Annotated in this window: 50 protein-coding genes and 15 pseudogenes (1 of these 65 only partly in view); 35 read left to right on the top strand and 30 right to left on the bottom strand. The window is 69.4% G+C overall.

The features are described 5' to 3' along the window. Positions 1 to 1364, top strand: partial view of an NPCBM/NEW2 domain-containing protein gene (locus ACKTSN_RS47065; protein WP_409474647.1) — the 3' portion only. It extends 718 nt beyond the left edge of the window; the window shows 1364 of its 2082 coding nt (coding positions 719-2082); its start codon lies off the left edge, out of view; it ends in the stop codon at positions 1362 to 1364. A gap of 183 nt (positions 1365 to 1547) precedes the next feature. Beyond that, positions 1548 to 1899, top strand: a pseudogene (locus ACKTSN_RS47060) (transposase); the annotation flags it as partial. A 76-nt stretch (positions 1900 to 1975) separates the two neighbouring features. On the opposite strand, the pseudogene ACKTSN_RS47055 reads toward ACKTSN_RS47060, so the two are convergent. The 5 genes and pseudogenes from ACKTSN_RS47055 to ACKTSN_RS47035 all read right to left on the bottom strand — a co-directional run. Further along, positions 1976 to 2419: pseudogene (locus ACKTSN_RS47055) on the bottom strand (IS6 family transposase); the annotation flags it as partial. 35 nt (positions 2420 to 2454) lie between these two features. Continuing rightward, positions 2455 to 4353: an IS4 family transposase gene (locus ACKTSN_RS47050; RefSeq protein ID WP_409474646.1), complete on the bottom strand. Its 1899-nt coding sequence runs from the start codon at positions 4351 to 4353 to the stop codon at positions 2455 to 2457. Positions 4354 to 4546: 193 nt separating this feature from the next. Beyond that, positions 4547 to 4831 (bottom strand): annotated as a pseudogene (locus ACKTSN_RS47045) (IS6 family transposase); the annotation flags it as partial. A 57-nt stretch (positions 4832 to 4888) separates the two neighbouring features. Next, positions 4889 to 5049: pseudogene (locus ACKTSN_RS47040) on the bottom strand (ISL3 family transposase); the annotation flags it as partial. 497 nt (positions 5050 to 5546) lie between these two features. After that, positions 5547 to 6269: a dienelactone hydrolase family protein gene (locus ACKTSN_RS47035; RefSeq protein ID WP_409474645.1), complete on the bottom strand. Its 723-nt coding sequence runs from the start codon at positions 6267 to 6269 to the stop codon at positions 5547 to 5549. A gap of 253 nt (positions 6270 to 6522) precedes the next feature. On the opposite strand from ACKTSN_RS47035, the pseudogene ACKTSN_RS47030 reads away from it, so the two are divergent. Continuing rightward, positions 6523 to 6672 (top strand): annotated as a pseudogene (locus ACKTSN_RS47030) (IS256 family transposase); the annotation flags it as partial. Positions 6673 to 7034: 362 nt separating this feature from the next. On the opposite strand, the gene ACKTSN_RS47025 reads toward ACKTSN_RS47030, so the two are convergent. Continuing rightward, positions 7035 to 8042: an IS110 family transposase gene (locus ACKTSN_RS47025; protein ID WP_409468061.1), complete on the bottom strand. Its 1008-nt coding sequence runs from the start codon at positions 8040 to 8042 to the stop codon at positions 7035 to 7037. A gap of 149 nt (positions 8043 to 8191) precedes the next feature. Further along, the gene (locus ACKTSN_RS47020) at positions 8192 to 8839 is read right to left on the bottom strand and encodes a DUF1963 domain-containing protein (protein WP_385273709.1); all 648 of its coding nucleotides are present in this window, start codon (positions 8837 to 8839) and stop codon (positions 8192 to 8194) included. A 315-nt stretch (positions 8840 to 9154) separates the two neighbouring features. Here ACKTSN_RS47020 and ACKTSN_RS47015 point away from each other — a divergent pair, with 315 nt between their 5' ends. The 4 genes from ACKTSN_RS47015 to ACKTSN_RS47000 all read left to right on the top strand — a co-directional run bounded on the left by ACKTSN_RS47015 (position 9155) and on the right by ACKTSN_RS47000 (position 13492). Further along, positions 9155 to 10417, top strand: coding sequence for an IS701 family transposase (locus ACKTSN_RS47015; RefSeq protein ID WP_409467247.1), 1263 nt, complete (start codon positions 9155 to 9157; stop codon positions 10415 to 10417). 446 nt (positions 10418 to 10863) lie between these two features. Then, positions 10864 to 11091, top strand: a complete 228-nt coding sequence (locus tag ACKTSN_RS47010; protein ID WP_409474644.1) for a hypothetical protein — start codon at positions 10864 to 10866, stop codon at positions 11089 to 11091. 157 nt (positions 11092 to 11248) lie between these two features. Beyond that, on the top strand, positions 11249 to 12862 hold the full coding sequence (locus ACKTSN_RS47005; RefSeq protein WP_409474643.1) for a hypothetical protein: 1614 nt from the start codon (positions 11249 to 11251) through the stop codon (positions 12860 to 12862). A 159-nt stretch (positions 12863 to 13021) separates the two neighbouring features. Continuing rightward, entirely contained in the window at positions 13022 to 13492 is a 471-nt protein-coding gene (locus ACKTSN_RS47000) for a hypothetical protein (RefSeq protein ID WP_409468856.1), read from the top strand. Here the strand turns inward: ACKTSN_RS47000 and ACKTSN_RS46995 are convergent. Then, entirely contained in the window at positions 13464 to 14405 is a 942-nt protein-coding gene (locus tag ACKTSN_RS46995) for an IS5 family transposase (RefSeq protein WP_409473951.1), read from the bottom strand. The two genes, ACKTSN_RS47000 and ACKTSN_RS46995, sit on opposite strands and share 29 nt — an antisense overlap. A gap of 254 nt (positions 14406 to 14659) precedes the next feature. Here ACKTSN_RS46995 and ACKTSN_RS46990 point away from each other — a divergent pair, with 254 nt between their 5' ends. Beyond that, positions 14660 to 15616 (top strand): IS5 family transposase, encoded by a 957-nt coding sequence (locus ACKTSN_RS46990; RefSeq protein WP_409467219.1) that lies wholly within the window; start codon positions 14660 to 14662, stop codon positions 15614 to 15616. On the opposite strand, the gene ACKTSN_RS46985 is transcribed toward ACKTSN_RS46990, so the two are convergent. Continuing rightward, the gene (locus tag ACKTSN_RS46985; protein ID WP_409467218.1) at positions 15564 to 16115 is read right to left on the bottom strand and encodes a hypothetical protein; all 552 of its coding nucleotides are present in this window, start codon (positions 16113 to 16115) and stop codon (positions 15564 to 15566) included. The genes ACKTSN_RS46990 and ACKTSN_RS46985 overlap by 53 nt on opposite strands. Positions 16116 to 16588: 473 nt before the next feature. Here ACKTSN_RS46985 and ACKTSN_RS46980 point away from each other — a divergent pair, with 473 nt between their 5' ends. Further along, positions 16589 to 17683, top strand: coding sequence for a trypsin-like serine peptidase (locus ACKTSN_RS46980; RefSeq protein WP_409474642.1), 1095 nt, complete (start codon positions 16589 to 16591; stop codon positions 17681 to 17683). Between the two features lie 98 nt (positions 17684 to 17781). Here the strand turns inward: ACKTSN_RS46980 and ACKTSN_RS46975 are convergent, their stop codons facing one another. After that, positions 17782 to 18048 (bottom strand): hypothetical protein, encoded by a 267-nt coding sequence (locus tag ACKTSN_RS46975; protein ID WP_409474641.1) that lies wholly within the window; start codon positions 18046 to 18048, stop codon positions 17782 to 17784. A gap of 753 nt (positions 18049 to 18801) precedes the next feature. Next, positions 18802 to 19206, bottom strand: a pseudogene (locus ACKTSN_RS46970) (NUDIX domain-containing protein); the annotation flags it as partial. 37 nt (positions 19207 to 19243) lie between these two features. Here ACKTSN_RS46970 and ACKTSN_RS46965 point away from each other — a divergent pair. Next, positions 19244 to 20506, top strand: coding sequence for an IS701 family transposase (locus ACKTSN_RS46965; protein WP_409467247.1), 1263 nt, complete (start codon positions 19244 to 19246; stop codon positions 20504 to 20506). A 118-nt stretch (positions 20507 to 20624) separates the two neighbouring features. Here ACKTSN_RS46965 and ACKTSN_RS46960 read toward each other — a convergent pair. From ACKTSN_RS46960 to ACKTSN_RS46950, 3 genes and pseudogenes are all read right to left on the bottom strand, one after another. Further along, positions 20625 to 20765 (bottom strand): annotated as a pseudogene (locus tag ACKTSN_RS46960) (NUDIX domain-containing protein); the annotation flags it as partial. Continuing rightward, positions 20762 to 21898 (bottom strand): tetratricopeptide repeat protein, encoded by a 1137-nt coding sequence (locus ACKTSN_RS46955; RefSeq protein WP_409474640.1) that lies wholly within the window; start codon positions 21896 to 21898, stop codon positions 20762 to 20764. The pseudogene ACKTSN_RS46960 and the gene ACKTSN_RS46955, both read right to left, overlap by 4 nt. 301 nt (positions 21899 to 22199) lie before the next feature. Beyond that, positions 22200 to 22550, bottom strand: a pseudogene (locus tag ACKTSN_RS46950) (GmrSD restriction endonuclease domain-containing protein); the annotation flags it as partial. Between the two features lie 537 nt (positions 22551 to 23087). Here ACKTSN_RS46950 and ACKTSN_RS46945 point away from each other — a divergent pair. Beyond that, on the top strand, positions 23088 to 24284 hold the full coding sequence (locus tag ACKTSN_RS46945) for an IS110 family transposase (protein WP_409474639.1): 1197 nt from the start codon (positions 23088 to 23090) through the stop codon (positions 24282 to 24284). A gap of 8 nt (positions 24285 to 24292) precedes the next feature. On the opposite strand, the gene ACKTSN_RS46940 is transcribed toward ACKTSN_RS46945, so the two are convergent. Then, entirely contained in the window at positions 24293 to 25201 is a 909-nt protein-coding gene (locus tag ACKTSN_RS46940; protein WP_409474638.1) for an MBL fold metallo-hydrolase, read from the bottom strand. A gap of 20 nt (positions 25202 to 25221) precedes the next feature. Further along, a complete protein-coding gene (locus tag ACKTSN_RS46935) occupies positions 25222 to 26484 on the bottom strand; it encodes an MFS transporter (RefSeq protein WP_409474637.1) in 1263 nt (420 codons plus the stop codon). Positions 26485 to 26628: 144 nt separating this feature from the next. Here ACKTSN_RS46935 and ACKTSN_RS46930 point away from each other — a divergent pair, with 144 nt between their 5' ends. From ACKTSN_RS46930 to ACKTSN_RS46905, 6 genes and pseudogenes are all read left to right on the top strand, one after another. Next, positions 26629 to 26838: a hypothetical protein gene (locus ACKTSN_RS46930; protein ID WP_409474636.1), complete on the top strand. Its 210-nt coding sequence runs from the start codon at positions 26629 to 26631 to the stop codon at positions 26836 to 26838. After that, a complete protein-coding gene (locus ACKTSN_RS46925; RefSeq protein ID WP_409474635.1) occupies positions 26825 to 28213 on the top strand; it encodes an amidase in 1389 nt (462 codons plus the stop codon). Before ACKTSN_RS46930 ends, ACKTSN_RS46925 begins: the two co-directional genes overlap by 14 nt. 77 nt (positions 28214 to 28290) lie before the next feature. After that, entirely contained in the window at positions 28291 to 28857 is a 567-nt protein-coding gene (locus tag ACKTSN_RS46920; RefSeq protein ID WP_409474634.1) for a TetR/AcrR family transcriptional regulator, read from the top strand. A gap of 431 nt (positions 28858 to 29288) precedes the next feature. After that, positions 29289 to 29567: pseudogene (locus tag ACKTSN_RS46915) on the top strand (transposase); the annotation flags it as partial. Continuing rightward, positions 29473 to 29955 (top strand): annotated as a pseudogene (locus ACKTSN_RS46910) (transposase family protein); the annotation flags it as partial. The pseudogenes ACKTSN_RS46915 and ACKTSN_RS46910, both read left to right, overlap by 95 nt. A gap of 511 nt (positions 29956 to 30466) precedes the next feature. After that, positions 30467 to 30592, top strand: coding sequence for a hypothetical protein (locus ACKTSN_RS46905; protein ID WP_409474633.1), 126 nt, complete (start codon positions 30467 to 30469; stop codon positions 30590 to 30592). A 60-nt stretch (positions 30593 to 30652) separates the two neighbouring features. On the opposite strand, the gene ACKTSN_RS46900 is transcribed toward ACKTSN_RS46905, so the two are convergent. From ACKTSN_RS46900 to ACKTSN_RS46880, 5 genes are all read right to left on the bottom strand, one after another. Continuing rightward, complete coding sequence (locus ACKTSN_RS46900; protein WP_409474632.1) at positions 30653 to 31354, bottom strand: hypothetical protein; 702 nt, start codon at positions 31352 to 31354, stop codon at positions 30653 to 30655. 135 nt (positions 31355 to 31489) lie between these two features. Further along, positions 31490 to 31792, bottom strand: coding sequence for a transposase (locus ACKTSN_RS46895; protein ID WP_409474631.1), 303 nt, complete (start codon positions 31790 to 31792; stop codon positions 31490 to 31492). 484 nt (positions 31793 to 32276) lie between these two features. After that, entirely contained in the window at positions 32277 to 33482 is a 1206-nt protein-coding gene (locus tag ACKTSN_RS46890; RefSeq protein WP_409474630.1) for a low temperature requirement protein A, read from the bottom strand. Between the two features lie 32 nt (positions 33483 to 33514). Then, the gene (locus ACKTSN_RS46885) at positions 33515 to 33847 is read right to left on the bottom strand and encodes a DDE-type integrase/transposase/recombinase (RefSeq protein WP_409475109.1); all 333 of its coding nucleotides are present in this window, start codon (positions 33845 to 33847) and stop codon (positions 33515 to 33517) included. Positions 33848 to 33977: 130 nt separating this feature from the next. Next, positions 33978 to 34826: an alpha/beta fold hydrolase gene (locus ACKTSN_RS46880; protein ID WP_409475108.1), complete on the bottom strand. Its 849-nt coding sequence runs from the start codon at positions 34824 to 34826 to the stop codon at positions 33978 to 33980. A gap of 1252 nt (positions 34827 to 36078) precedes the next feature. On the opposite strand from ACKTSN_RS46880, the gene ACKTSN_RS46875 reads away from it, so the two are divergent. From ACKTSN_RS46875 to ACKTSN_RS46855, 5 genes are all read left to right on the top strand, one after another. Beyond that, a complete protein-coding gene (locus ACKTSN_RS46875; protein ID WP_409474629.1) occupies positions 36079 to 36411 on the top strand; it encodes a hypothetical protein in 333 nt (110 codons plus the stop codon). Then, positions 36408 to 36578 carry a hypothetical protein gene (locus ACKTSN_RS46870; RefSeq protein WP_409474628.1) on the top strand — a complete coding sequence of 57 codons (171 nt, stop codon included), beginning with the start codon at positions 36408 to 36410 and terminating at the stop codon, positions 36576 to 36578. Before ACKTSN_RS46875 ends, ACKTSN_RS46870 begins: the two co-directional genes overlap by 4 nt. Beyond that, a complete protein-coding gene (locus ACKTSN_RS46865; protein ID WP_409474627.1) occupies positions 36575 to 36850 on the top strand; it encodes a hypothetical protein in 276 nt (91 codons plus the stop codon). The genes ACKTSN_RS46870 and ACKTSN_RS46865 overlap by 4 nt, the downstream gene beginning before the upstream one ends. A 30-nt stretch (positions 36851 to 36880) precedes the next feature. Further along, positions 36881 to 37141 carry a hypothetical protein gene (locus ACKTSN_RS46860; RefSeq protein ID WP_409474626.1) on the top strand — a complete coding sequence of 87 codons (261 nt, stop codon included), beginning with the start codon at positions 36881 to 36883 and terminating at the stop codon, positions 37139 to 37141. Positions 37142 to 37293: 152 nt separating this feature from the next. After that, on the top strand, positions 37294 to 37593 hold the full coding sequence (locus ACKTSN_RS46855; RefSeq protein WP_409474625.1) for a hypothetical protein: 300 nt from the start codon (positions 37294 to 37296) through the stop codon (positions 37591 to 37593). A 78-nt stretch (positions 37594 to 37671) separates the two neighbouring features. Here ACKTSN_RS46855 and ACKTSN_RS46850 read toward each other — a convergent pair whose 3' ends face one another. Next, complete coding sequence (locus ACKTSN_RS46850) at positions 37672 to 37905, bottom strand: hypothetical protein (RefSeq protein WP_409474624.1); 234 nt, start codon at positions 37903 to 37905, stop codon at positions 37672 to 37674. A 188-nt stretch (positions 37906 to 38093) separates the two neighbouring features. On the opposite strand from ACKTSN_RS46850, the gene ACKTSN_RS46845 reads away from it, so the two are divergent. From ACKTSN_RS46845 to glpK, 5 genes and pseudogenes are all read left to right on the top strand, one after another. Then, a complete protein-coding gene (locus ACKTSN_RS46845) occupies positions 38094 to 38396 on the top strand; it encodes an integrin alpha (RefSeq protein ID WP_409474623.1) in 303 nt (100 codons plus the stop codon). Between the two features lie 38 nt (positions 38397 to 38434). Continuing rightward, a pseudogene (locus ACKTSN_RS46840) lies at positions 38435 to 38527 on the top strand (hypothetical protein); the annotation flags it as partial. A gap of 183 nt (positions 38528 to 38710) precedes the next feature. Beyond that, entirely contained in the window at positions 38711 to 39625 is a 915-nt protein-coding gene (locus tag ACKTSN_RS46835; RefSeq protein ID WP_409475107.1) for an FG-GAP repeat protein, read from the top strand. Positions 39626 to 39752: 127 nt separating this feature from the next. Further along, positions 39753 to 40583, top strand: coding sequence for an MIP/aquaporin family protein (locus tag ACKTSN_RS46830; RefSeq protein WP_409474622.1), 831 nt, complete (start codon positions 39753 to 39755; stop codon positions 40581 to 40583). An 11-nt stretch (positions 40584 to 40594) separates the two neighbouring features. Then, on the top strand, positions 40595 to 42109 hold the full coding sequence (glpK, locus tag ACKTSN_RS46825; RefSeq protein WP_409474621.1) for a glycerol kinase GlpK: 1515 nt from the start codon (positions 40595 to 40597) through the stop codon (positions 42107 to 42109). A 53-nt stretch (positions 42110 to 42162) separates the two neighbouring features. On the opposite strand, the gene ACKTSN_RS46820 is transcribed toward glpK, so the two are convergent. Next, positions 42163 to 42366 carry a hypothetical protein gene (locus ACKTSN_RS46820; RefSeq protein ID WP_409474620.1) on the bottom strand — a complete coding sequence of 68 codons (204 nt, stop codon included), beginning with the start codon at positions 42364 to 42366 and terminating at the stop codon, positions 42163 to 42165. A gap of 27 nt (positions 42367 to 42393) precedes the next feature. Next, positions 42394 to 42654, bottom strand: a complete 261-nt coding sequence (locus ACKTSN_RS46815) for a DciA family protein (RefSeq protein WP_409474619.1) — start codon at positions 42652 to 42654, stop codon at positions 42394 to 42396. 577 nt (positions 42655 to 43231) lie between these two features. Between ACKTSN_RS46815 and ACKTSN_RS46810 the strand changes: the two genes are divergently transcribed. Further along, complete coding sequence (locus tag ACKTSN_RS46810; protein ID WP_409474618.1) at positions 43232 to 44440, top strand: IS110 family transposase; 1209 nt, start codon at positions 43232 to 43234, stop codon at positions 44438 to 44440. Then, positions 44430 to 44726 (top strand): annotated as a pseudogene (locus ACKTSN_RS46805) (FeoA domain-containing protein); the annotation flags it as partial. The gene ACKTSN_RS46810 and the pseudogene ACKTSN_RS46805, both read left to right, overlap by 11 nt. A gap of 191 nt (positions 44727 to 44917) precedes the next feature. On the opposite strand, the gene ACKTSN_RS46800 reads toward ACKTSN_RS46805, so the two are convergent. Continuing rightward, positions 44918 to 46321 (bottom strand): APC family permease, encoded by a 1404-nt coding sequence (locus ACKTSN_RS46800; protein ID WP_409474617.1) that lies wholly within the window; start codon positions 46319 to 46321, stop codon positions 44918 to 44920. A gap of 352 nt (positions 46322 to 46673) precedes the next feature. Between ACKTSN_RS46800 and ACKTSN_RS46795 the strand changes: the two genes are divergently transcribed. Beyond that, a complete protein-coding gene (locus ACKTSN_RS46795) occupies positions 46674 to 47339 on the top strand; it encodes a YfbM family protein (RefSeq protein ID WP_409474616.1) in 666 nt (221 codons plus the stop codon). A 1-nt stretch (position 47340) separates the two neighbouring features. After that, positions 47341 to 47775, top strand: a complete 435-nt coding sequence (locus tag ACKTSN_RS46790; RefSeq protein ID WP_409474704.1) for a hypothetical protein — start codon at positions 47341 to 47343, stop codon at positions 47773 to 47775. Here ACKTSN_RS46790 and ACKTSN_RS46785 read toward each other — a convergent pair. Then, on the bottom strand, positions 47723 to 48571 hold the full coding sequence (locus ACKTSN_RS46785; protein ID WP_409467250.1) for an IS5 family transposase: 849 nt from the start codon (positions 48569 to 48571) through the stop codon (positions 47723 to 47725). The genes ACKTSN_RS46790 and ACKTSN_RS46785 overlap by 53 nt on opposite strands. Positions 48572 to 48864: 293 nt before the next feature. Further along, positions 48865 to 49373: pseudogene (locus ACKTSN_RS46780) on the bottom strand (GNAT family N-acetyltransferase). Between the two features lie 170 nt (positions 49374 to 49543). On the opposite strand from ACKTSN_RS46780, the gene ACKTSN_RS46775 reads away from it, so the two are divergent. Further along, positions 49544 to 50167: a LysE family translocator gene (locus tag ACKTSN_RS46775; RefSeq protein WP_409475106.1), complete on the top strand. Its 624-nt coding sequence runs from the start codon at positions 49544 to 49546 to the stop codon at positions 50165 to 50167. A 240-nt stretch (positions 50168 to 50407) separates the two neighbouring features. Here the strand turns inward: ACKTSN_RS46775 and ACKTSN_RS46770 are convergent, their stop codons facing one another. Next, positions 50408 to 51127 carry a tyrosine-type recombinase/integrase gene (locus tag ACKTSN_RS46770; protein ID WP_431197158.1) on the bottom strand — a complete coding sequence of 240 codons (720 nt, stop codon included), beginning with the start codon at positions 51125 to 51127 and terminating at the stop codon, positions 50408 to 50410. Positions 51128 to 51303: 176 nt separating this feature from the next. Here ACKTSN_RS46770 and ACKTSN_RS46765 point away from each other — a divergent pair, with 176 nt between their 5' ends. Together ACKTSN_RS46765 and ACKTSN_RS46760 are read left to right on the top strand one after the other, a co-directional pair. Further along, positions 51304 to 51831 (top strand): DinB family protein, encoded by a 528-nt coding sequence (locus tag ACKTSN_RS46765; protein WP_409474615.1) that lies wholly within the window; start codon positions 51304 to 51306, stop codon positions 51829 to 51831. Positions 51832 to 52773: 942 nt separating this feature from the next. Next, positions 52774 to 53540 (top strand): annotated as a pseudogene (locus tag ACKTSN_RS46760) (SDR family NAD(P)-dependent oxidoreductase). Positions 53541 to 53709: 169 nt separating this feature from the next. Here ACKTSN_RS46760 and ACKTSN_RS46755 read toward each other — a convergent pair. Next, positions 53710 to 53966 (bottom strand): annotated as a pseudogene (locus ACKTSN_RS46755) (TetR family transcriptional regulator C-terminal domain-containing protein); the annotation flags it as partial. A 117-nt stretch (positions 53967 to 54083) separates the two neighbouring features. Between ACKTSN_RS46755 and ACKTSN_RS46750 the strand changes: the two are divergent. Further along, complete coding sequence (locus ACKTSN_RS46750; RefSeq protein ID WP_409474614.1) at positions 54084 to 54704, top strand: LysE family translocator; 621 nt, start codon at positions 54084 to 54086, stop codon at positions 54702 to 54704. A 175-nt stretch (positions 54705 to 54879) separates the two neighbouring features. On the opposite strand, the gene ACKTSN_RS46745 is transcribed toward ACKTSN_RS46750, so the two are convergent. Beyond that, the gene (locus tag ACKTSN_RS46745; protein WP_409474613.1) at positions 54880 to 55641 is read right to left on the bottom strand and encodes an alpha/beta fold hydrolase; all 762 of its coding nucleotides are present in this window, start codon (positions 55639 to 55641) and stop codon (positions 54880 to 54882) included. Positions 55642 to 56245: the final 604 nt, after the last annotated feature.

Raw genomic sequence — 56245 nt, 5'->3', positions numbered from 1 at the left:
ATGTGGGTTTCGTCGGCGAGATCAAGTTCAAGGACGTGCTGCGGAACTACGACGCGAACGCGCAGCACCCCGAGGTCGCCGGGCCGGGGCACTTCAACGACCCGGACTACCTCGGACCTGAGCTGGGGATGACCGACGAGGAGTTCCGTACCCAGATGACGCTCTGGTCGGTGGCGGCCGCGCCGCTGGTGATCGGCAGCGACGTCCGTAAGCTCAGCCAGACCTCGCTCGGCATTCTCGCGGACCCCGATGTACTCGCGATCAACCAGGATACCGCCGGCGTCCAGGCCGTCCGCGTCGGCCCCGCCGGTACGACGGAGACCTGGGTGAAGCGGCTGGCCAACGGTGACCGTGCCGTGGTGCTGCTGAACCGGGGCGACAGCCCAACGACCCTGACCACGAAGGCGTCGTCGGTCGGGCTGTCCGGGGATCGGTTCATCCTGAAGAACGCCTGGACCAACCAGGTCACCGAGAGCGCCGGCACCATCAGTGCCGCCGTCCCGGCCCACGGCGCAGCCCTGTTCCGGGTCGGCCCGGCCGCGGGCAAGCCCGGTGTTCCGCACGTCGTCGCCGGCCTGCCGCAGGTGACGCAGGTCGGTGGCGACGCGGTGCCGACCGGGGCCGCCCCGGTGGTCGCTGGCGGCGACCAGGCCCGGGTCGAGGTCACCGTCCGTAACGACGGTGCGCAGCCGGCCTTCGCGCCGCGGGTTGAGCTGAGGGTGCCCGCCGGCTGGACGGCCCGTCCGCTCGGCGATGCGCCGAAGCTGCTGGACTCCAACCACTCCGTGACCTTCGCCTTCACGGTGACCCTGCCGGCCACCGCCGTGCCGGGCAGCACCGCGCTGACCGCCACCACGTCGTATGAGGTGACCGGCAAGAGACAGCTGCGGCAGGAGACGGCCACGGCGGTAGTTGTCGCACCGGCGGCGCCGGACGGCGACGTCGTACTGTCGCACCACCAGTGGATCAGCGCCACCAGCGGGTGGATGAGCCCGACGGTCGACCTGAGCGTCGGTGGCTGGTCGCCGATCAGCATGCTCGGCCAAGTCTACCCGACCGGTATCGGGGTCGCCTCGCCCTCCACGGTCCGCTACTACCTCGGCGACCAGTGCAGCCGGCTGACCGCGACCGTCGGCATCGACGATGCGGTGCGCAACGTCGGCCCGGAGGGCGGCACGTCGACCTTCCAGATGATCGGTGACGGCCGGGTGCTGTTCGACAGCGGTGTGCTGACCCGCGACGACATCCGCCAGGTCGACATCGACCTGGCCGGTGTACGGGTGCTCGACCTGGTGGTCGGCGACGCCGGCGACGGCGGCTACAACGACCGCGCCAACTGGGCCGGTCTGAACGCCACCTGCTGATTCGGCTCGGCCGCACCCAATGACACCTCACCTGGGTGCGGCCGATTCGCCAGGACTTTGAGACGCCGTGGCGCGGTTACGCGCCACGGCGTCGTGATGTTGGGCCGGCCGGGATGGTGAGGCTGATCCTTTGGAGTGGACACCCTGACAATGGATCTTGAAGGTCTAGGAAGGGATGTCCAGGTGGGACGCCAGTCTCCGTACCCGGAGGAGTTTCGGAGGGACGCCGTCGCGTTGTACCGAGCCGCCGGTGGCAAGCGCACGTATGCAGCGGTGGCCGCGAAACTCGGGATCACCGGGGAGACGCTGCGCACGTGGGTCCGCAAGGACATCGCCCAGCACACGTCCGAGCACCGCGTGGGCGGGGCCGGCCAGAGTCCGGCTGAGGAGCTGGCCCGGCTGCGGGCGGAGAACGCCCGGCTGCTCAAGGCGGAGAAGGAGTGGCTGCTGGAGCGCGAGATCCTGCGCGGGCGGCTGCGTATTTCGCTCGGGAGGTGAAGTGAAGACCCGCCGCTGGGACTTCATCTCCGACAACGGCGTTGTCACGTTGTTGAGGTGTGAGGTGTCTGAGGTCGCGTCAGCGCGGGTCGGGCCGGGTGGCAGTCCCGGGGTCAGGCCCTGGTGGGCTGGCCGACGACGCCGGTGATCTGGTCCCAGATGGTGAAGCGGATGGTCATCTCGAGGCGGTGTTCGGTGGCGGTCATCAGGTGGCGTGAGGGTCGGAAGCGGGGTGAGATGCCGCTGAAGGCGGACAGGAACCGTTGGGCTGCGCCGGCGCTGCGGAATCCCTTCATCGCGCGTTCGCGCTGCCGGGTGGGCTGGTGGGAGTTCTCGGCCCGGTTGTTCAGGCCCTTGTGGGAGCGGTGCTCGACCGAGGGCATCACCTCGCGGTGGGCGGCACCGTAGGACCGGAGCTTGTCGGTCACGATCACGCGGGGCACCGACCGGGTCTTCTTCATCAGCTTCCGGAAGAAACGCCTGGCCGCATCCTTGTCGCGACGGCTCTGGACCAGGATGTCCAGGACGTTGCCGTCCTGGTCCACCGCGCGCCACAGGTCAATGCCGGAAAGTTATGATTCATTCTGGTTTGTCAAGCAGCTCTGCGGGTCGGCGTGTTCGTGGCGGCGAGCGGCCTCGCGGGGGCGGCCGGCACTGACTGTTCGGGGAGTCGGTAGGTTGCGGGCGCGGTCTTGACCAGCAGGTTCTTGCGTGCCCAGGCGCTGAGGTGTTGTGCGAGGGTGCTGTGTTTGACGGTGTTCAGCGCAGCGGTGATCTCACGGGCGTGCCAGGGGCGGTGAGGATCGGTGGCCATGACCGCGAGGACGTCTTCAGGGTGGACGGCGAGCTTGGAGGGCTGCGGCGGTCCGTCCGGGATCTTGAAGGTGGCCGGTCCGGTCTTGATGAGGATCTGGCGCCTGGACCACCGGATCAGCTCGCCGGTCAGGTCGCCGCGGTCCAGCCGTAGCAAGGTGGCCAGTTCGATGGCCCGCCACTCACGCTCCGGAGCGGTGCCCATCGCGGCGAGCACATCCTCGAGCCTGCTGGTGTGCATCGGGACCGCGGGCGGTAGCAGCGTCTGGGCCGTCACGGGCGGGTCCTGCTGCAGGGCCGGGTTCCGGCCGGGCCGGCCGGGCTGAGCTGCTGTCGGTGCGGGGACGGGAGTGTCCTGCTGAGGGAAGTGGACGATGATGTCGAGGGCGGTGACCGGGGTGCTGACGCAGGGGCGGTCCTCGTCGGACCGGCGGTGTCCGTAACGAGCGGAGACGCCTTTGACGGTGCGCGCGCTGATCCGTGGTCGGCGCGGTGGCAGCAGGGCGCCGATGACTGCCTCTGCGATCGGGCCGGTCAGCTCGCTGCCGGCGTCGGGCACGATGGCGGCGCCACGGGTGACGCTGTCGCGGGCGGCGACCAAGGCCGCGGTGAAGCAGGCCCGGTCCGGGTCGCATCCGGGCACGGCATCGGTGGCGTCCAGCATCGCCATCCGCAAAAGCTGGTGGACCGTCAGCAGTGCCCACATCTCCTGGCGCAGGCCCTGAGGGTCACCCGAGCGCAGTACGCGGCCCTTGAGCATGGTGTGACGGATCGCCAGGAACGTCACCTCGATCTCCCACCGCTGGTGGTAGAGGGCCAGCAGGTCTTCGGCCGGGTGGCGGCGCGCATCGGTCAGCGTGGTCACCAGCCGGTACTCGCCCCGATGGGTGCTGCCGTCCGCGCACGTGACGGTGACGGTCGCGGCGATGACACGGACCGGAACCCCCGCGATGACCGACAGGAAGGAACCGTCGGCCAGGACCTGCAGCACGGCGGGCCTGCGCGAGGAGCAGATCCGCAGCAGCAGCGCAGCCCGTGAGGCGTGCACGGCGCGGATGAAGGCGTTCGCGTCAAAGCCGCGGTCGGCGAGCACCACCATGTCCTGCCGCAGGTGGCCGACCAGTTGCAGGGCAGCCTCCACCTCACCGCGATACGGACCGACGACCGCGCCGAGCAGGGCCCGCGTTCCCGTCTCCGCCAGGGCCATCACCGCCAGCAGCGGATAGGCGGCCACCCCGGCGGCGACCTTGTACCTGCCCAGCCAGGCCACGTTGTCGCCGGTCTCGGGGACCCGGGTGGACCGGCAGCCGTCGAACGCGACCGTGCGCAGACCCCGCCAGGACACACCCCTCGTGCACGGACGGCCCAGCGGACCTGCCACAACCTCGAACAACTCCCGCAACGGGTCCGGTCCCACCCGCCGACGCACACAGGCCAGACCCGCCGCGGTCACCGACGCCACGAGGTGCCCCGCCTGCCGCAACGCTCCGGCCAGGGTGTCCCACACCCGCCCGTAGGAACCGCCTGGGAACAGGGCCAGCGCCAGCACGAAGTACACCGCCACCCGAGCCGGCACCGTACGCGTCCGCCCCCGACGGCCCGGCTGGTCAAGGACATCGTCGACCAATTCGAAGGGGAGATATCGGGTCAGGGCGCCGAGATGCCCCGGAGCGAACACTCCGCAGGCCGTTGTGAAGGTCTGAGTCAGCGTCGTCGTGCCACACTGGTCCGTCAACGGGACCTCCGGTGTTGGTCTGTCTTGGTCGACGACTCAACTTCCAGGGGTCCCGTTCTGTTCTCCCGACCCGCCACCTCGACACACCGCCGCCGAGTACTTGACAAGCGGCAACTTCACATAACTTTCCGGCATTGCGCCACAGGTACTTCCGCTTGCCGTTGATCTTGACGAAGACCTCGTCCAGATGCCATTTATCGCCTGGCCTGGGGCGGCGTCGGCACGGCGCGTCGGCGTAGGACTGCCCGAACTTCCGGCACCACCGGCGGACCGTCTCATAGGAGACGACGACGACGCGCTCGAGCATCAGCTCCTCGACCTCGCGGAAGCTGAGCGGGAACCGGAAGTACAGCCACACGCAGTGGGAGATGATCTCCACCGGGTACCGGTGGCCCTTGTACGACGGCCGCGTGCTCGCCACGCACGATCCCCTCCCGAGGGTTATCAACTTGGAGACCATCTCACGCCGTTAGCCAACGTGACAGTGCCCTGACACCGCCCCGCAGACCGGAACGGCGCCGTATCCCGCGGCGTCCGCGCCCGCACGACGATCCGCTCCCCCTCGTCGATGACATCCTCGATGACCAGCGGAGCCAGCCCCGAAAACACCGTCCGTACAAGCTCGTTGACATCCTCCACACGGACGTCAACGACACCTCACGACTCTGCGTCACCACCGAATGCGAGACAGGGCCGCTCGTTTGACAGACCCGACCAAGGACGACTTCTTCGTCGCCGCGTACCGGGCCGCCACCGAGGTCCTGTTCACCGAGGTCAGCCGGATCACCGAGCCCAGCGACGGCCCCCGCGGGATGCTGAACGCCGCGATGCGTACCTACTGCCGGCTGTTGGCCGCCAACCCCGGCCCGGCCCGGGCGCTGGTGGTCGAGTCGGTCGCCTGCCCGGCGATCCGCAAGGTACGGGTCGAGTGCCTCACGGCATGGTCCCAGCTGATGGCGGCGCTGGTGGCCGAGCGCCGCCCCGACCTGCCGGTACCGCCGATGGCCGGTACCGCCGCGATCGGGGCGGTTGTGCATCTGCCGGCCACCGCCGTCGAGGAGGGCCGGGACCTGTCCTCGATGACGGCATCCTGGCCGACACTGCCTACCGTCTGCTGCCCGCCAGACGGCCCGGCCTCACTTCAGGTGTCGGTCCAAGAACCGGCACCCGTCCTCCAGCTCGAACCCCGGGGTGCCGGTGTGCCCTCCCAGATTGGCGTGCAGCGTCTTCTCCTTGCTGCCGAAGGCGTCGAACAGGTCCAAGGCCCGTTGCCGGGGGTTCCCTTCGTCGTCCCACTGCAGCAAGAACAGCAGCGGAATGGTGACCTGCCGGGCCTCCTCGCGCTGGGCACGGGGCACGTACCCCCCGGCGAAGAAGTCTGCGGCCGCGATGCGCGGCTCAACCACCGCCAGCCGAATGCCGAGGGCGGTCCACCCCCCGGAGTACCCGACCGGGCCGCCGATCTCGGGCAGCTCAAGAAGGGCGTCCAGAGTGGTCTGCCATTCCGGGACCGCGTTTTCGACCAGCGGGCCGATGAAGGACTCCAAGATCTCGTCGACCGGCTCGCCGGCCTGCATCGCCCGCCGGAGGTCGGCACGGGCCTGCTCGTCGGCGGCGGAACGGGGACGGTCACCGCACCCGGCGGCGTCGATGGTGGCCACCGCGTAGCCGCGCGCCGCGGTGTACCGGGCCCGAGCCACCAGCCGGGGTTCCGCCTTGGGCAGGCCGTTGTTGTGGGCCATCAGGGCCAGCGGGACCAGTGCGGATCCAGGCGTCCACAGGGTGCCGGGCATCTCGCCGAGGGTGAATTCGCGCTCGAGGACGCCGTCGTCGAGGCGCTGTTCAGAAGTGAATTGCACGGTCGTGCCTTTCGGGAGGGCTCTTGAATGGCGCCCCCGGACGACCTATCGCCCGACCGTGACCCCGGAGGGGAGCACGATACTGCGTTCACGGGTACCACCTCCTCGTTCTCTGGTTGCGTCCCGGGAAGTGGTGTACGGGTTCCCACCTGATCCGGGCGTTTGGCTCGGCGTTGGAGTGAGTACCCGGATATGAGAACGGCCACCGGCTGATCCTTCGAGAACGACGAAGATCTTGAAGGAGACCAGCACGATGACCGCACCTGACAGTGTGCCCCTGCACGCCCTCGCGGAGGAGAACCTCGCCTCGGCGAGTCCGGATCTGCTTCGATCGATGATCAAAACGTTCGCCGACGCGCTGATGTCGGCGGAGGCTGACACGATGTGCGGGGCGGAATACGGCCACCCATGAGGGCCGGGCCTGTCAAGGGGCGTAGACGACCCCCGCCCGCGGCTTTCGGTTGGTTGCCGGGGCGTTGTCCTCGCGGCTCTTCCTCGTACGCCGACAGGCGGTCAACAATGGAGGCCGAGGAAACGTCATGGACGTTCGCGGATATGGCCGTTGGCATCCCCGATGCTGGCTGGTCGGCGGAGTGGTCTCACATCCACCCATTCGACGTCTGGCCGCACAGGCCGGCGTCATGACCGTGGTGCGGGGATCCGGGCTGCTCAGTCAGGTCATCGAGCGCGGCCGACGGGCCGTCTCATGCTGTTTTACGAGCTCACCCGGGGTCTGCGACCGCCGGTGGCGGTTGTCGGCTGCTTTCATCGGACCCCCGGCTGGCCGCATTGGTCCTGGACCGCGCGCAGCAGGTGGTAGGCGCGAGCCAGCAGGCGGCGGGCGATGGCGGTGGTGGCGATCTTCTTGCCGCGGCGGTGGGCAAGGCGCTGGTAGGCGGCGGCGAATTCCGGCGACCGCTTCGCAGTCTGCGCGGCCTCGCACAAGATCCACCGAAGCCAGTCCGAACCCTGTTTGGAGATGTGCCCGTGCCGCACGGTCAGGTCCGACCCGCGGACGGTGGGCGTCAGCCCGGCCCAAGCGGTGAGCTTGCGCGCGGAGGGAAAGCGCGTGATGTCCCCGACCTCGGCCACGATGACCAGGGCGGTGAGCGTGCCGACCCCCGGCAGCTGGGTGAGCACCCTGATGCGCGGATCACCCCGCGCCTGCGCGAGCAGCTGCCGGTCGAGCACGTCGATCGGCTCTTTGAGTGCGTCCATCAGGACCAGCAGGTCCTCGACCACGCGGCGGGAGGCGTCCGGCAGGTCCAGGCCCTCCAGCCAGGCCCGGCCCGGGGCGGTGAAGTAGCCGCCCGGCCGGTCGCAGCCGTGGTCCGCCAGGACGGCGTGGACCCGGTTGCGCAGCAGGGTCCGCAGCCGCACCAGCTGGCAGCGGTGCCGCAGCAGGGCCCGCTGCTGCCGCACGTCCAGCGGGGCGATCCACGCCTCCGGGAGAAGGTCGGCCCGCAGCAGCTGGGCCAGGGTCGCGGCGTCGACCTTGTCGTTCTTCAGTCGTGCGGAGGCGATCGCCTTGCACCGCAGTGGATGCACCAGGTGCGGCTCAAAGCCGTAATCCTCCAGCAGCTCCACCAGCCAGCCCCAGCCGTAGGCGGCCTCGAACGCGACTGGTGCCCCGATCGGCAGATCCCCGATCACCGACAGCACCGTCTTGACCCCATTCGGCACATTCCGGTTGACCTGCACTGCACCACCGTGGTTCACCACGGCGATCTGCGACCGCTTGCGATGCACGTCGATACCGACGTAGACAGACATCGAGGGCCTCCTTCCCGAGCCCGTTCCATACCCGGACGGTAGGCACCGCCCGGCTGAGCAGGGAAGGGGGCCCGGCCCTCATAGGGTCAGGTCATCCAGCACACTGAAGATCATTTACGGGACAGCCTTCAGGCAATGGCGCCCGGTAGTCACGAGCAGTCGAACCAGTGCCCGATGGGGCGGTCGGGACAGGTACGGCACTCGAAGACGTAGACGCCTCCGGCGTCGCCGAGGCACAGCCCGGCGGGGTTGTGAGCGTCGTCCTTCCATCGCCGACCGCCCGATTCGTTCTCGTCGGCTCGGTCCTCCTCGGGAAGCCACGTGCGCCAGGACTCACCGTCGAATTCCCAGCTGGACACCGTCAGGAGGTGCTCCATCCGGCTGCCACACCCTTCGCAGCCGGGCCATACCGGTTCCTGCGTCCAGCCCGGGTAGCCGCCGAGCTTGATCCCTGGGGCCTCCGCCAGGTGATAGGAGTACCGCAGGCCGGTTTCGGCGAGCAGTTCATCGAAGCGGCCTTTGAGGGCGTCGTGAACCTCGTCGGGAAGGTCCCGGCTCGGGTACTCGGTCACCTGCTCGGGGTGCACGGCACAGCGAGCCGGGTACCAGTCCTCAGGAAGTTCAGCGGCCGGCACCGGAGTGGGCAGCACGTCGCCGACGGCACCTGAGTCCCGCCAGTGAACCTGGGGCAGGGGGTAGCAGAATTCGCCGTGCTCGTAGGGGCACCACAGGACCTGCAGCAGGTCCGTGCCCTCGGGGAAGGGCACGGACGGCGCGTCGACACGACGAACCTGCACGATGGGAACCATGGGTACCGAGGGCGCGGGCTGATTCGTGCCGTCCGGGTCGTAGTGCTCCTCCCTGCAAACCGGCCAGGGCTCCGCGGCAGGCCAGAGCAAGGGACCTCCTACGGAACTGTCCTCGTAGGTCGGAGACCCAGGACGCGGGTGCAGGCGGACGGACTCACGGCGGAAGGGCAGCAACTCAGGAAAGAGGCTTTCCACGTCGACCGGACGGCTGGGTGTGTGACGGGACATGTGCAGGACTCTAGTAGGGCTTTGTTAGGTACCCCGATTGATCATCGTCAGGTAGATTGTGATGTTCTGTCAGGTGTGACACCTGAGGAGATGGAGACGGTCCGCCCGCGCCTGGAGGCGTTCGCGGCGGAGATGCTCGGTTCGCTGGCGCGTCGGGACCAGCGGGCCAAGGGCGAGCTGTATCTGCGCGGGCTGATGCTGGACGGCAAGCGCAAGTCCATGCAGCCGATGGCCGAGCGCCTGGGCGTGGACCACCAGCAGCTGCAGCAGTTCGTCTCATCGTCCACCTGGGACTACTCCAAGGTCCGTGAGCGGCTGGCCCGTTGGGCTGCCGCGCACATTTCTCCCGAGGCGTACGCGATCGATGATGTCGGCTTCCCCAAGGACGGCTACGACTCACCGGGGGTGGCGCGGATGTACTGCGGCGCCCTGGGTAAGCGCGGCAACTGCCAGGTCGGCGTCAGTGTGAACCTGGTCAGTGACCGTGCGTCATCGGCTGTCGACTGGCGCCTGTTCCTGCCCGAGAGCTGGGACGACACCAAGTACGGCGAGGACGCGCTGATGGCCGAGGCGATCCGGCGCCGCCGCGCCAAGGCGGGAATCCCGGACACCGAGCGGCACCGGGAGAAGTGGCGCCTGGCGCTGGACATGCTCGACGAGGTGCGCGACAACTGGGAGTTGCCCGACCTTCCGGTCGCCGCCGACGCCGGATACGGCGACGCCACCGGCTTTCGCGAGGGCCTGACCGAGCGCGGCCTGACCTACGCGGTCGCGGTCAAAGCCACCACGACCGCGCACCCCGGCAATGCCACACCCCAACGCCCGCCGTACTCCGGGCAGGGCCGCCCTCCCGTGTCCGCCTACCCCCAACCGCACACCACCCTGCGCGCCCTGGCCCTGGCCGTCGGCCGAGCGGCCACCCGCACCGTCACCTGGCGCCAGGGCAGCAAGGCCACCAGACGCAACCCGAACGCCGAGATGCGCTCGCAGTTCCTGGCCCTGCGGGTCCGACCGGCCAACCGCACCATCCGCCGCGCCGCCGACGGCTCCCTGCCCGACTGCTGGCTGCTCGTCGAGTGGCCACCCGACTCCGCCGAGCCAACCGACTACTGGCTCTCGACGCTTCCCGCCGACACCCCACTGCGCGAACTGGTACGAATCGCCAAGATCCGATGGCGAGTTGAGCACGACTACCGCGAGCTCAAGGACGGTCTGGGCCTGGACCACTTCGAGGGCCGCAACTACCTCGGCTGGCACCGCCACGTCACCCTCGCGTCCCTCGCCCAGGCCTTCTGCACCATGCTCAGGCTCGACCCAAAAGCCCCTGCGCCGGCCTGACCCTCTACGCGGTCCTCCGCGAACTCCAGGCCCTCCTGGCCACCTGGACCGGCGCCTGCTCGATATGCGGCCAACCCGCACCAGCACCCGAACCCCACCACAGGACCTAACAAAGCCCTACTAGAACCCAGGTACGACAGCCAGCCCGGGGCATGACGGCTGGGTGCGGCCGGGGCCCGTTCACCCTCCTCCCGTTGCACTGGCGCTCTCACAACTCGACAACATCCAACCGACACATGATCGCCAACAGTTCTTCGCCGCCGACGACAAACGTTCTCCACTGTCACCAACGCAGCCACTGCCATCGATCAAGAAGCGGTGGTCACCAGCAGCCCGGAACCCGCTGGCCACTCTGCCGCCCAAGGCACAAGCTCCCTCCGGTTCCCAGAAATCGCCTCCGGGAATCCGCGAACCCGTCGGTTTGGCGGCGAGTCCCGTTCGACCACATGCGGACCCTGGGCTGGATCACGCCCACGGAGTGGCGCGAGATGCGGTACTGCACCTCACAGGCCGGGGCGGTCGACGTCCCGATGTTCACCACGGCCGACGTTGACGCCGTGCCCGACTCGCACCCCGAGATCGACTGGGAGCAGCTGCGCAGCCTCGGCAAGGGCCGACGCTCCCCGCTCGCCGACCTGGTGAAGGCGAAGGAGAAGGCGGCCGCCGCGGCGTGAGGGAGGGTCACCTGTGTGGGTGATGACAGCCGTACGGTTCGGCGACACGCTCAGACGCTGCTGCCACCCCCAAATCGCTCGCGCAACCCGTGGGCTGAGAGGATCCTCAAGTCTCGGCCGCGCGAGCGGCCAGCCCGCTGACCGGAAGAGGAGTGTCGTGACCCGCAGCCTTGGACGGAAGCTGCTGAGGCGACTCCGTGCCCGAGCGGACATTCTCGGCGTCCCAGCGAACCTGCCTGACGACCACCTGCCCGTCCGGCCGACCGCGCAGCAACTCCGCGACGCCACAGCCGCCGTCGAGTCCCAGAGTGGCCGCAACGCCGATGAACTGGCCGGTCTGCTACTCGCCGTTGATCGCGACGGTGACCCCAAGTTGCTTGCCAGAACCGGGCAGCTCCTGCTGCGGGCATGCCCCCGCGTGTGGCTGATGCTCGATGTGGCGACACGCCGTGCGTGGTGGCGTGCTCCGCGCTGGTCGGCGGTCGCGGTGCAGCGGCTGTTGCAAGGCGAGTCCTCCCCTCTGGGGCTCACGGTCGCTGCGTTCCACCCCGACGGACACGTCCGTGAGACCGCCGTTGCGTATCTGGCCGAACTCGAAGACACCCTGGCGGTGCCTGCACTGACGCTGCGGGCCTCGGACTGGGTGCCGCAGGTCCGTGACCGTGCCCGGTCGGCGCTCGAGTACCGCCTTGCCGAGCCCTCCGCTGCGGCGCTGGTCGCAGCCGCGGCGGTCGCCTTGGCCCTGAGGGAACGCCGTGAGGGCCGCTGGCTGGCCGATCGCATCGAAACCGTGTTCCGGGAAGGTCCGGTCGAGTTGCTGACCGCTGCCCTTGCCGCCCCGGACTGGCGCACCCGCCGCGCCGCACACCTGACCGCGCTCGCCGCCGGCCGGCTCGATCTGGCGCAGATGCTCCACGCCGCCGAACACGACGGCGACCTGCTGACCCGGATCCGGTGCGCCGAAGCTGCGGTGAAGACCGCGGCCGCGGCCGGAACCGTTGACCTCGTCCGTCCCCTGCTGTCCAGCGGCACCGCGATGGTCCGTGCAGAGGCGGTACACGTGCTGGCCCGACGGGGCGACATCACCCCCGCCATCGCCGCGCTCGCCGACCGCAACCCGATCGTGCGGGCGGTCGCTCAGGCCGCTCTGCGCCGCGCCAGGTCCGACCCGGTGGAACAATACCGACGCCTCGTCATGACGTCCCTCCCCGAGCCAGGAGCCATCGCCGGCCTCGGTGAGACCGGGACCGCTGACGACGCCAGCCTCATCCCTTCCTGGCTCGATCACCCCCAGCCCCGCGGACGAGCAGAAGCCGTGCGCGCGCTGCGCCGCCTGGGCGCAGCCGACCCAGACACCCTCTCCGCCATGCTCACCGACCCGTCCGGCACGGTCACCCGGCAGGTCACCATCACGCTGCGCCCCTGGGCATCCCGCCTTGACCTGCCACGCCTCCGGGAACTCCTCACCGTCAGCAACCCGCAGCACATCCGCATGGCTGCCTACCGGTTGCTGCACGAACGGGACACCTGGACTCGACTGCTCATCGACCTCGAACTCGTCGCCGACCCATCACCCTCGATGCGTAACCGCGCCCGCAACGACATCACGACCTGGCTCACACGCGAAGCCGCCACCACGTACTCGATGCCGCAAGGCCGTATCGCCGACGCGCTCACCAAGCAGCTATGCGACGCCGAAGACGTGCTCGGCCCAGACCGAATCCGCCTACTGCGCTTTCACCTCGGGCTCAAACCCCCGTCAACCGCGTGAGCCCAGTTCAGTGAAGCCTGCATCCGCTGCCCCATATTTCAGACGCCATCCGCTTTCCGAACGTGATCGTTTGGTTCGGGCTGGGTGGGCATGAACTCCGGCTGGCGGCGGGAGAGATGGGCGTGGTTCGTCCGTTCGTTTCGCTTATGGAGGTGGCTGGTGCCGTCGGTGCTCGGTCTGCTGGAGGCCCGGGAGAAGAAGGTCCGGGAAGAGGTGGCACGGCTGCGGGAGGAGGCCGAGCGGGTGCAGGCCGCGCTCGGCGAGGCGGAGCGGGCACTTCAGCGTCTGGCGGATGCCCGTGTGACGGTGGCTGAGGTGCTGGCGGAGCCGCCTGTCGCGGTCGCGGAGCCGGTGGTGAGTGCGGTGGCGGGGTCGGTGGTGCCCAGACGGGCCGAGGGCATGACAGCGACGGTCCTGCCTCCGGACTACCAGCGGATCATGTCCGTGCTGGAGTCGGATGCGGCCCGGGAGGGTATGCGGTGCCAGCAGCTGGCCGCAGCCCTGGGCCTTCAGGCGGTTCCGGCGAAGGTCGAGGGGCTGCGGTCGAAGGCGAAACGCCTGGTGGAGCGGGGGTGGGCGCTCCAGGTGCGGCCGGGGGTGTTCACCCCGCTCGGGGCGCCGGCCGGCTGAAGGCGCCTGGCCGGCGCCCGGCCAGGCGGCTGCTCATGAGCATGGTCATGGACCACAGCACCATGGCCTCGTGCATGGCGGGCAGCGTCTCGTAGTCGCGCACCAGGCGGCGCGAGCGCATCAGCCAGCTCAGCGTTCTCTCCACCACCCACCTGCGCGGCAGCACCACGAACCCGCTGGTGTCGTCGGTGCGTTTGACGATCTCAAGGGTGAGCTGGAGCTTCTCGGCCGCCCAGTCGACGAGCCGACCCGCATAGCCACCGTCCGCCCAGACGAGGCGGATGGAGAAGTACATGGTGCGCAGCCGCTCCAGCAAGGGCAGTGCGGCGTCGCGGTCCTGCACGCTGGCCGCACTCACCACGACGGCCAGGACCAGGCCGAGGCAGTCCACCACCAGGTGCCGCTTGCGGCCGCCCACCTTCTTCCCGCCGTCCCACCCGGACGTCGAGCGCGGGATGTTCGCCGCTGCCCGCAGTGACTGCGAGTCCACGATGGCGGCCGTCGGGTCCACCTCACGGCCTTCCTTCTGGCGCACCTTGTCGCGCAGCCGGTCGTGGAGCTCGGCAAGCAAGCCCGTCACCTGCCAGCGGCGGGCGAACGCGTGCACCCGCCGGTACGGCGGGAAGTCACAGGGCAGGTTGACCCACTTGACGCCGTTGTCGACTACATAGCGGACCGCGTCCAACATCACGCGGTGGCAATAGCCCTCCGGCCGCCCGCCCCGCCCCTGAAGCCACGCGGGGACCGGCAGCAGCGGCCGGATGACCTGCCACTCCGCCTCCGTCAGGTCGGAGCCGTAACACCGCACGCGGTCCGGCCCGTCCGCCGCGTTGCCGAACCTGTGCGCGAGACAGTCACACGCCGGAGATGGCGCGTTGGACTCCAGAGACGCGAGCACGAAAGACTGCGACACAGGGCCTCCTGGTGCTGCTCGGTTGGGATCGCACCCCCGAGCTACCAGGAGGCCCTGCCGTTATGCCCCGACCGCCGAGAGGTCACCCGAACAGGAACCGTGTTCGACTGATCAAGCCTGCCGAGCGGTAAGCGGATGGCTTCTCAGAAGCCGTCTCTCAACCGATCTTGGAACGTGCAGATCGAACGGAGTTCCTGGTCGGGTGATCTTCCGGCCGTACGCGCATGAAGGCAGGGCCTCCTGGTAGCTCGGGGGTGCGACCCCAATCCGAGCGGTTCCCGGAGGCCCTGTTGTCGTTGTTGTACGCGCCCGAGCCCGCCCACTTCAACTCGCCCGCCGTGTCGTGCGATTGCCTCGCGCACGTGTACGGCAACGCGGCCGATCATCCCGATCGGGTGCGCCGGTATCCGTCGGACATGACGGACGCGGAGTGGGCGGCCATCCGGCCGTTGCTGCCGGTGCCGGCCTGGCTCCAGGGCAGAGGCGGGCAGCCCGAGGGGTATTGCCACCGCCAGATGCTGGACGCGATCCGCTATTTGGTCGCGGGCGGGATCTCCTGGCGGGCGATGCCCGCGGACTTCCCCGCATGGGGCCGGGTCTACGCCTTCTTCCGCCGTTGGCGCGAGCACGGGCTGATCGCCGAGTTCCATGACCGGCTGCGCGGGAGGGTCCGTGAACGCGAGGGCCGCCAGGCCGAGCCCACGGCGGGGATCATCGACGCGCAGTCGGTGCGGGCCGCCGCGACGGTGCCGGCCTCCTCACGCGGCTACGACGGCGGGAAGAAGGTGCCGGGCCGCAAACGGCACATCGTGACCGACTGCCTCGGCCTGCTCCTGGTCGTCGCGGTCACCGCCGCGAACATCGGCGACCGCGACGCCGCGGCCGGCCTGCTGAGACGGCTGCGCCGCCTGCACCGCGACATCACCCTGGTCTGGGCCGACGGAGGCTACACCGGCGGCCTCGTCGACTGGTGCCGGGACAAACTCGCCCTGACCTTGGAGATCGTCAAGCGCACCGACGACATGACAGGGTTCGTGGTGCTCCCCAGACGCTGGGTGGCGGAGCGCACGTTCGCCTGGCTGATGAACTCCCGCCGTCTGGCGAGAGATTACGAGACGCTGCCCGCTTCCAGCGAGGCGATGATCCGGTGGTCGATGGTCACGCGGATGAGCCGGCGCCTGGCGCGGCCACGGGCCGCCGGCCGGCGCTGAACGCTCCCGACGTCTCCTGCAGCAGCCACCCGCGCTCCGCCAGGCGCCTGGCCTTCGAGCGCACCCCCTCGACCTTCGCCGGTGTCGTCCCCAGGCCCAGCTGAACCGCGACCTCCTTGGCCTTCGCCGGTCCCTCGCCCGCTGAGCGCCGCTCCTCCAGCACGCCCAGAATCCGCTGATAGTCCGGCGCCAGCACCGTCACCGGCAGCCCGTCCCGCCACGGCGGCACCGTCGAGCCCGGCACCGGCACGGTCGATGGCGCCCTTTCCTGCTCCGCCCCGCTCTCCGTCACCGCAGTGGACTCGGCCGCAGACACAGCCAGGGCCTCGAGCAGCTCCTCCCGCGCGATCACCCGCCGGTCCAGCTCGATCTCCGCGGCCTCCAACACCTCAGCCAGCCGAGCGGCTTCCTCCCGCAGACCCTCCACCCGCACCCGGGCAGCCGCCTCCCGCTCCTCCAGCATTCCCAGCACCGACGCCACCGCGCACCCCTCGGTCATGAAGCGGACACAAGACGCCGCATCCCTCCCTCACCCCGAGCGAAACCATTCCTGACCAGCAAGGATCAACCGATCACGTTCGGTTGAGAGACGGCTTCTTAGCCGTCCACCACCCGCTGGCTCGACACCGAGGACGCTGTACGCGACGGGGCGGCAGCGCTGGCGACTGAACAGGCCGGCCTGGCCCGATCCGGAGGACATCGCACCCGACCCAAGAGTCAAGCCAAACGCCTCCGTTGCCGCTGGCGCCGCAGCGCCCTGGGGACGTCGGCGCCGGGGTCGCACGAGGTCTGCCCATACTCGAACGCCACCCGGGCAACAGCGACGTCACGATCCTGCTCGGCTGACGCCGGCCGCCTCCCCGTAGCCACCCCCCTCTCGCCACAGGTGATTCACAGCACACTCATGTCATGACCACGACGAGATGATTGCATACACCCTCAAGATCATCGATCTTCTGAAACGAGGCACTGGTGCGTCTTCACCACATCGTCGTCCCCCTCGCCGCCGCCACGGCAGCGCTCTCCCTCACCCCCCTCACGGCCCAGGCCGCGCCCCGGGCCGACCAGGACGTCCCGGCGGGCGTCACCGTGTCCGCCGAGAAGAAGACCGACCGGGAGATCCGCGCCTACTGGTCCCCGGAGCGCCTGCGGGCCGCCGCGGCCAACCCGGCGGACATGCCGGCCCTGAAGAAACGGCCCTCGGCCAGCGCGGACGCCACGGCCCAGGACACCGCACCGGCCGTGAACCCGGCCCACGCCTCGGCTCCCTCGGCCAAGCCGGTGAACAGCACGTTCGCCACCACCGCCGCGGCGGCTTCCGAGATATCCGTCTCGCAGGAGGTCCCGTACGCCACGGCACCGCAGTACTCCCTCGTGGGCCGCCTGTTCTACAGGGAGCCCGACGGCTCCGGCCACTCCTGCTCGGCCGCGGTCATCGTCTCCAACAACCGGAACACACTGTGGACCGCCGGGCACTGCGTCCACATGGGTGACGGCACTGGCGACGCCGGATGGAACGACATGCTGGAGTTCATCCCCGGCTACCGCGACGGCAGCGGCCCCTACGGGGCCTGGACCATCAAGTCGAAGGTCGTCAACAACGAGTGGATGAGCTCCGCCGACTTCGAGGACGCCGACTACGCCGCCGTGGTGCTCAACGACCACCCGACCTGGGGCAAGCTCCAGGACAACGTGGGCGCGTTCGGCTACGCCTTCACCGAGAACCTCACCGACCACTCCGAGGTCTTTGCCGCGGGCTACCCCGGCGAGGGCTACAACCGCACCGACCTCAACGCCGAGCGGATGATGTACTGCTACGGCGACACCGTGGACGCCGGTCCCTGGAACCCGTTCGACGACCGCATGTCGATGGACTGCGACATGGGCAAGGGTTCCTCCGGCGGCCCGATGATCGAGGGCAGGAACACCAGCGACCCGCGCATCATCGGCGCCATCAGCCACCACGTGACCGACGACGCAGGCAATCGCAACTCCGACGACCTGTTCTCCTCCGAGCACGACTCGAAGGCCGCCAACACGATGAGCGCCGCGAACGGCATCAGCTGAACCAGCTGAACTAGCAGAATCAGCCGACCCGGCACGGCCGGAGGGGCCCGCGTGCCGACGCGGGCTCCTCCGCCATGCCTGTCCACGACCGGACCGGGTCACCCCGGCTGAGCGTGCTTCGCCAGCTCCGTGCCCCACGCGTCGAGGATCTCCTGCGTGGTCATCGAGTCCACGTCCGCGGGCAGCTCCTTGCCGGACTTCTCCAGGTCCGCCTTCCACAACTCGATGTAGTCCGCACGGCTCCTCGTCGGTTCCGTGTGCACGGAGACGGACGTGTCCTCGGCGAAGGTGGCGTACGCGGCGGCGCCGGCTCCCGCGCACACGGCGGCCAGCAGTACGCCTGCTATCAGGGTCTTCTTCGTCACGCGGGCAGGCTATCGGCCCGACCGGAGCCGGACAGTCCACCTCCGCCTTCCCACACACAACCCCCTCCGATTCCACCGGGCCGAGGAATCGCAGGGGGCCACCCGGCTCACTGTCTCCAGCGATGACTGGCGAAGGCCGCCAAGGCCACCACTGGCGGCGAAGCGTCCACCGGGGTGCGGCGCCCGGAGGGCCCCGGGTCGGCCAGGGCTGTGCGGACCGGGAACGCGACCGCCGATGGCGCTGGCAGCAGAGCGAACACGGGTGTGGATTACAGCTGATGACTGGGCTGACGAATCGTCACGGAAGAAACTCGCTTGGTCATGAGATGGCTCCGGGCGCCGTCGTCGGAGCACCCCCGCGTCGGCGGGGAGGACCCCCTCTGTACGGCGCCCTGGTGGTGGTGCGGTGCGGACACCCCCGCCGACGCGGGGGTGTTCCAGGTGCGGCCACAGTCCTCGCAGCGCACCACCGGCGGCTGCCCGTCCCGACCGCGTCGGGTGGGCGCCGGGTTCCACGGCTCCGGTCGGGGTGGTGCTGCTACAGCCCGGGCCGTAGCCTGACCGTCCTCACCGAACAAACCCCGAACGGCCCGCCAGTCGAACTGACGAGCCGTCATGAAACTCGAGGTTAAACACTCCCGCCGGGCACAGCCGCGCTGTCTCTGCTGCGGAAGGTCTTCGACGCCGTCGAGAAGCTCGGGGTCGAGGTCTTGGCGCAGGATGCTGCCGTGGCGGAATCGCCGGCCACATCACGGGTACGCCGTCCCGGAGATACAGCAGCCGTCCCGTCCCCAGCGCGCGCATAGCCCCCTCGAACCGGCGTCGCGTTCGGTCCCGGAGGCGAACACCGGCTTCGTCCGGAGTTACGAACGCCACCTCGGACAGCTCGTCGTCGCGCGGGAGTAGCCGGTCGGCCTGGTCCTGGTCGAGAGTGCCGCCGTCGAAGATGAACGCGATCTGGTCGTCCCAGGGTCCATGTGGGGCGACCCAGTCCACCACCAGAAGACCCCGCAGGAGGACCCCGAGATCAAGTTCTTCGATCAGTTCTCGGCGCACCGCATCCTCCGGCGGCTCGTTGGCCTCCGCCATACCGCCGGGCAGGTCCCAGCCCGGTTTATAGGTCGGATTGACTAGTAGGGCTTTGTTAGGTACCCCGATTGATCATCGTCAGGTAGATTGTGATGTTCTGTCAGGTGTGACACCTGAGGAGATGGAGACGGTCCGCCCGCGCCTGGAGGCGTTCGCGGCGGAGATGCTCGGTTCGCTGGCGCGTCGGGACCAGCGGGCCAAGGGCGAGCTGTATCTGCGCGGGCTGATGCTGGACGGCAAGCGCAAGTCCATGCAGCCGATGGCCGAGCGCCTGGGCGTGGACCACCAGCAGCTGCAGCAGTTCGTCTCATCGTCCACCTGGGACTACTCCAAGGTCCGTGAGCGGCTGGCCCGTTGGGCTGCCGCGCACATTTCTCCCGAGGCGTACGCGATCGATGATGTCGGCTTCCCCAAGGACGGCTACGACTCACCGGGGGTGGCGCGGATGTACTGCGGCGCCCTGGGTAAGCGCGGCAACTGCCAGGTCGGCGTCAGTGTGAACCTGGTCAGTGACCGTGCGTCATCGGCTGTCGACTGGCGCCTGTTCCTGCCCGAGAGCTGGGACGACACCAAGTACGGCGAGGACGCGCTGATGGCCGAGGCGATCCGGCGCCGCCGCGCCAAGGCGGGAATCCCGGACACCGAGCGGCACCGGGAGAAGTGGCGCCTGGCGCTGGACATGCTCGACGAGGTGCGCGACAACTGGGAGTTGCCCGACCTTCCGGTCGCCGCCGACGCCGGATACGGCGACGCCACCGGCTTTCGCGAGGGCCTGACCGAGCGCGGCCTGACCTACGCGGTCGCGGTCAAAGCCACCACGACCGCGCACCCCGGCAATGCCACACCCCAACGCCCGCCGTACTCCGGGCAGGGCCGCCCTCCCGTGTCCGCCTACCCCCAACCGCACACCACCCTGCGCGCCCTGGCCCTGGCCGTCGGCCGAGCGGCCACCCGCACCGTCACCTGGCGCCAGGGCAGCAAGGCCACCAGACGCAACCCGAACGCCGAGATGCGCTCGCAGTTCCTGGCCCTGCGGGTCCGACCGGCCAACCGCACCATCCGCCGCGCCGCCGACGGCTCCCTGCCCGACTGCTGGCTGCTCGTCGAGTGGCCACCCGACTCCGCCGAGCCAACCGACTACTGGCTCTCGACGCTTCCCGCCGACACCCCACTGCGCGAACTGGTACGAATCGCCAAGATCCGATGGCGAGTTGAGCACGACTACCGCGAGCTCAAGGACGGTCTGGGCCTGGACCACTTCGAGGGCCGCAACTACCTCGGCTGGCACCGCCACGTCACCCTCGCGTCCCTCGCCCAGGCCTTCTGCACCATGCTCAGGCTCGACCCAAAAGCCCCTGCGCCGGCCTGACCCTCTACGCGGTCCTCCGCGAACTCCAGGCCCTCCTGGCCACCTGGACCGGCGCCTGCTCGATATGCGGCCAACCCGCACCAGCACCCGAACCCCACCACAGGACCTAACAAAGCCCTACTAGGAGCACGCGCCCGGCCGGATCGCGTAGCAGCACGTCAGCGGCGACGCGCTTGCGGGCTTGCTTGGCGTTTCCCTCCGCAAGGTAGGCGTTCCACGCCTCGGGGTCGGCAGGGGTGGGTGTCTTGGTGGTCCTCATGCGGTGGCGCCTCCCGGGGACGGCGGGATCAGATCGGCCAGCAGGAGCATTCTGGCGCGGCGTGCGTCATCGAACCGCACCAGGTACTCCCGGACCGGCCCGTACGACCGGTGCGGCTCCAGCAGCCGGCGCAGCTCGTCGAGCTGCTGCACGACCCGGACAGAGCTCAGGGTGGGGCTCGTGCTGAGGAGGTCGTGACCGGCGCTCACGGCGGCGTCCAGGTCGCCGCGGCGTACGTGGATGTCCACCAGGGTGATCCGGGACAACGCCAGCGACCGCGCCCGGCCCGCCTCCCGCAGCGCAACAGCCTGTTCGGCATGCGTCAGCGCCTGGTCGTACTGCTCCAGGTCGCGCAGGATCAGCGCTGACTCACTGGCCGGCGCGGCGGCGTCGAACGGGCTTAGCCACGGGTGATCAGCGGCAGCTACTCCTTCGAGGTCGCGCCGGGCAGCGTCCAGCGCGCGGGCGGCCGGGGTGAGCTGCGCCGCGACGGCCAGGGCCCGCGCCCGCATAGTGTTCAGCCGCGCCGTCAGGGCGGGAATCCGTGGCCCCTGCGCCGTGAGGTCGAGCCCGGTCCGGGCCCAGCCGACGGCCCCCGCAGCGTCCCCGATCTGGAGTGCCAGGTGGCTGCTGCTCGCGGCGACGTGCGCGGCCAGCGGGAGGTCACCGGATGTGCGGGCCAGCGGGAGCGCGCGGGCGAAGTGCTGGGCGGCGCGGTCATCGTGGCCAGAGTCGTGGGCCATCCACCCGGCCATCTCGGTCAGCGCCGCCGCAGCGGCGAACACCCGCGGCCCGCTGCTGACGTCGACCAGCCGGGGCGCCACCCGGTCCGACAGATGCCGCACGACCGCCCCGTACAACCGGCCGCCGCCGGCCTGCCGGTCAGCGCTGCGGAAGTGATCCATCGCCACCAGGTCGTCACCGTCCGGCGGCGGATGGTCCGCCCACTGGTGCTCGGCAACCGCCGGCGCAGGCTCCCACGACCGGCGAGCCAGGCCCAGCAGATGACCAAGGATGTGAAAGGCGTCCGCGATCTGCTCGAACACGGCCAGCTTCTCCACGCGGCTCTTGCCGTTCATCGAACGCCCGCACAGGCCGGGGCAGTGGAAGGGCGCCGCAGCCCCAGTGATCACGAGGGTGATGGCGGTCGGCTGCTGCTCGGCAAAGAGGTCCTACACCCACCGACGAACGGGAACGGACCTTGATCGACACCGTCTGTCCCGAGGAGATCGACGGGGCGGCCAATCCCGGCCACCGGCCTGGTGAACGCAGTCACGTGAGGAGCACAAGATGCCCAGCGAGCCGGATGCCCCCTCCTCGAAGAGACCCCTAGTCACGCTGAGGCCGAATTGAGGCGTGGGTCGCCTTCTCTCCGGCGGAGGGAGAGCCCTTCTTCCTGCAGCGGGAGGTCCCCCCATGCGGCTACTTCTCCTGTCAAGAGGGAGACGCGGGTTCGAATCCCGCCGCCGGCTCCGGCCTTTCCGTTTCGTCGACAGCAAGGCTCCAGCGCAGCTTCGTGCCCACCCACTCGGAGACGTAACGGCAGTGCACGTCGCCGACTGGCGGCAGCCACTCGGCCGGGTCCTGGTCGGCCTTGCTGCGGTTCGAGCGGGCAGTCACCGCGACCAGCGACTCCTTCGCGCCCTGGTCGTTGGCGTACCGCTCGCGGCGCTGCGCCGTCCAGGCCGACGCGCCGCTGTCCCGGGCTTCGGCGAGGGACACCATGTGGTCGATGTCCAGGCGGGAGGCCGACGTCACCCAGGTCGCGTCGTAGTACGACCACCGGCACATCGGGTTCCGCCTGCGCATCCGTGCGTTCACGCACCGCCGAACACCGGTATGGCTTGGGCGGGTTGGCCCGTGTACAGGCCGTCGCCGCTGCGCGAGGCGGCGGCCGCCATGAGCGTCGCCGGGAGCCGACCGGCACAGGGCCGGAGACCTCCTCGTACGCAACCTGGCAACGACCACCACCGGGCCCGCAGTCTCCGCCCTCCCGACCCCCACAGCGCAGTGGGATCGATCTCCCCGGCCAGGACGCCGCCGATCGTCCTGGACGCACATCCCCCACGGCTGGTGGCCGGTCTGTCAGGCGGCTCTACCGTCTTGATCGGGTTGATCGAGCCATTCGTAGGGTTGGGTCGCCCAGGGGTGCTGGGTGTGGCTATCAGGCGGCTGCCGTCTCGTGGCTTGCCTTGCTTCGCCGCCCGGCACCCCACGACGACTCGGCCGCTGATTAGGAAGTGCGAACAAGTCGCTGTGTAGAGCAATGCCGGCGAGGTCGTCCGTGGCACGCACAGTAGGAACAAGTACGTCAGGAGCACGATGAGCCGGATATGGGCGGGGATCAACAGCGGCAAGAGCCACCATCACGGCCTCGCCCTGGATACCGAAGGCAAGACTCTGCTGTCGCGGCGGGTCGCCAACGACGAACCCGAGCTGCTGAAACTGATCGGCAACGTCCTCGACCTGGCCGACGGCCGCCCGGTCACCCGGGCCATCGACATGACAGGTGGGGAGCCCGCCCTGCTGCTGGCCTTGCTGATCAACCACGGCCAGGAAGTCCTCTACATGCCCGGCCGACTGGTGAACCGGGCCTCCGACGGCTACCGCGGTGAGGGCAAGACCGATGCCCGCGACGCCTACGTCATCGCCGACCAGGCCAGGATGCGCCGCGACCTGCGGCCCATCCGCCCCGGCGACGAAGCCGCCATCGAGCTCAAACTGCTGACCGGACGCCGGGCCGACCTGGTCAAGGACCGCACCCGCGCAGTGAACCGCCTGCGCGGCACCCTGCTGAGCATGTTCCCCGCCCTGGAGCGGGCCTTGGACGTGACCAACACTGGGCCTCTCAGGCTGCTGACGGGCTACCAGACCCCGGCCGCGATCCGCCGCGCCGGGGTCTCGCGACTGACCACCTGGCTGGCCAACCGCAAGGTCCGCAACGCGAGATCCCTGGCCGAGGCCGCGGTCGAGGCCGCCGAGCGCCAGCACACCGCCGTCCCCGGGGAGAAGACCATCGCGAAGCTGGTCCACACCCTGGCCGAGGAGGTGATGGCCCTCAATCAGCAGGTTTCCGAGATGGACAAGCTCATCGAGGGCCGGTTTCGCGAGCACGAACTTGCCGACATCCTCCTGAGCGTCCCCGGCATCGGCGCCGTGCTCGGTGCGGAGTTCCTCGCCGCTGTCGGCGGCGGCCTGGAGGAATTCGACTCGCCAGATGCTCTGGCGGCCTTCGCCGGAGTCGCCCCCGCACCTCGCGATTCGGGCAAGGCCAGCGGCAACCTCCACCGGCCAATCACCTACCACCGCAGGCTCCAGCGGGTGTTCCACACCTCCGCGCTGGTCAGCGTCCGCTGCGACCCGAACTCGCGGAAGTTCTACGACCGCAAACGCGCGGAGGGGAAGAAGCACATCCAGGCCGTGCTCGCCCTCGCCCGCCGACGCGTCAACGTTCTGTGGGCCCTGATCCGTGACCGACGGTGCTATCAAGTCGCACCTCCAGCGACTGCAGCTGCTTGACAACGGCATTAGGAAGCGGGGACTGGGGAGAGCCGGTAGGCGTCGCCGTGGGTGATCACGCGGCCGGCGGTGGGCGGCGGGAAGTGGCTGCCCAGCACGAGGGCGCCGGTGCCGGCGAGCGAGCCGAGCAGCTTGCGGCGTGAGGCCTCGGACTGCTGCGGATCGATGTCGACGCAGGAGCCGATGGAGGGGTGGGCGAACTGGACCGGGTGGTGGATGCAGTCGCCGGTGACCAGCGCCGTCTCGGCCTGGCTGGTCAGCTGGACGGCGATGTGGCCGGGGGTGTGCCCGGGGGTGGGGATCAGGCGCAGGCCGGGGGCGATCTCGGCGCCCTCGGCGGGGACGTCGACGGTGTCGAGCAGTCCCGCCTCCTCGACCGGGATCACGGAGTCGCGGAACATCTGCTTGCGCGGCTCGTCCATGTCGTAGCCGGCCCAGAACTCCCGCTCGACGCGGGAGGTGATGTAGCGGGCGTTGGGGAAGGTGGGGACCCACTCGCCGTCCACCTCCCGTGTGTTCCAGCCGACGTGGTCGGTGTGCAGGTGGGTGAGGATCACCAAGTCGACGGTTTCCGGCGCGAACCCGGCGGCCGTGAGGCGCTCGAGGTAGTCGGTCCTCAGGTCGTGCCAGGCGGGGTTGGCCCGCGTCTTGCCGTTGCCGATACCGGTGTCCACCAGGACGCGCAGTCCACCGACGGTGAAGGCGAAGCTGTGGCTGTCGATCTGCAGGATGCCCTCGTGGTCCGCGAAGTCGGGGCGCAGCCAGTCCTGTTGGCTGACGACGTCCGTGGTGGCGTCGGGCAGCAGCCAGGGGCCGGTCGCGGGCGGCAGGAGGACTTCGTCGATGCGGTGGACGATCACGTCGCCCACGGTCCAGGAGGGCACGGCGGTGGTCTTGTCGGCCGGCAAGATGCTCATGGTCGTTGTTCCCTTCTTCTTCAGCGGAGGTGGTCTGCTGCGGTGTGGACTGCCTTGCGCCGTGACACGGTGAGTGCTGCCACCGCCGCCACGGCGAGGAGGGCGGCGGCCACGGCGTAGGCGTGGGAGGCGGTCCGCAGTCCGAAGTGCTGGGTTGCGGCGCCCGCGGCGATGGCGGGCAGGCTCATGGACAGGTAGCTGAGGACGTAGTAGGCGGCCGGGGTCGCGGCACGGTCCCGTTCGTGGAGCGGGGCGAGCAGCATGCGCAGCGCGCCTTGGGAGACGGCGCCGAAGGCGACGCCGGCCAGGGCGGCCCCACCGTAGACGGCGGGCAGCCCGGCGCCGTGCAGACCGAGCAGGCTCAGGGCCGCGGACGGAATGACGGCCAGGCTTCCGCCGGTGGCGGCCGCGAACGGCGCGGTGCGACGCAACGTCCACACGGTGAGCGCGGCCGCCGCGCTGACGGTGAAGAAGACCATGCCGCCGATGGCGTGCGAGGCGCCGGGCGCCACGAGGCGCACGAGCGCCGGCCCGAGGGAGGAGTAGAAGCCGCCCAGTGCCCAGATGGCGACGACTCCGGTGCCGGCCGCCAGCACGACGCGGCGGGCCGACGGCGGCACGGCGAGCTGCGGCCGCAGGGAGCGCAGTGCTCCGGCGTGCGGGTGGGCCGTCTCCGTGGTGAACGTGACCGCGATCGCCTGGGCGGCGAAGAGTGCCGCCAGGAGGACGTAGACGGTTGACGTGGGGGCGGGGGCAAAACGAACCAGGAGGGTGGCGACCAGTACGCCGGCGGCCATGCCGGCGACCGGGGCGATGCTGTTGGTCAGGGCTGACCGGCCCGGACGCCGGGGGTCCTCCAGGTCGAGGAGGGCGGCGCCCGCGGCGCTGGTCGCAGCGCCCGTGGCCGCTCCCTGCAGAACCCGGGCTGCGATCAGCTGGCCGACGCCGTCCGCCGAGGCCAGGAGCACCATGGACGCGGCCTCCAGGACCAGGGCGCCCACCAGGACGGGGCGCCGTCCCAGGTGGTCGGAGAGCGCTCCGACGGTGAGCAGAGCCACCAGCAGCGTCAGAGAGTAGGCGCTGAAGACCACGGTGACGGTCAGGGCGGTCATGCCCCACTCGTCCTGGTACAGGGGGTACAGGGGCGTCGGCGCGCTGGACGCCGCCAGGAGGGCCGCCAGGATCGACGCGTCGAGGGCGAAGGCCGCGGTGTGGTTCGCCGTGCAGGTGCGGGCGGTCGCGTAGGGACATCGCGCGGGTGCGCCTGATGTGACGCCGGACATGGGACTCCTTCCCCGCTAAACGCAACAGGTTTGCTTTAAGTCACCGTAGGCCCTAAGGTCGATTAAAGCAAACCGTTAGCTTTTGGCGGGGGCTCCGTCGCGCCAGACCGTTCAGTCGTCCCGCCCGATCAGGAGAGAACGCTCATGTCCGCCGATGAACTGACACCGCCGGAGGCGGCCCGCTGGGCCGACCGTGCCGGGCTCCTGCTGCCGGCCGAGCGCCACGCCGCGGTGGCCGCCACCGCCAACCACATCCACTCCGTCGTCGCGGTCCTGCGAGAACTGGACTTCGGCGACACCCCGCCTGCCGCCGCCTACCGTGCGGGAGAGGAGAAGAACGATGCAGCCGTATGAGCTGTCCCTCGCCGCAGCAGCGGACGCGATCCGGGCCCAAGAGCTGTCCCCGGTCGAGCTGGTGGGCTCCGTACTCGACCGCATCGAGAAGGTGGAGCCGCGTCTGGAGGCCTACGTCACCGTCACCGCGGAGCAGGCCCGCCGGGCGGCGCGCGAGGCCGAGCAGGATGTCGCGGCCGGCGGGCTGCGCGGCCCGCTGCACGGCATCCCCATGGGGCTGAAGGACCTGATCGACGTCGCCGGCGCGGCCACCACGGCCAGCTCGCGGGTCCGCGCCGACCACCGCGCCGAGGCCGACAGCACGGTCGCCGCCCGCCTGACCGCAGCCGGCGCGGTCCTGATCGGCAAAACCCACACGCATGAGTTCGCCTACGGTCTGACCACCCCGCAGACCAACAACGCCTGGGACACCGGCCGGGTCGCCGGCGGCTCCAGCGGCGGGTCCGCCGTCGCCGTCGCCGCGGGCACCGCGACGTTCGCACTGGGCACGGACACCGGCGGATCGATCCGCGTGCCCTCCGCGCTCAACGGCGTCGTCGGCCTCAAGCCGACCTACGGCCTCGTCCCCCGCCACGGCGTCACGTCGCTGTCCTGGTCGCTGGACCACGTCGGGCCGATCACCCGTACCGTCGAGGACGCGGCGCTGGTCCTCGACGCCCTGGCCGGGTACGACCCCCGCGACCCCGCCTCCCTCGCCGCGTCCGCCGCGCACCACCGGCCGGGCGGGAGCACGGACCTGACGGGCCTACGCGTCGGAGTGCCGAGCAACTACTACTTCGATCACGTCGACCCCGAGGTCGAGGCCACCGTCCGGCGCGCCATCGACCGTCTCGAGAGCCTCGGTGCCCGCCTCGTCGACGTCGAGATCCCCATGACGCGCTACATCCAGGCCACTCAGTGGGGCCTGATGGTCCCGGAGGCCACCGCCTACCACGAGCGCACCCTGCGCGCCGTTCCCGAGCTGTACCAGGCGGACGTACGCATCCTCCTCGAGGCCGGCGAACTGATGCCCGCCGGGGACTACCTGCGCGCCCAGCGCTCCCGCACCCTCATGCGCCAAGCCTGGGCCCGCGTACTGGACGACGTCGACGTGATCGCCGCCCCGACGGTTCCGGCGACCGCGGTGAAGGCCGACCAGAACACCCTCACCTGGTCCGACGGCACCGTCGAGGGCGTCTCCGACGCCTACGTACGCCTCTCGGCCCCCGCCAGCATCACCGGGGTGCCCTCGCTGTCGGTACCGGTCGGCCACGACACGGCCGGCCTGCCGATCGGCATGCAGCTGCTAGGCCGACCCCTCGGGGAGCCCGTACTGCTGCGGGTGGGCCACGCCTACGAGCAGACACAGCCCGCGCGCGAGCCGGCGACGGTGTGACGAAGGGCGAACATGGCAATGGCCGGGTGGCCGGAGCCCGACCGCTTGAAGCAACAAATTTGCTTTAAGCTGGTTCCATGAGTCGAAAACCGATGGTGCGCCCCGGCGGGCGCAGCGCCAGGGTTCAGGCGTCGGTGCACGCCGCCGTACGCGAACTCGAGGTGGAGGTCGGCCGGGACGCGCTGACCGTCCCCCTGGTGGCCAACCGCGCCGGAGTCACCCCGTCGACGATCTACCGCCGCTGGGGCGACCTGCAGGAGCTGCTGTCGGACGTGGCGGTCGAGCGCCTGCGGCCCGAGACGGCACCGCAGGACAAGGGGGATCTGCGGTCCGATCTCGAGGCCTGGGCCGAGCAGTTCCTCGAGGAGATGGCCGCCCCCACGGGCCGTGCCTACATCCGCGACGCCCTGCTCGGCGACCCGGACGGCAGCAACGCCGGCCAGTGCTCGGCCTACGCGGCCGAGCAGATCGACGTCATCCTCGCCCGCGCGGCCGACCGAGGGGAGAGCACACCCGACGTCGAAACGGTCCTCGACCGCGTCGTCGCCCCGGTGATGTACCGCATCCTCTTCCGCCCGGACGGTCTCGACGCCGCCTACGCGCGTCAGCTCGTGACAGGGCTCCTCGGCTCGACCGAGCGATGACACTGCGCCTCGGTCCTCCATCGCGCCCGGGACGGCATTTGTCCGTCCCGGACGCGATGGAAGGGAGCTCCCGCATGGGCGATATCTGCATCACCTACAGTGCAGGCCGACCACGCTGATCGAGACCCCGCTGGCATGCTGTCCGGACATGATCGGAAAAGCGAAAGTGCCTCCTGAACTGGGAAGATGAGGCTTGTCGAAGGTCTCTGTCAGCACAGTAGGAAGGCACTCTCTGCGTGCACACTACCGGGTCACGCCCCAGGCTCGTTGTCTCGGCCGACGGTCGCGGGATGGTCAACACGCCGGATCCCGCTTGCTGGCCGATCTCGCAGATGCCACCGGCCTGACCGGCGCCTTCAGCGACGCGCTGCGCCGGCTTCGGCCCCGCGGCACTGCGCACGGCCCGGGCCGTCACGCGGGAGGTCGCCAGGTTGCAAGCAGCCGAGACCCGGGCAGGGATACCGGCTTCGCGGGCCGGTGGACGCGACCTGTCCGTCCTGGTCCTGGACATCGACGCCACCCTGGTCACCTGCCACTCGGACAAAGAGCAGGCGGCGGCCACCTACAAACGCGGCTTCGGCTACCACCCGATCCTGTGCTTCCTGGACAACACCGGTGAAGCCCTGGCCGGCCTGCTCACAGCGGGCAACGCCGGAGCCAACACCGCCGCCGACCACATCACCGTCCTGGACGCGGCCCTCGCCCAGATCCCCGACGCCCACCGCCGCAGTACCGACCTGCTCATCCGCACTGACAGCGCCGGAAGCGCCAAAGCTGCTGACCTACATACGCGGCCTTGGCGAGCGTGGCATCCACACGTTCTTCTCGGTAGGGCATTCCGTCACCATCCCGGGCCCTCTGGGCCAACTCACCGACGCCGCACCGACCTCACGCGATGGCCTCCCCAGCCTGCTGACCTGCCTGGCTCAGGTGCCCGACCCTCGCCGGCACCAAAGCCAGCGTCACCCGCTCGCCTTCGTCCTGTCCCTGACCGCGTGCGCGGTCCTGGCCGGAGCGAAGTCCCTGGCCGCGATCGCGAAGTGGGGCGCCGACGCCCCGCCCCACAACCTGGCCCGGCTCGGTGGACCGTGCCGGGAACCGGACCGCGGCCCCGTCGCCCCAGCTGAGGCCACTGTGCGCCGCGTTCTCCAACGCACGCTTCCTCATCGAGGAAAAACACGCCCATTACATCGCGCTGATCAAGGGCAACCAGCCCACCCTGCACCGGTGGCTGGAGGCCCTGTCATGGCGGGAGGTGCCACTCCTGGACAAGACCCGGGCCACTGCGCACGGCCGCGACGAGATCCGCCGGATCAAGGCCGCCGCCGTCACCGGATCGCGTTCCCACACGCGGTGCAGGCCGTCCAGATCATGCGCCGCCGACGGGTCGTCACCACCGGCAAGGTCTCCCTGGCACGCATCTACGGGGTAACCGACTTGACGGCGGAGCAGGCCGACGCAACCGAGATCGCCCGCCGCGTCCGCGACCACTGGGGCATCGAGAACAAGATCCACCACGTCAGGGACACCACGTACGCCGAGGACGCTCCCCCAGGCTCCGCCCGGGGGCACCCCCACCCGCGTACGCACCGGCACCGCCCCACCCGCCATGGCATCCCTGTGCAACCTGGCCATCGGCGCCCTCCGCCTGACCAACTGCGACAACATCGCCGCCGGACTGCGCAGACACTCCCGCCACACCACCCGGCCGCTGACCACCCTCGGCATCACGTGATCAAACCAGCCGCAACGCCGCCGTCTGCCGGGCCGCACAGAACCGGTTTCGCCCGGCGATCTACGCCGGGACAAGGACGGTAAGCCATTCCGCTTCACGTGCCCGGTACCCGTAACGATCCATCAGGCCCGACACGATCGCCGGGACGTGGCGGGCTCCGTAGACGATGGCCACCCGGATCGGCTCGTCGGCGCGCTCCGCGTGGATCTCGCCGAGCGCGTCGAGCAGCCGTTTGTCGCGCCGATCGGTCATCGCATGCTCCACAGGATCGTCGGCCATCATCTCCGCCCGCAGCGTCGACGGCAGATCGTCGACTACCAGGTCCTCATCGAGGAAAGCGCGCGGACCGCGCAGCGCGAATACCAGGCCCATCACGGGAGCCGCGGCCATGAGAAGCAGGTACGTCCACCGCGGCAGTGTCTTCAGGTCCGCGATCGCCTCCGCCGCGGTCACATCCGGGTTGATAACCGGCACGGACTCGGGAAGCAGCAGCTCATCGTGCTGCTCCTGCAGGCCGTTGCGCCGAAGCCGTGGGGTGAACCGGTAAGCAAGCGTGAGGGCACTCACTCCGACCGATTTCCCTCGGATTCCCTCCATGACTATGAAGTCGCATTCCCTGAGCCTGATGCGGACCTGGGAGTAGAACGTCGGCGAAGCCACATGCAGCATCGGGAAGATCACGAATTCAAGGGGCTTCCCTGTCCGCCTCATGGTGATCACAGCAGATCGGACGGCATACCCGGTCACCTCGATGATCTGCATGATTTCCCCCGCGAACCTCGCCCGGTTTCCCTTCCACCTGCACCAGGACACGAGCCCGCCCAGGGCCGCGGTTCCCTTGCGGCACAAGCCGTGCCACCGGGCAGTGGGGTATCGAGTACAAGATCCACCACGGCATCACGTGATCAAACCGGCCACCACGCGAAAACGACGCAGCCCTGGGTCCAGGGGCCGTTCCTTGAACGCGTCGAGTTCGGCGTCCGGCTCACGCAGATCCGCGACACTTCCGATGTGGAGATCTTGCTGTCCGCCCCGAGTTGCTTTGACCAGGTCGTCGACCGAGCGGGTGGACACGCCGTGCACGTAGGCCTCGATCAGCTCCTGCAGGACGCGCTCGCACAGCACCCTGAACGTCTCAACTCCGCCGGCAATACGGAGTGCCTGAAGCAGCCGCATCAGATCAGAGTGGGACAAGGCCATCGTGTGCTCCTCCGGTCGAACTGCCCGTTCACCAGGGAGACTTGCGCGATGGCCTGCCCGTGTTCAGGGAGCACTCAACCACAGCGGATGCACGCCCCGAGCAGACACCCGCGCATTCCAGACGCCCGACCGGGCCACACCACTCGGCGGGTCACGATCGCGCCGCCCCGCCCTGAATCTCGCCAACTGGTGCCGTAGCAGGCAGCGTTCGCCCTGCAGGTCGTGACGCGCGTCGGTCGATGTCCGCAGTCGGCCGGCGTAATCGAGGGACATGGCTGCCCGGCCTGCCATCGGCTCCGCCGCCACGACGATACGCTCGCGCGTTGCCACACCACGTCTTCCACAACCAGGCCGCCGGATTCCACCTCGCTTTGATCAACCTCATGACCCGCCGTCGCACCGGCGAGCCGCTCCCACGCGGCGGGGCACCCAACCCCCTACCAACCGCACATCTCGCGATGAAGCAACGGGACGAGGCGCCCTCTCAGACTTTGGAGAGGGCCGCCCAACGACGGGAGTGCAAGACTTCTTCCACGGCGACCCCTGCGGCCATCGTCAGCCCGGCCACCAGCACCGCCCAACTGCCGCAGAAGGTGCTGGCCAGCACCAGCAACATGCTGATCGGCAGCACCGCATGCTCAGCACGTCCGCTTTTCGCATGCCGGGAGTGGATCAGATAGGTCGCCAGCAGGAACAGTGCGGTCGGCACGGTCACGGCGGCCGCCGCGACCGTCTGGGAGATGTGCGCCTTGTGCACGGCAAGCTCGACGGACACCTCCAGGCCCGCGCCGATGGCCGCGGCCGAGCCGAAGATGAAGTAGTGGCCTTGGCCCCACAGAATCGCCCGTGCACTGGTATTGAGGTGTTCGTGCACGGGGAGGGAGAAATACGTCCAGTACGCGGAGAAGACGATGAGGAGACCGCCGAAGGTGATGGGCAACAGCTCGCCGATCGCTGAGAACTCGTCGAGCGCGGTCTGCACTGCCACCGTCGCAGCCAGGATGGACTCGCCGAGCACGATGATGGTGAAGAGTCCGTAGCGTTCGGCGATATGCCGTGGGTGCCAGTTGGTCCGCTGTCTTCGCTCGGCGAAGGAGGGCACAGACAGGTCCGCGGCGGCCATCAGTATGTATCCCCACCGCCAGACCCCGGCCGGCAGGAACAACGCCACGAAGACCCAGCCGATCTGGGTGATGACGAGTCCCACCGCGTAGCGCAGCGCCGTGGTCCGTACCGCCCCGGTCGAGTTGCGCGCGGCGCGCAGCCACTGAAAGGTGAGAGCGATCCGCATGATGATGTAGCCGACGACCGTCACGGAGTAGTCGCTGTGGTCGAAGGCCCGCGGCACGCCGGCTGCCAGCACCAGGACGCCGAAGATCTGGACGAAGGTCGCGATGCGATAGGGAACGTCGTCGGTGTCGTAGGCCGAGGCGAACCAGGTGAAGTTCGCCCAGGCCCACCAGATGGCGAAGAAGACGAAACAATATCCGACGATCCCGTGAACGGGATGGTTCTCGGCCATCGCATGCGCCAGCCGGACGCCGGCTTGGGCCACCGCCACCACGAAGCACAGGTCGAACAGCAACTCCAAAGGGGTCGCGGCCCGGTGCGGCTCGTCGGGGTCACGGGGGCGCATCCGGACCAGGGGCCGGAAGCGCCTGACAGGCGGGGAAGTATGGTGGTCGCTCATCGGTGAATCGCAATCAATGGCGGTCTGCGTACTTATGTCGGCGCCGGCGCCGCACCATGCCATGGGCCGGCGCTGTCACGTTGTTGGGTGGGCAAGTGTCTGAGGTTCGAGGTGCGGTCATGTGACAGCGGTGCTCGACCGAGGACATGAAAAAGCGGTGGCCCCACCGTAGGAGCGAAGCTTGTCGGTGGGTCCGCGGCACCGTCGGCGGTCTTCTTGACCGGCCTGCGGAGGAAACGCCTGGCCGTCGCCTTGTCCCGACGGTCCTGCATGAGGATGTCCAGCACCGTCTGGTCCTGGTCAGCAGCGCGCCACAGGTACCACAGCCCGCCATTGATCTTGACAACCTCGTCCAGGTGCCACATGTCGACCGGCCAGAGCCTTGCGGGGCACTGTCCACGGACGGCCCCTCGCAGCGTGACCAACCAGAAGATCACCCCACCCGGTCAGTCACCGTGACAGTGCCCACCCGGCCTCACATCGCGGTGCGAGCCGTCAGCGAACCGTCCGCGCCGCGTCCTCGATGAAGTCAGCGACCACATCCGGCTCAGAGACCGTCACGGCGTGAGAGGCGTCCACCTCCTTCACGTGGGCATCGGCTCGCTTAGCCATGAACATCTGGGCCTTCGGGGGGATGTTGAGGTCCTCGTCGGCCACGAGGACCCAGGCCGGGATGCTCTTCCACGCCGGTGCGCCGGACTTCTCGTCCAGGGCGGCCAGCGTCACCGGACGCTGGGTGACCGCCATGCCCTCGGCGGTCTTCCGCGAGACATCGTGGGCGAACTGCTCGTGGAACTTCTGCTCCTGGATGTAGACGTCCAGGCCCTGTGTGCCGTCGGGGTTGTTGATCGGGACAGTGCGCACCGCCTGGGGAAGCGTGCTGCCCTCGAACTTGGCCGCCAGCTCATTGGCGCTCTCGCCCTTGTCCGGGACGAAACCCGCGAGGTAGACAAGCGCCTTGACCTTGGGGTTGCCGGTGGCGGCATTGGTGATGACCGCACCGCCGTAGGAGTGGCCCGCAAGGATGACCGGACCGTCGATGCTGTCCAGGATGTTCTTCACGTACGTGGCGTCGCTGCTCAGCCCGCGCAGCGGGTTGGCCGCGGCGACCACGGGGTAACCGTCGTCCTTCAGCTCCTCGATGACGCCGTTCCAGCTGGTGGAGTCGGCGAAGGCGCCGTGCACGAGAACCACGGTCGGCTTGCGATGGCGGGACGCGGACGACCCCTCGTCGGCCTGCGACGTGCCGATCGTGGTGGCGAGGAGAGCGGCCGCGACGCCACCGCTCGCTATGAGGGTGATTGCGGTACGGCGGCCGCGGCGGTGACGGGACGGGGTCTTCATCATGGAACCTTTCCAGAGCTGTTCGGCTCTGCTCATATCTCTGGTAGTGCGGGATCCGAGCCGGCTCAATCGACCGACCGGTTCTGCGGGAATGGTCTGTAGCACAGTCAGTCAGCGCCGTGGGTGCCGCCCGGCGAAGTGGCGCAGGGCGGGGACCCGGTCAGGCAGTGGTCCGAGCGGCCTCGTCGATCAGGCGCGCGACGTCACCGGGCCGTGACACTCCGACGGCGTGCGAGGCGGTGGCCTCGAAGACCGTGGCCTTGGCGCGCTCGGCCGTCCAGGTCCGCGTCTGCGGCCAGATCCACGCCGCTGAAGCTGGAAGAGTCCGCGAACGCGCCGTGCACCAGAACCACGGTCGGGCTTCTGCTCGGTCATGGGTACCTTCACTCATAGCGGGCGAACTCTTCGTACGCGGGACTGCTTTGCCGAGGTCGTCATTGCGCCTCAGCTATCGGCCTACGCGCATCGAGTGCGGGAGTGCGACGCCGGCCTACGTCGCACTCACGCTCCGGGCGGGCCCTGGATGGCCCTGCGGGAAAGGACGGTGCAGACAAGCGCCCGTAGGCCGGGGGGCAGTCAGGTGCCCAGTGCCTCGCGCAGGACCTGGACGGCCCGAGTGGTGGCGGGGACAACTGGGTGCCGCTTACAGGGTTCAGCATCACGAAGTCGTGCGGATTTGGCGGTACCGAACCCTGGTGGCCGCAACGCAGAGCTGGGTGAGCTTGCGGGTGTGCGCCGCTCTGGTCGCGCAGTGTCTCGTTCTCGCCGTCGACGACCAGGGCTGGAGGCACGCCTGGAGCTGCGGGCCCCCTTTACACGGAGCCGGTAAAGCAGCGGCGGCTCAAGCGTCGCGTGAGTAACAGCCTGAGTGGCGGACTTGTGCCCGTCGTCTGGAGCGCACAGCGCTCCAAGCGCCCCATCCACCGGCATCGACGCCGTCCACCGCCCCCGGAAACGTCCAGCATCCCGGCAACGACCGGCCAACCGTGCTCCATGTTCGCTCCATCAGAAGTCCGGGACACCCTTTCACTCAGTAGGACAAGACTGCAGCCGGATGTGTGACAGCTGTCGAAGAAGGCTGCACCGGCCCAGCTCCCCGGTGCTCACACGCGGCGGGTGCTGGCCCCGCGCGGCTCCACGGCGGTACACAGCCTGGTGACTGCCCCACCCCCGCCCCCCCAACGGGCGAGGGAGCCGGACGGGAACGGGCAGCGGTACAGCGAACACCCCCGGCTCCCTCAGCGGGCCCCGCGTGAGTTCCCGTGCGGCCCGCTGGTACAAGATCCGGCTCGAGCAGCCGGAGGAGCACCGTCACCCGGAGAAGGAGCGCATCGACGGGACCGACTTCTACGGCGAGCAGCAGTTCCGCGCCTCCTACACGTGGTTACAGGAGGAGAAGAAGAGCAAGGTCCTCAAGGCCGGCCCCGAGCTGTACCAGCTCGACCCCGAGACCGTCGTCTCCATCAACACAGCCGCCCAGTTGCTGAAGTTCAGCGGACCCTCCGTTATCCGCACGTACCGGCAGGCGAATCCCGGCTACTTCCCGGAGCCCGTCGGCGAGGTCGAGGGACCACCGGCCGCATGATCCCCGGCTTCCGCGCCGGCGACCTGCAGCCCTTCGACACCAAACGCACCGGGGACAAGCTCGGCAAAGCCGGCCGCCGTCCCGGGCCGCAGCCCGAGGCGCCCGTCGGCCGGCCCTCCGCCCTCGAGGAGATCCTCGGCCGAGATGACCGCCCGCGCCGGCGGTGAACCGCTCACGGCCACGCAGCTCGCCGAGCAGTTCGCCGCCGAGGCGATCGACCGCGACGGCTACCGCCCCGGGGCTGGCCGCGCAGCTCAGCGTCCAGTACGGCGGCCCGCAGAGGTCCTGGGAGTACGTCGTACGCAACGCCCTCCAGCACCGCGCCGCCCCACTCGGAAGCCAACTCGCCGCCTCCCCCGCCCGCGAGCCCGGAGGCAGCCCCGACGTCTGGTCGCGCGCGGTGAACGCGGCACGCAGGTTCACCGACCCCGCCACCTGATCAGTCCTCACCAGCCGAAGGACAAGCCCGATGCCCAGCTACCAGCTCCGCGACACCACCACCCGTCAGCTCCTCGCCCGGGACCTGGCCGACTACGCCGCGGCCGAGGCCGCCCTGGACCGCCTCGACGACGAACTGGAACACGGCCTCGCGGCCAACGGCGAAGGCGCCGGACGCATCCGGCTGCGCCTCGACATCGAGAAGGTCACCGACGGCACCGCAGAGGCCGTCGGACACCACGTGCTCCTCCTCGGTGTCGACGACCACACCGACCCCCTGCCGACGCTGTAGCCGACGGAGCTTGCCCATGACCCGCGACACGCCGCCCGGGAAGCCGGTACCCCGCTCCCATACGCTGCGCCGCGCCGCCTCACGGCCTCAGGCGGACGTCTTCCGCCCGCGGCCAGGACGACCGCCGCGCCCGGCGGACCGCTGGCTCCGCCATGGAGGATCTCCTGGACCGGCACCACGCGCACCCCTTGTCGTACGCGCAGATGAAGAGGACCCAGACGGTCACCGCGCGCATCCCGATCGCCGCGGACCCGATGCTCGGCTCCGTCCTGGTCCGCGAGCCCACCATGCCCTCTTCACTGTCGATGGGGGCGTTCCCGTGGGATGCCGAGCCGCCCGCGCGGCGCAAGAAGGTGGGGAACTGGTTGCACCGCCACTACGTCCCCGGGCCGCTCTCGACCGCCCCATGGGAGGAACTCGCCCGGCACGTGCTCGAGGCCGACGACCACTAGCCGACACTGGAAGGCGCTGCAGGAACTCGCCGGCCGCAGCGACGACTTCGATCCTCATCATGCCGCCGCATGGGGTGGTCACTTCGCACAGGCCCGCGCCACAGCGGCGACGCTCGCAGCCTCCGGATCCTCGACATCACGCTCACCCGGTACACCCGTGAGATCCAGCTCGCCGACCTGCCCGACGACATCACCACCGCGTTCGTGGGCCACTTGGAGGCGGCGGGCCTGTACTACTGGATCCCCGTCCACGAGAACGCGGGAATGCATCTGCGAGTGGGCGGCGGCCGGCTGCTGACCGCGTCGGCCCACGTTCGGAACCTCGCCGGCTCCCGGAGGCAGGCCTCGCCACACCGGTCCCCACGCGGCCGACCGCGACTCCCCTGCCTGGCACACCCCTTCGGCCCACTCCCGGGTCCAACAGGCGGCGGCGGGGGACGGGCCCCTCGCCGGCCCCCGCCACTCCGCGCCCGGCCATGCGCGATCCCGGGAGCCACACCGTGCGCAGCAAGCGCCCCACCAGCAGACGCAGGACGAGCCGGACGACCACCACGGCCGCCGCGACCGTACTGCTGACGATCGGCGCTACGATCACCGTGACGACCTCTCCGGCCCCCGCCGCCCCCGCGCCCATAACCCACGACGACTTCAACAGCAACGGCTACCGCGATCTCGTCGTCTCCGCCCCCGGCGGCACCGTCAGCGGCAAGAAGGGCGCCGGCTACGTCGCCGTTCTGTACGGCTCGGCGACAGGGATCTCCACCTCCCGGCGGGCGACTTTCAGCATGAGTACCCCGGCGTAGAAGGTCTCGCCCAAACCGGCGACCGGTTCGGGCAGTCCACCGCCACGGCCGATGTGGACCGCGACGGCTACGACGACCTCGTCGTCGGCGCACCCGGCAAGGACATCGGCTCCGCCGTCGACGCGGGCTCGGCCACAGTGCTGTTCGGCTCCGCGACCGGGCTGCACGCCACCGACAGCCGATGGCTGCGGGAGATCACCCCGGTGGCGGGCAACCGCTTCGGGACGGGACTGGCCGCCGGCTGGTTCAAGGTCGACGACTCGGCGGTCGCCATCATCTCCAAGAGCACCTTGTGGGCCTTCAGCTTTGAAGTCATGTCCTACGGCCGGGTCATGAGCTCGGACTACAGCGCACTGTCCTTGTACGTGCCCGCGGTCTTCCGTCCCGCCTCGCTCACCATGGGCGACTACAACAAGGACCGCGCGGACGACCTGGTCATACTCGGAACCGGGAGCTACGGCAAGGCGGGCCTGTCCGGCAGGGCCGTCTACGTGTCCGGTGGACGCGGTGGGTGGGCGGACCGCTATGAGATATCCGGCGGCGGCCCGGTCGGCGCCTCGGGCGACGTCAACAAGGACGGCTACACCGACCTCGTCGTGGGCTCCCCCACCGAGCGCGACTCCGCAGGCAACCCTTCCGGCGCCGGTGTCATCTACGTCCACTTCGGCGGACCCGGCGGCCCGGGCAGCCCGGCCGGCGGCTCCAACCGCCAGTTCTGGACCCAGAACTCCCCCGGCGTCCCGGGCATCAACCGGGTCGGCGACCGCTTCGGCGGTGCCGTCACCGTCGGTGACATCAACGGTGACGGCTACGGCGACGTCGCGATCGGCGCCCCGGGCAACGACATGGGCACCGCCCTCGACGCGGGCACCGTCTGGGTGATGCGCGGGTCCGCCACCGGCCTGACCACCAACGGCATCCGCACCCTCAGCCAGAGCCCCAGGGCCGTCCCCGGCACTCCCGGGAAGGCCGACCAGTTCGGCGGCGCGCTGCGGCTCATCGACGCCGACCGTAACTTCAGGGCCGGCCTGATCGCCTCCGCCCCCGGCGAGGACACCAACGACGGCCGCGTCTGGGTCTTCCCCGCACCAGCGCCGGCCTCTCCACCAACCGCTCATGGGCCTTCGACGGCGGCACGCTCCGGCCCCCACCGCCGACGCCCGTTTCGGGGAGACGCTCGCCCCTCATGGCCGTTGAGGGCTACTGACGAAATGGAGCTCTTGGGGTGACGGAATACGTGGCGGGGCGTTGGGCCGGGGCGCCGCCACGCATCCGGGCGCCGGGTGCCGGGTGCCGGTTCACCCGATTGGGCCGCCTGCGGAGGCCGCTCGCGCCCGCGTCGGGGACGATCTGAACATGTCGGAACCTACGTCCAAGGCACGCCTCGTCGGCGAACTCTCGGCCGAGTTCGCCGGCACCATGATCCTCATTCTCTTCGGATGCGGTGTCGTCGCACAGGTCGTCGCCGGTGGCGCGCTGACCGACGGTGGGTTGGGTGACCACGACAGCATCGCCTGGGGCTGGGGTCTCGGCGTCGTCTTCGGTGTCTACGTGGCGGCGCGGGTCAGCGGCGCCCACATCAACCCCGCGGTCACCCTCGCGCTCGCGGCCTTCAAAGGCTTCCCGTGGAGCAAGGTCCTGCCGTATGCGCTGGCCCAGACGGCGGGCGCCTTTGTCGCTGCCCTGCTGGTGCGCTGGAACTACAGCGAGGTGCTGGCGAAGGCCGACCCCGGCCACACCGACAAGACGGAGATCGTCTTCTCCACCCTGCCGGGCAACGGCGGTCTCCCGATCAGCCAGTTCGGGGCCTTCCGTGACCAGATCATCGGCACTGCCCTGCTGGTGCTGCTGATCTTCGCGGTCACCGACCTGCTGAACACGCCGCCGGGTGCGAACATGGCCCCGTTCATCATCGGCCTGATCGTCGTCGTCATCGGCATGGCGTGGGGAACCAACGCCGGCTACGCGATCAACCCGGCCCGTGACCTCGGCCCCAGGCTGGCGGCGTTCCTCACGGGCTACGGAGGCGCTTGGCGTGATCAGTACGGCGACCTCTACTTCTGGGTGCCGATCGCCGGACCCCTGATCGGCGGCCTGGTCGGAGCGTTGCTCTACCGCCTGTTGATCAGCCCCCACCTGCCGGTCGCCGAGCAGGAGCCCGGCCGGGTGCCCGCGCCGGACGAGTGAGAGGGAGGACCATGCCTGAATTCGTTGGCGCGGTGGACCAAGGAACCACCAGCACCCGCTTCATGATCTTCGACCACGACGGCAACGAGGTCGCACGCCACCAGCTCGAACACGAGCAGATCTTTCCCCGCTCCGGCTGGGTCGAGCACGACCCCGTGGAGATCTGGGAACGTACGAACTCCACGATGCAGAACGCCGTCCGTCTGGGTGGCCTGTCCGCCGCCGACTTGGCGGCCATCGGGATCACCAACCAGCGGGAGACCACGGTCATCTGGGACCCCAGCACCGGTCAGCCGTACTACAACGCGATCGTCTGGCAGGACACCCGCACCGACTCGATCGCCGCGGCGCTGGAGCGGGAGCACGGCGACCTTGTCCGGCGCAAGACGGGGCTGCCACCGGCGACGTACTTCTCCGGCGGCAAGATCAAGTGGATCCTGGAGAACGTCGACGGTGTCCGAGAGGCCGCCGAGGACGGCCGGGCCCTCTTCGGGAACACGGACGCCTGGGTGCTGTGGAATCTCACCGGCGGTCCGAACGGCGGCATCCACGCCACGGACGTCACCAATGCCAGCCGCACCATGCTGATGAACCTGGAGACCCTCGACTGGGACGACGAGCTGCTCGACATCTTCGGCATCCCGCGCGCCATGCTCCCGGCCATCAACCCGTCCTCGCACCCGGAGGCGTTCGGGACCACCCGGACGACCCGTCCGCTGCGGACCGCCGTACCCATCACCGGCGTCCTCGGGGACCAGCAGGCGGCCACCGTCGGCCAGGTCTGCTTCCGCCCGGGCGAGGCGAAGAACACCTACGGCACCGGCAACTTCCTGGTCCTCAACACGGGCACGGAGATCGTCCGGTCCAGCACGGGCCTGCTGACCACGCTGGCCTACCAGTTCGGGGACGCCCCGGCGGTGTACGCGCTGGAGGGGTCCATGGCGGTCACCGGGTCCGCCGTGCAGTGGCTCCGCGACCAGATGCGGATCATCTCCTCCTCCGCCGAGGTCGAGACACTGGCTCGGCAGGTGGAGGACAGCGGCGGCATCTACTTCGTACCGGCCTTCTCCGGCCTGTTCGCGCCCTACTGGCGCTCCGACGCCCGGGGGGCGATCGTCGGTCTCGCCAGGTTCCACACGAACGCACACCTCGCCAGGGCGACCCTGGAGGCCATCTGCTATCAGAGCCGCGACGTGGCCGAGGCGATGGAGCAGGACTCCGGGGTGACACTCGACGTGCTGCGGGTCGACGGCGGCGTCACCGCCAACGACCTGTGCATGCAGATCCAGGCCGACATCCTCGGCGTACCGGTCAGCCGCCCGGTCGTCGCCGAGACCACCGCGCTCGGCGCCGCCTACGCGGCGGGGCTCGCCACCGGCTTCTGGGAGAGCACCGACGAGCTCCGCCTGCACTGGCACGAGTCGAAGCGGTGGGAGCCGCAGTGGAGCGACGAGCAGCGGGAGAAGGGCTACGCGGGCTGGAAGAAGGCCGTGGAACGCAGCCTCGACTGGGTCGAGGTCGAATAACCGGGACTCCGGGCGCCTGCATGGTCAGAAGTTCTCAATGACCATCAGCAAAATCACCTGGCGCTCGGATGGAAGCTGCCTGGCTTGTGCAGGCGCAGCCCGTCACTGATCTCCTGGGCGAGGACGCGGCGGCGGCGAGGAGGAGCGGGGGATCGCCACACCACTTTCACGGCCGGCGTGAGCGGCGTGTCCTGGCCGAGGAGGGCGGAGCCGACGCCGATCCCGACGTGTGCGAGGGCCGCGTCATCGCGGTGCACAGGACGCGGGCCTGGGTCTCGGTGAGCTCACCGTCCGCCTTCGGAAGTCCACGTGACCTGGCGCGGCGACACCGCAGACCCGGCCGCGGTCCTGCAAAAGATCAACGGCTTGCGCAGGGCGCGTACGACCGTCTTGCCCGCCGACCGGTTGGCGGCGTCGATGACGCGGGCCTGCTCCAGGCGCAGCTTCGTCGCCCAGGCCGTCGACTCCGGGCACAGGGTGAGCCGGCCGGAGTCGGCGTCGTAGCCGACGGCCGCGGTCGGCGCCAGCCGCACCGCCGAGCCCATCGGGCTCGGTCTCCTGGGCTGCGAGCGGGGCTTTCTTGTCGGCCATCCAGACCGGGTCCCAGTTGACGGTGATTCCGTGCCCGCCGAGTTGGAAGTCCCAGATCGGGCGCGATCCCACGACGTGCGACCAGGCCGCCTCCAGGTCGCCGGCGTACGGCGGCTCGTCTTCGGCGTCCATGTCCTTCCCCCAGCACAGCTGATGGAAGAGCGTGCGGAGTTGCTTCTCCTGGCACGGGTCGCACCAGCTGTCCGCGAGCGGCCGCCGGACGAGCGGTGTGCCGGCCGGGGCGTAGACCACGGCGCTGGGCTCCCCCGTTATGTTCTTCGCGGTCCTGCAAGAGGGCCGCTGGCCTCCGGGCCCGGCATGACTGTTCCCCCCTGTCGAAGGCATGACCTGGGGGGTGGTGTCACCGGGGCCCGAGGGGTGCCGTTGGAGACGCTGATGAGAGGTCCGACTACCGCCTGGCCAGGCGCAACGCCCGGCCGCTTGCCGGCGGCAGGTCTGCATAACGTGGATGCGCACGTACGGCACCATCGCCCTGGCCAGCACCGCACGAACCCTGCTCGGGAGGATGGGTTGGAGGACATCGACGACGTGGGCGTCTTCCTCGGCCTGGACGTCGGCAAGACGGCTCACCACGGTCACGGGCTCACCCCGGCCGGCAAGAAGGTCTTCGACAAGCAGCTGCCCAACAGCGAGCCGAAACTGCGGGCCGTGTTCGACAAGCTCACGGCGAAGTTCGGCACCGTCCTGGTGATCGTGGACCAGCCCGCCTCCATCGGAGCCCTGCCCCTGACCGTCGCCCGCGACGCCGGCTGCAAGGTCGCCTACCTGCCCGGACTTGCCATGCGCCGGATCGCCGACCTCTACCCGGGCGAGGCCAAGACCGACGCGAAGGACGCCGCGGTGATCGCGGACGCCGCCCGCACCATGCCGCACACCCTGCGCTCGCTGGAACTGACCGACGAGATCACCGCCGAGCTGACCGTGCTCGTCGGCTTCGACCAGGACCTCGCGGCCGAGGCCACCCGCACCAGCAACCGGATACGCGGCCTGCTCACCCAGTTCCACCCCAGCCTCGAACGCGTCCTCGGCCCCCGCCTGGACCACCCCGCCGTCACCTGGCTGCTGGAACGCTACGGATCCCCGGCCGCGCTGCGGAAAGCCGGCCGCCGCAGGCTCGTTGAGGTGATCCGGCCCAAGGCCCCACGCATGGTTACCCGGCTGATCGACGACATCTTCGACGCCCTCGACGAGCAGACCGTCGTCGTCCCGGGCACCGGCACCCTCGACACCGTGATCCCCTCCCTGGCCCGCTCCCTCGCGGCCGTCCACGAACAACGCCGGGCCCTGGAAGCCCAGATCCAGACCCTGCTGGAGGAGCACCCTCTTTCCAAGGTCCTGACCTCGATGCCGGGGGTCGCGGTCAGGACCGCCGCCGTGCTACTGGTCACCGTCGGCGACGGCACCAGCTTCCCCACCGCCGCCCACCTCGCCTCCTACGCCGGACTCGCCCCGGCCACCAGATCGTCGGGGACCTCGATCCACGGCGAACACGCACCCAGAGGCGGAAACCGCCAGCTCAAACGGGCCATGTTCCTCTCCGCGTTCGCCGCCCTGCACGACCCCGCCTCCCGCACCTACTACGACAAATGCCGAGCTCGGGGGAAAACCCACACCCAAGCCCTCCTCCGCCTCGCCCGACACCGCATCAGCGTGCTGTTCGCGATGCTCCGCGACAGCACCTTCTACGAACCACGCACCCCCGAAACCGCCCCCGCATGACCAGCTCGGCCTTGACGAAGGACATAGAGGCACCCCCCACGAGACCACGGTCAGTCTCAAGGATCTGGAGCACGAGCCGGACGGCACGAGCGCGGGCGTGCGGCGCATCGGGGAGCCGATCCAGACCGACCCCCAGCTGATGTACGCCCTGCAGTACGCCGGGGTGCAGCCAGGCGCGGTCGTGAGCGTGACGCCGTCGCCCGGCGGCGTGACGGTCGGCAGCGGTGGCAAGGCAGCCGAACTCCCCACGCAGACCGCCGCGCACGTCTTCGTGGCCAAGCCCTGAGCCCACCAGGGCGCCGGACCTTTGCCGTGCCCAGCCGCAACGAGGATGGCCCTCGACCACGATCGCGGTCGAGGGCCGTCCCCGTTTGCGGCAACCCGCGATGCCACCGCCACCATCGGCACGGCAGCCAGGACGGTGGCATCGGCCAGACCCCCGACGCTGAGGCATCCGGGGGCACGGCCCTCGGGGAGTCACCCGAAGCCCTCGGGGGGTCCCCCTCGGGCCACCTCCTTCTCGTGGCGAAGCTTCATCCACACCTTGTTCACCGCCCACAGCACGATCCCGATCCCGATCAGCACCCCCGCCCGGATGTACACATCCGCCGCCCGCTCCGACAGCGGACTCGCCAGGATGATCGCCGTGATCGCCCCGAGCACCGGCAGGATCGTCGGCGTACGGAAGTGCTCGTGCGCGACGCTGTCCTTGCGCAGCACCAGCACGGCCACGTTGACCACCGCGAAGACGCACAGCAGCAGGAACGCCGTGGTGTCGCCGAGCCCCTCGATCTCGCCCGTCGACACCAGGCCGATCGCCAGCAGCGTGACGAAGATGATCCCGGTGATGGGCGTGCGCCGGTGGCGCAGCACGCGGCCCATGCCCTTCGGCAGGACCTTCTCGTTCGCCAGCCCGTAGCAGAGCCGCGACGCCATCATGATGTTGATCAGTGCCGAGTTGGTGACCGCGAAGAGCGCGATGGCCGCGAAGAGCTTCGGCGGGAAGGAGACCCCGCCGGCCTTGACGACCTCCAGCAGCGGCCCGCTGGACTGCTCCAGCGTCTGGTACGGGACGAGCAGCGACGAGACGAGCGCGACCAGTACATAGATCGTGCCGGTGACGGCGACGCCGGTGAAGATCGCGCGGGGGAAGGTGCGGACCGGGTCCTTCGTCTCCTCCGCCATGTTGACGGAGTCCTCGAAGCCGACGAAAGCGAAGAAGCCCAGGGCGGTGGCGCCCAGCACGCTCGTCAGCAGCGCGTACCCTGTGCCCTCCGCCTGGAATTCGCCCAGCCGGGACGGCTCTCCGCCGCCCGTCAGCACCGCCCACGTGCCGATCGTGAGGATGATCAGCAGGCCGGTCAGCTCGACGATGGTGAGCACCACATTGGTCTTCACCGACTCCGACACACCGCGCAGCGCCAGCGAGGCGAGGGCGAGGATGAAGACGATCGCGATCAGGGTCGGCGGGATCGCGGTGGTGAACTCCTGGAAGTAGTCCCCGCTGAACGCGCGGGCGGCCGCGCTCGCGGACGACAGGCCCGAGCACATCACCATGAAGGCGATGATGAAGGTCAGGAAGGGGACCTTGAACGCCCTCTGCGTGTAGAGCGCGGCGCCGGCCGCCTTCGGGTACTTGCCGACGAGTTCGACGTACGACGCCGCCGTCAGCAGCGCGACGACGAAGCCGATCACGAACGGCAGCCACAGTGCGCCGCCGACCTTTCCCGCGACCTTGCCGGTCGTGGCGTAGATGCCGGTGCCCAGGATGTCGCCGACCACGAAGAGGATCAGCAGCTTCGGGCCGATGGCCCGTTTGAGCGACGGCTGGTGCTCCGGTGCACCCCCGGACGTCGATGTGGGTGGCGTGGATGTGGCCATGTGACACCTCTGCCCGGTCGGCCCGACGGAATGCGTACGCTCGCACGGTTCAGCCGTACGGCCGGACAGGACCCAGTACTGCAACTGGTCCATGGAGCTCAACATCGGCTCAAAGGATCCCGTGGACTCAATCATGCTGCACATACGTGGCTCCGGCGACGATGCGCTCACTCCCGCCTTCCACCTCGCTGCTGCCCTGAGCTGCAAAGTGCTGGGGACTGCTCCGGGGGAGATTTGATCACTCCGCAGGACACCTCGGGTTGGCACGCTTACCAGGACTTCCGAGACCGCATCACCGGATAACCCGGCTGCACCCTGGGGCTGTGTCAGTGCCGCCTCCTACCATCCCGCCATGAGCATGATCGGAGAGTACGTCCGCCTCACTCCCGCCGAACTCGATCGCGCGGTCCGGGATCCGGACTGGGCCCACGAGTTCGTCGACGAGTTGATTGAGGCGGAACTGGATGAGCGGCCCGAGGTGTCCGAGGCGCGCTGCCACGACACCGACAAGGCGTGGCACGCCCTCGACTTCCTGCTCCGCCGCCTCGCCTTCCCCGTCGACATCGTCCACGGCGAGGAAGAGATCCCGGGGGCGGAGGACTGGGGCTACGGGCCACCCCGCTACCTCACCCCAGAGCAGGTCCGCGCTGCTGCAGACGCCCTCATGGTCACGTCCCACCAGACACTGATCGAGGATGTCACCCCGGCAGACCTTGCCCAGGCCGACATCTACCCCAACATCATCTGGGAGCACGGCGAATCTCTGGACTACGTGACCAGCCACTACCAGTCGCTGGTCCCGTTCTTTCAGAAGCCGTATCTCAACCGAACGCGATCCCTTGATTTCTGCTGGTCAGGCATGGTTTCGCTCGGGGTGAGGGAGGCATGCGGCGTCTTGTGTCCGCTTCATGACCGAGGGGTGCGCGGTGGCGTCGGTGCTGGGAATGCTGGAGGAGCGGGAGGCGGCTGCCCGCGTGCGGGTGGAGGGTCTGCGGGAGGAAGCCGCGCGGTTGGCTGAGGTGTTGGAGGCCGCGGAGATCGAGCTGGACCGGCGAGTGATCGCGCGGGAGGAGTTGGTCGAGGCCCTGGCCGCGTCCGCGGCCGAGGCGACTGCCGTGACCGAGGCGGAGCAGGAAACGGCGTGCTCACCGGTGCCGGTGCCGGGCTCGACGGTGCCGCCCTGGCGGGACGGGCTGACGGTGTCGGTGCTGGCACCGGACTACCAGCGGATTCTGGGCGTGCTGGAGGAGCGGCGGTCAGCGGGCAGGGGGCCGGCGAAGGCCAAGGAGATCGCGGTGGGGCTGGGCCTGGGGACGACGCCGGCGAAGGTCGAGGGGGTGCGCTCGAAGGCCAGGCGCTTGGCAGAGCGGGGGTGGCTCCTGCAGGAGACGTCGGGGATGTTCAGCGCCGGCCGGCGGCCCGTGGACGTGCCAGACGCCGGCCCATCCGCGTAACCATCGACCACCGGATCATCGCCTCGCTGGAAGCGGGCAGAGTCTCGTAATCACGGGCCAGACGGCGGGAGTTCATCAACCACGCGAACGTGCGCTCTGCCACCCAGCGTCTGGGGAGCACCACGAACCCTGTCATGTCGTCGGTGCGCTTGACGATCTCCAAGGTCAGGGCGAGTTTGTCCCGGCACCAGCCAACGAGGCCGCCGGTGTAGCCGCCGTCGGCCCAGACGAGGGTGATGTCGCGGTGCAGACGGCGCAGCCGCTGCAGCAGGCCCGCCGCGGCGTCCCGGTCGCCGATGTTCGCGGCGGTGACCGCGACGACCAGGAGCAGGCCGAGGCAGTCGGTCACGATGTGCCGCTTTCGCCCGGGCACCTTCTTCCCGCCGTCGTAGCCGCGTGAGGAGGCCGGCACCGTCGCGGCGGCCCGCACCGACTGCGCGTCGATGATCCCCGCCGTGGGCTCGGCCTCACGGCCCTCGCGCTCACGGACCGTCCCACGCAGCCGGTCATGGAACTCGGCGATCAGCCCGTGCTCGCGCCAGCGGCGGAAGAAGGCGTAAACCCGGCCCCATGCGGGGAAGTCCGCGGGCATCGCCCGCCACGAGATCCCGCCCGCGACCAAATAGCGGATCGCGTCCAGCATCTGGCGGTGGCAATAGCCCTCGGGCTGCCCGCCTCTGCCCTGCAGCCAGGCCGGCACCGGCAGCAAAGGCCGGACCTCCGCCCACTCCGCGTCCGTCATGTCCGACGGATACCGGCGCACCCGATCGGGATGATCGGCCGCGTTGCCGTACACGTGCGCGAGGCAATCACACGATGGTGCAGCCGAGTTGAACTGGACGGGCTCGGACGCGTACAACAACGACACCAGGGCCTCCCGGCATTGCTCGGTTAGATTCGCATCCCCGAGCTACCGAGAGGCCCTGTCTTCATGCGCGTACAACGGGAAGATCACCCCGGCGGGAAACCTGTTCGACCCGCACGTTCCATGATCGGTTGAGATACGGCTTCTCAGACCGGCCACGACTCTTTCCAGTTTGAGATGGGCTTCGATCACTGCTGCGGCTGGAGGCTGCATGACCCTCTGTCCTACAGGGCGGAAGTCTGGTTGAGGGCTGCCGGGGCCTGGGCAGCGAGTTCACTGAGGGGTTCACCGCTCAGCCGGCATACCGTCCACTCGTTCAGGAGCTCCACGCCGAGCGACTTGTAGAAGTCGATCGTCGGTTCGTTCCAGGCCAGGACCCACCACTCGAAGCGCTCGTAGCCGTTCTGTTGACAGACCGCGGCCAGCGAAGCGAGCAGAGCCTTTCCGTGTCCGCCACCTCGAGCATGCGGCCGTACGTAGAGGTCTTCCAGGTGCATGCCGCGCGTGCCGGTCCAGGTCGAGAAGCGGGGAAACCGCAAGGCATAGCCCACGGCCTGCCCCGCCTCGTCGTCCTCAGCAATCAGTGCGAACGCAGCGGGATGTTCCCCGAACAGCGCCTCGCGGAGCTGCTCCTCGGTCGCTCGGACCTGCTCAGCAGCCGTTCGTACTCAGCGAGTTCGCGGATCATCGCGCGGATCTCCGCAATGTCGTCCACAGTGGCGGCCCGGATCATGCCGGAGATCATCGGCCACCGTACCGAGCCGTGTCCATCCAGTTCCGCGCCTTCTCAGCGGCGTGAACCCGGCCGTGGGCTTTGCCTCGCGGGATGATCCGCGGAAGCCATCCGCAGCTGGGCCGACAAGAGCCTTGTGGGGCATCAACAAGCTTGGCGATGCTGCCTCGATGATGACTTCCGTCGTTGCGTTCGTCGGTGCGGCCTTCCTGATCGCCATGGTCCCAGGGCCGAGCACGGTCGTGATCCTGCGCCGAGCGGTGGTGAACGGCCGGAGGACCGGTATGGCCACGGTCCTGGGTAACGAGAGCGGGGTGCTGCTGTGGGGCCTCGCCGCGGCCTTCGGTCTCTCCACCCTGCTGCTGGCCTCGCAGCTCGCCTACGACATCATCCGGATTGCCGGCGCCGCGGTGCTGGTGTGGATGGGAGCGCGTGCCTTGTGGCAGGCGAGGCGAGCCGGCCAACCGGATCAGGGACCAGCGGAAACAGCCGTGGTGTCGCTTCGGCGGGCGTACTGGCAGGGCCTGGTCACCAACTTCGCCAATCCGAAGGCCGGCGTGTTCGCCGTTTCCTTCCTGCCGCAGTTCGTGCCGCATGGAGCCCCTGTTCTCCCGACGCTGCTCGCCTTCTCGGTGATCTGGGCCATGGTCGACCTGATCTGGTACCTACCGTTGGTCTGGCTGGCCGGACGTGTAGGAGGAGTGCTTCGGCGGCAGTCCGTTCGGCGCCGGATGGAACAGGTCTCCGGGGCGCTCTTGGTCGGGCTGGGGGTGCGTCTGGCTACCGAGTCTTAGCTTCTTTCCGAACCTGATGAGGGCGTTTTCGCTGATCAAGCATAGGGTCGGTGGTTCCGTGGGAGTCGTGGCCTGTCGTGTCGTTGCTCTCCGGGAGGTCGCGGATGTCGTCGGTTGTTGGACTACTGGAACAGCATGAGCTCGCCGCGGCCGAGCAGGAGTGGCAGGAGTGGGCGATCGCCCGCAGACGGGTCGATACGGTGCCGGCTCCGGACGACGGCAACACCGCCGAAGCGGAGGTCACCGCGGGGATGCGGACGCACAGTCGGCGCCCCGGGCCAAGCCCCGAGACGCAGTTGTGGGCGAGCCTGGGTTGAACCCCAGACGGTCGGTGTAGAAGGCCAAAGAGATGAACGCCCGGTGCCCATTGATGGCTTCCTCGGGGTAGGCGGCCTTGTATCCCATGGTCGTGTTGATGGCGCGGTGGCCCAGGACCAGCTGGGCGATGTGCGGCGGCATCCCGTTCAAGACGGCGTCGGTGGTAAAGATCCTCCGGAAGTCGTGGGGGGCGAAGTGCAGCGGCTTGCCGGTCGTATCGGTGAACCCGGTGGCCGCGAGCACGTCCTGGAGGAGGGTGCGGATGCCGTCGATGGGGATCGGCCGGTCCTCCAGGCCTGTCTTGCGCTGGAACAGCAGCGGCATGGGTGGGTTCCAGACCTTCTCGTGGTGGTCGTAGGCGATCACGAGGGGAACGTTGCCATCGTCGGTGCGGATGCGGCAGATGATCGCGGAGAGCACGTCGGCGAGTTCCGGGGAGACGACCAGGAGCCGTTCCGTGTCGGTCTTGGAGGGGGCGATCTGCAGCAGGGGAACGAGTTCGCCGGTGCTGGGGAGCCGGTATTGGACCAGGCTGTGGTGTGAGATCTCGCTCAGCTCCTCGATGCGGATCCCGGTCATCCGCAGGAATTCGACCGCAGCCCAGCCCCAGAACGCGTTGAACGTCCGCCGTCTCCCGACCACGGGTGCGGCGAAGGTGCTTGCGTCGGTGGCGTGGATGTACAGCAGTTAGTCGAGTACCGCTACCGGGCCGTCTGCGAGGTGCTCGGTGGGTCTCCGATCGGTGAGATGGGCGAGACGCGTGTTCGTCGCCAGCGAAGACGGTCATCAGCCACGGCCGCTGCTGCCAGGGTGTGCTCATGAATACGACACCGGATGGACGGCCTGTCCCGCCCGCGCATGCCGACGAGCGCGCCATGCTGGAAGCATGGCTGGACTTTCACCGTGCGACTCTCGCCTTGAAGTGTTCGGGCCTGAAAGACGATCAATTACGGCTTGCTGCGGTGTCACCGTCGTCGATGACGCTGCTCGGTCTCGTTCAGCACATGGCCGAGGTGGAGCGCAACTGGTTCCAGCGTGTATTTGCAGGTCAGGATGTGTCGCCGGTCTTCGGGGAGAGCAACCTCGACGGCTTTGCCCTTCAGTCGGAACGAGGACTCGACGAGGCGATGGCTGCCTGGCAAGCGGAGATCGCCCGAGGCCGTGAGCTGATCGCTGACGCATCACTGGACGACTCCGGCCACCTGTCTGAACAGGAAGCGGGGCACGTCGGCGACCAGGAAGTCTCCCTGCGCTGGATCATGGTGCACATGATCGAGGAATACGCACGTCACAACGGTCATGCCGACCTCATCCGCGAGCAGATCGACGGAGTTACCGGCGCATGAGACGTGCTTGCGCGGTCAGAAGGTGACTCCCACAGTCACCTCGAAACAACTCCCGCACTGAGATACAAAGCCACCATCTCCGACACCATCGTCGAACACCACCTGTTGAGCCGCGACCGCGCCCGCGCCGACCTACCCGGCGGCTACCGGCTGACCCTGCACACCCGCGAACTTCCACGGCCCCCTCCAGACCGCCCTGGCCGCGCCGTCGCCCACCGGCCCCGCCAGCACCTGCACCGCGCAGCATCAGCGCGCACACCCCGACACCCGTCACCTCTCGCATCCTCGACACGGTCACCCGCTACGCCCCGGCCCTGCCAGGCGCCCGCGACGCCCACCCGCCCCAGGAGGCCGTCTCCCGCCTGCTCACCACCGGAGCCCCCTTCCAACGGCCCGCCCAGCCGGGGCTGTTCGTCCAGTTCGGGCATGCGGAAGCCTGGCCGGACGGCAGGCGACTCAGCGTCACCCTGGGCAGCCCCGACAGCGGGCTCGCCCTCGGTCACGGCCGGCCGTATGGCCATCCGCGCCGGCGCCCCGCCGGCAGGCTGGGCGTGCACCACAGCGTTGTGCGCTAGGCGGGACAGCACCTCGATCGCCGTGGCGATGTCACCGGGCCGCCTCAGCAAGGTCAGGCGCATACGGGCATCGTCCAGGAGTCGGCGCAGGCTCGCCGGGGCCATGGCAGAGGAATGGGACCATTCCCGGTCGACGGGCGCATGCTTCCCCGAGTAGGTGGGGGCGTTCATCGGCACCATGGTTGATCAGCAGCAGCGCCCGGCCAGGTTCAGCGGGCCGGGCACCCAATTTCTGGACTTGCGAGTCCAATTTTGTCGCCGCACAGTGGCACTGCGCCCTGGCTGCCCAGGGCCCCGTTCCGGTCGGAGGCGGCATGCGGTTCGACCGTTCGGGTTCACGGTGGAGAATCAAGCAACGGAGTGGACCATGTCGATGCGGCTTGAGGGCAAGACCGCGCTGGTGACCGGAGCGACCAGCAACATCGGGCGTGCGATCGCGGAGGCCTTCTCCGCCGAGGGGGCGCATGTCGTCGTCTCGGGCCGCAGCGCCGACCGCGGCAGGGAGGTTGTCGACGGGATCCGCGCACGCGGCGGCCGCGCCGACTTCGTGCAGGCCGACCTGGACGGAAGCGCCGCCGCCTCGAAGGCGCTGGCCCAGGAGGCGACGCGGGTCCTCGGCGGCCGTATCGACGTCCTGGTCAACAATGCCGGCATCTACCCCGGCGACAAGACCACGGCCACCGATGAGAAGACCTTTGACCAGGTCTACGCGGTCAACGTAAAGGCCCCGTTCTTCCTGACCGCGGCCGTCGCACCCTCCATGGTGGAGGCCGGCGGCGGAGCGATCATCAACCTGGGCTCCTGGATCGCGCGCTTGGGCATTCCCATCGGCGCCCTCTACAGCTCCACCAAGGGAGCCGTGGAGACCCTGACCCGGGCCTGGGCGGCGGAGTTCGGACCGCAGGGCGTCCGTGTGAACGCGATCTCCCCGGGCGTGGTGCAGACGCCTGCGCCTGGAGAGGTCCACCCCGGCGAGGTGTCATGATGATGGGGACCCCCGCGGGCCGGATGGGCACCCCCGACGCCATCGCGAGCGCTGCCGTGTACCTGGCCGCTGACGAGTCCTTGTTCGTGCACGGCATCGTGCTCGACGTCGACGGTGGCCGCACCACCGCCGCCGTCATCGCCGGCTGACGCACAGCACCCACCCCCTGGGGGCGCCAGGAGGTGGGTGGTTTCGGTGAAGCCGCCCGCCCCGTTTCATGTCCGGGCGCGAACGTGCCGCTCGCAGGCAGGTGCGCCGTGGCCGGGCATGATCGGCGCCCGGCCCCGAGGGTGGGCGCCTGAAACAGCCGACGCCAGGTCACGCCGCGGCGCGGCCTGCGCGGCGCAGGTCCGCGATCCCCTGGTCGAGAGCGGCATGCAAGTGGGTGGACCGGCCCGTCGACAGCAGGATCGACACGCCCCCTTGGAGGCCGGCCAGCAGTGCCGCGGCCCGCACGTCGGCATCGAGCTCGAGGGGGGAAGCCTGCCGGCCGCCTGCAGCGCCCGGATGCCCGCCGCCAGGCTCCCTTGCCAGTGACGCATCAGCTCGATCACGATCGCCCGCGCCCCAGGCGTCGGTGGGAGAACCATACGAAGGGCTCGCCCGGTCCCGGGAAGAACGTAGGGAAGTTTGATCGGTCCAGGGGCTGCCCCTCGAAACGACGAGGCGATCCCGGGTGCGAGACTGAGCCCATGTTCGTTCAGCTCTTTGCGGCCACGGGTGTACTCGCCGTCCTGACCATGGTTCCCGGCCCGGACATGGCGGTGGTGACGAAGCGAGCCATCGCGTCCGGCTGGCAAGACGGCCTGCGCACGGTCGGCGGCATCACGGCGGGACTGCTCATCTGGGGCGTACTCACCGTGGTCGGCCTGGCCGCCGTTCTGGCGGCGTCCGCCACGGCCTACACGGTCGTCAAGCTTGCCGGTGCCGTCTACCTCGGCTTCCTGGGCGTCCAGACGCTGTTGCAGAGCCGGCGCAGCCGTTCGGTGGCTTCGGGGGTGAGTGCCCCGTCCCCGTCCGGCAACCCGTGGCGCACGGGACTGGTCAGCAACGTTTTCAATCCGAAGATCGCGGTCTTCTACACGGGCTTGCTGCCCGCGCTCGCGCCGTCCGGCTTCTCGCCACATCTTGGGATGACCTTGCTGGTCCTCATCCACGCAGCCCTCACTCTCGTCTGGCTCGGCAGCTACGTGCTGGTGCTGGCCAAGGCCCGCGCCTTCTTCGAGAAGCCTGCCGTACGACGCACCATGGACCGCATCACAGGTGTCGTCCTGATCGGGTTCGGGGTCAAGGTCGCCACCTCCCAACCCTGAACACCGCTGGAGCCGCGGCTCCGCGCCCCGTTCCGCTCCTCGCCGGAGCGACCCACGGCCGCTCAAACTTCGTGGCACACGATCAAGGTTCGATGGCACGGGACACTTCTGTCGGCCCAGCAGCGGGTGCCGGTGGTGGTGAGGGCGTCGATGATGCCGTGGGTCGGGGCAGCCTTCAGCGGACGGACTGGGCGGCGGCGGTGATGACGCGGGTGACCACGTCGGGGCGCGTGATCAGCGACAGGTGGCCCGCCTTCACCTCGGTGATGTGGGCGCCTGCGCGCTGGGCCATGGCCCGCTGCTCCGCCGGGACAATGACATGGTCGGCGGTGCCGACGACGGCCCATGAGGGGGTGGACTTCCACGCGGGAGCGCCGGAGGGCTCTGAACCCGCGCTGACCGCGAAGGGGCGTTGGCCCGCCGCGAGGAGCCGCGCCTGGGTGGCAGGCACACCTCCTGCGAAACAGTCCTGGAAACCCTTGTACTCACCGTTCGGAGCCCACTTGAGGTAGGCGTCGACGTCGTCGGCCGGTCCGCCCGGGTAGGGAACCAGGTTCAGGAATGTCGACGGTTCGGCCGTGACGCACGAGCCGGGCTCGGCCCCGTTGATCTGGAACACGGTCTCGCCCTCGGCGGGGATGTACGCGTTGTCGTAGACGAGCGCCTTCACGTTCTGGCTCTTCGCTGCCGCGTTGGTGATGACCATGCCGCCGTAGAAATGGCCGACCAGCACCACCGGACCGGGGATGGTCGCCACGAACGACGCCAGGGTCTGGGCATCGTAGGAGACCCCACGCAGCGGGTTCGGCGGCGCGTAGACCGTGTAACCGGCGTCCTGCAGGCGGCCGATGACCGCATTCCAGCTCGAAGCGTCGGCCCACGCCCCGTGCACCAGCACGATCGTCGGCTTCTGGCCGCTGTGCGTCTCGGCGGCCATCGCAGTCGACGGTGCCGCGGTCACTTGCGAGGTCGAGGCGAACAGCGCGGCGGCAGTGGCCAGGACGCGGTGAGCGCGCGCGTCTTTCTCGTTCGCAGTCGAGGAATGGTTCTCATGGGCTTCTCCTTTGGCGTGAAGGGGGTCTCGAAAGGGGTCGTGCGGCGTACCGACGAGCGCTCTCACCACTGGTGAGGCTCCTGGGGATGGGCAAGGCACGCGGATGTGCCGCGCCGGGAACTCAGTGGTGCAGACCGCTGCTGGAGAGGGCCCTGCCCGCCTGCCTGGGGGCAACCCTGGCGCAGGGGGCCTGCGGGATCAGGCGGTGGTGCTCCGGACGGCTTCGCGGATCAGGTCTGCGACCTTCTTGGGGTACGCGAGCAACACCAGGTGTGACGGTTCGACTCGACGGTGGTCATGCCGGCGCGCTCGTAGCCGAAGCGCTCGACTCAGCCACAGCAGCCTGGAACAGCGCAGCAGGGTGCGGTCGGCTACCGCGGCTTGACGCCGAGGTCCGCGTCGACGTCGTAACCGGCTTCCGCCCGGTCAGCTGTTGCAGGATTCCACCACCATGCCCACGCCACCCGGGCCCGACCGAGTCACCTTC

Origin of the sequence: Streptomyces flavusporus (assembly GCF_046267975.1) — a bacterium.
GTDB classification, from domain to species: domain Bacteria; phylum Actinomycetota; class Actinomycetes; order Streptomycetales; family Streptomycetaceae; genus Streptomyces; species Streptomyces flavusporus.
This window is presented reverse-complemented; position numbering and strand designations above follow the sequence as displayed.

Excerpts from the sequence above, each read along its gene's own strand:
- ACKTSN_RS47025 (WP_409468061.1), bottom strand. The coding sequence starts at position 8,042 with ATGTCTGTCTACGTCGGTATCGACGTGCATCGCAAGCGGTCGCAGATC.
- ACKTSN_RS47010 (WP_409474644.1), top strand. The coding sequence starts at position 10,864 with ATGCGGACCCTGGGCTGGATCACGCCCACGGAGTGGCGCGAGATGCGG.
- ACKTSN_RS46985 (WP_409467218.1), bottom strand. The coding sequence starts at position 16,115 with ATGACCGAGGGGTGCGCGGTGGCGTCGGTGCTGGGAATGCTGGAGGAG.
- ACKTSN_RS46945 (WP_409474639.1), top strand. The coding sequence starts at position 23,088 with ATGAGCCGGATATGGGCGGGGATCAACAGCGGCAAGAGCCACCATCAC.
- ACKTSN_RS46940 (WP_409474638.1), bottom strand. The coding sequence starts at position 25,201 with ATGAGCATCTTGCCGGCCGACAAGACCACCGCCGTGCCCTCCTGGACC.
- ACKTSN_RS46935 (WP_409474637.1), bottom strand. The coding sequence starts at position 26,484 with ATGTCCGGCGTCACATCAGGCGCACCCGCGCGATGTCCCTACGCGACC.
- ACKTSN_RS46930 (WP_409474636.1), top strand. The coding sequence starts at position 26,629 with ATGTCCGCCGATGAACTGACACCGCCGGAGGCGGCCCGCTGGGCCGAC.
- ACKTSN_RS46925 (WP_409474635.1), top strand. The coding sequence starts at position 26,825 with ATGCAGCCGTATGAGCTGTCCCTCGCCGCAGCAGCGGACGCGATCCGG.
- ACKTSN_RS46920 (WP_409474634.1), top strand. The coding sequence starts at position 28,291 with ATGAGTCGAAAACCGATGGTGCGCCCCGGCGGGCGCAGCGCCAGGGTT.
- ACKTSN_RS46905 (WP_409474633.1), top strand. The coding sequence starts at position 30,467 with ATGGCATCCCTGTGCAACCTGGCCATCGGCGCCCTCCGCCTGACCAAC.
- ACKTSN_RS46900 (WP_409474632.1), bottom strand. The coding sequence starts at position 31,354 with ATGCAGATCATCGAGGTGACCGGGTATGCCGTCCGATCTGCTGTGATC.
- ACKTSN_RS46895 (WP_409474631.1), bottom strand. The coding sequence starts at position 31,792 with ATGGCCTTGTCCCACTCTGATCTGATGCGGCTGCTTCAGGCACTCCGT.
- ACKTSN_RS46890 (WP_409474630.1), bottom strand. The coding sequence starts at position 33,482 with ATGAGCGACCACCATACTTCCCCGCCTGTCAGGCGCTTCCGGCCCCTG.
- ACKTSN_RS46885 (WP_409475109.1), bottom strand. The coding sequence starts at position 33,847 with ATGTGGCACCTGGACGAGGTTGTCAAGATCAATGGCGGGCTGTGGTAC.
- ACKTSN_RS46880 (WP_409475108.1), bottom strand. The coding sequence starts at position 34,826 with ATGAAGACCCCGTCCCGTCACCGCCGCGGCCGCCGTACCGCAATCACC.
- ACKTSN_RS46870 (WP_409474628.1), top strand. The coding sequence starts at position 36,408 with ATGATCCCCGGCTTCCGCGCCGGCGACCTGCAGCCCTTCGACACCAAA.
- ACKTSN_RS46860 (WP_409474626.1), top strand. The coding sequence starts at position 36,881 with ATGCCCAGCTACCAGCTCCGCGACACCACCACCCGTCAGCTCCTCGCC.
- ACKTSN_RS46855 (WP_409474625.1), top strand. The coding sequence starts at position 37,294 with ATGGAGGATCTCCTGGACCGGCACCACGCGCACCCCTTGTCGTACGCG.
- ACKTSN_RS46835 (WP_409475107.1), top strand. The coding sequence starts at position 38,711 with ATGTCCTACGGCCGGGTCATGAGCTCGGACTACAGCGCACTGTCCTTG.
- ACKTSN_RS46830 (WP_409474622.1), top strand. The coding sequence starts at position 39,753 with ATGTCGGAACCTACGTCCAAGGCACGCCTCGTCGGCGAACTCTCGGCC.
- glpK (WP_409474621.1), top strand. The coding sequence starts at position 40,595 with ATGCCTGAATTCGTTGGCGCGGTGGACCAAGGAACCACCAGCACCCGC.
- ACKTSN_RS46815 (WP_409474619.1), bottom strand. The coding sequence starts at position 42,654 with ATGGGCTCGGCGGTGCGGCTGGCGCCGACCGCGGCCGTCGGCTACGAC.
- ACKTSN_RS46800 (WP_409474617.1), bottom strand. The coding sequence starts at position 46,321 with ATGGCCACATCCACGCCACCCACATCGACGTCCGGGGGTGCACCGGAG.
- ACKTSN_RS46795 (WP_409474616.1), top strand. The coding sequence starts at position 46,674 with ATGAGCATGATCGGAGAGTACGTCCGCCTCACTCCCGCCGAACTCGAT.
- ACKTSN_RS46775 (WP_409475106.1), top strand. The coding sequence starts at position 49,544 with ATGATGACTTCCGTCGTTGCGTTCGTCGGTGCGGCCTTCCTGATCGCC.
- ACKTSN_RS46765 (WP_409474615.1), top strand. The coding sequence starts at position 51,304 with ATGAATACGACACCGGATGGACGGCCTGTCCCGCCCGCGCATGCCGAC.
- ACKTSN_RS46750 (WP_409474614.1), top strand. The coding sequence starts at position 54,084 with ATGTTCGTTCAGCTCTTTGCGGCCACGGGTGTACTCGCCGTCCTGACC.
- ACKTSN_RS46745 (WP_409474613.1), bottom strand. The coding sequence starts at position 55,641 with ATGGCCGCCGAGACGCACAGCGGCCAGAAGCCGACGATCGTGCTGGTG.